The sequence below is a fragment of the Streptomyces sp. NBC_01750 genome, from assembly GCF_035918095.1.
GTDB lineage: Bacteria > Actinomycetota > Actinomycetes > Streptomycetales > Streptomycetaceae > Streptomyces.
In genome coordinates this window covers 1091593-1146754 of record NZ_CP109137.1, presented here as the reverse complement: position 1 = coordinate 1146754, position 55162 = coordinate 1091593, and the positions used below count along the sequence as shown (strand labels likewise).

52 protein-coding genes and 9 pseudogenes (2 of these 61 running past the window's edge) are annotated in these 55162 nt (G+C 69.7%); 24 read left to right on the top strand and 37 right to left on the bottom strand.

All coding sequences use genetic code 11. The features are described 5' to 3' along the window. On the bottom strand, window positions 1-422 hold the 5' portion of the coding sequence (locus OG966_RS04960) for a CBS domain-containing protein (protein ID WP_326648156.1). Its footprint begins 64 nt before the window's first position; 422 of the gene's 486 nt are visible here — the first part of the coding sequence; its start codon is at window positions 420-422; its stop codon lies off the left edge, out of view. Between the two features lie 175 nt (window positions 423-597). Between OG966_RS04960 and OG966_RS04955 the strand changes: the two genes are divergently transcribed. Beyond that, window positions 598-762: a hypothetical protein gene (locus OG966_RS04955; RefSeq protein ID WP_326648155.1), complete on the top strand. Its 165-nt coding sequence runs from the start codon at window positions 598-600 to the stop codon at window positions 760-762. 244 nt (window positions 763-1006) lie between these two features. Here OG966_RS04955 and OG966_RS04950 read toward each other — a convergent pair whose 3' ends face one another. From OG966_RS04950 to OG966_RS04940, 3 genes are all read right to left on the bottom strand, one after another. Further along, the gene (locus OG966_RS04950; protein WP_326648154.1) at window positions 1007-1369 is read right to left on the bottom strand and encodes an ArsR/SmtB family transcription factor; all 363 of its coding nucleotides are present in this window, start codon (window positions 1367-1369) and stop codon (window positions 1007-1009) included. 71 nt (window positions 1370-1440) lie between these two features. After that, window positions 1441-1668, bottom strand: coding sequence for a hypothetical protein (locus OG966_RS04945; RefSeq protein ID WP_326648152.1), 228 nt, complete (start codon window positions 1666-1668; stop codon window positions 1441-1443). 76 nt (window positions 1669-1744) lie between these two features. After that, window positions 1745-2353 (bottom strand): NAD(P)-binding domain-containing protein, encoded by a 609-nt coding sequence (locus tag OG966_RS04940; RefSeq protein WP_326648151.1) that lies wholly within the window; start codon window positions 2351-2353, stop codon window positions 1745-1747. 109 nt (window positions 2354-2462) lie between these two features. Here OG966_RS04940 and OG966_RS04935 point away from each other — a divergent pair, with 109 nt between their 5' ends. From OG966_RS04935 to OG966_RS04925, 3 genes and pseudogenes are all read left to right on the top strand, one after another. Next, window positions 2463-3824, top strand: coding sequence for an NAD(P)-binding domain-containing protein (locus OG966_RS04935; protein ID WP_326648150.1), 1362 nt, complete (start codon window positions 2463-2465; stop codon window positions 3822-3824). 37 nt (window positions 3825-3861) lie between these two features. Beyond that, window positions 3862-4323 carry an ArsI/CadI family heavy metal resistance metalloenzyme gene (locus OG966_RS04930; RefSeq protein WP_326648149.1) on the top strand — a complete coding sequence of 154 codons (462 nt, stop codon included), beginning with the start codon at window positions 3862-3864 and terminating at the stop codon, window positions 4321-4323. Window positions 4324-4330: 7 nt separating this feature from the next. Further along, window positions 4331-4745 (top strand): annotated as a pseudogene (locus OG966_RS04925) (MFS transporter); the annotation flags it as partial. A 255-nt stretch (window positions 4746-5000) separates the two neighbouring features. Here the strand turns inward: OG966_RS04925 and OG966_RS04920 are convergent. Together OG966_RS04920 and OG966_RS04915 are read right to left on the bottom strand one after the other, a co-directional pair. Continuing rightward, a complete protein-coding gene (locus OG966_RS04920) occupies window positions 5001-5882 on the bottom strand; it encodes a universal stress protein (RefSeq protein ID WP_326648148.1) in 882 nt (293 codons plus the stop codon). 244 nt (window positions 5883-6126) lie between these two features. After that, window positions 6127-6819 (bottom strand): universal stress protein, encoded by a 693-nt coding sequence (locus OG966_RS04915; RefSeq protein WP_326648146.1) that lies wholly within the window; start codon window positions 6817-6819, stop codon window positions 6127-6129. A 315-nt stretch (window positions 6820-7134) separates the two neighbouring features. Here OG966_RS04915 and OG966_RS40740 point away from each other — a divergent pair. Further along, window positions 7135-7221 (top strand): annotated as a pseudogene (locus OG966_RS40740) (universal stress protein); the annotation flags it as partial. Window positions 7222-7478: 257 nt separating this feature from the next. After that, on the top strand, window positions 7479-7802 hold the full coding sequence (locus OG966_RS40735) for a universal stress protein (RefSeq protein ID WP_406732946.1): 324 nt from the start codon (window positions 7479-7481) through the stop codon (window positions 7800-7802). Window positions 7803-8313: 511 nt separating this feature from the next. Here the strand turns inward: OG966_RS40735 and OG966_RS04905 are convergent. From OG966_RS04905 to OG966_RS04865, 9 genes are read right to left on the bottom strand one after another with little or no spacing between them, the layout of a single operon-like run. Further along, window positions 8314-8943 carry a V-type ATP synthase subunit D gene (locus OG966_RS04905; protein ID WP_326648145.1) on the bottom strand — a complete coding sequence of 210 codons (630 nt, stop codon included), beginning with the start codon at window positions 8941-8943 and terminating at the stop codon, window positions 8314-8316. Next, on the bottom strand, window positions 8940-10328 hold the full coding sequence (locus OG966_RS04900; protein ID WP_326648144.1) for a V-type ATP synthase subunit B: 1389 nt from the start codon (window positions 10326-10328) through the stop codon (window positions 8940-8942). The genes OG966_RS04905 and OG966_RS04900 overlap by 4 nt, the downstream gene beginning before the upstream one ends. Next, window positions 10325-12028 (bottom strand): V-type ATP synthase subunit A, encoded by a 1704-nt coding sequence (locus tag OG966_RS04895; protein ID WP_326648143.1) that lies wholly within the window; start codon window positions 12026-12028, stop codon window positions 10325-10327. The genes OG966_RS04900 and OG966_RS04895 overlap by 4 nt, the downstream gene beginning before the upstream one ends. Before the next feature lie 20 nt (window positions 12029-12048). After that, window positions 12049-12567 (bottom strand): hypothetical protein, encoded by a 519-nt coding sequence (locus tag OG966_RS04890; RefSeq protein WP_326648142.1) that lies wholly within the window; start codon window positions 12565-12567, stop codon window positions 12049-12051. After that, window positions 12564-12785, bottom strand: coding sequence for a hypothetical protein (locus OG966_RS04885; protein ID WP_326648141.1), 222 nt, complete (start codon window positions 12783-12785; stop codon window positions 12564-12566). Before OG966_RS04885 ends, OG966_RS04890 begins: the two co-directional genes overlap by 4 nt. Before the next feature lie 2 nt (window positions 12786-12787). Continuing rightward, entirely contained in the window at window positions 12788-13204 is a 417-nt protein-coding gene (locus tag OG966_RS04880; protein ID WP_326648140.1) for an ATP synthase subunit C, read from the bottom strand. Further along, window positions 13201-14598, bottom strand: a complete 1398-nt coding sequence (locus OG966_RS04875; protein WP_326648139.1) for a V-type ATPase 116kDa subunit family protein — start codon at window positions 14596-14598, stop codon at window positions 13201-13203. Before OG966_RS04875 ends, OG966_RS04880 begins: the two co-directional genes overlap by 4 nt. Then, complete coding sequence (locus tag OG966_RS04870; RefSeq protein WP_326648138.1) at window positions 14585-15487, bottom strand: hypothetical protein; 903 nt, start codon at window positions 15485-15487, stop codon at window positions 14585-14587. Before OG966_RS04870 ends, OG966_RS04875 begins: the two co-directional genes overlap by 14 nt. Continuing rightward, window positions 15484-15846, bottom strand: a complete 363-nt coding sequence (locus OG966_RS04865) for a hypothetical protein (protein WP_326648137.1) — start codon at window positions 15844-15846, stop codon at window positions 15484-15486. Before OG966_RS04865 ends, OG966_RS04870 begins: the two co-directional genes overlap by 4 nt. A gap of 287 nt (window positions 15847-16133) precedes the next feature. On the opposite strand from OG966_RS04865, the gene OG966_RS04860 reads away from it, so the two are divergent. The 3 genes and pseudogenes from OG966_RS04860 (at window position 16134) to OG966_RS04850 (ending at window position 18411) form a co-directional block, all read left to right on the top strand. After that, a complete protein-coding gene (locus OG966_RS04860; protein ID WP_326648136.1) occupies window positions 16134-17015 on the top strand; it encodes a CBS domain-containing protein in 882 nt (293 codons plus the stop codon). A gap of 109 nt (window positions 17016-17124) precedes the next feature. Next, a pseudogene (locus OG966_RS04855) lies at window positions 17125-18109 on the top strand (hypothetical protein). A gap of 11 nt (window positions 18110-18120) precedes the next feature. Beyond that, window positions 18121-18411 carry a DUF1876 domain-containing protein gene (locus OG966_RS04850; RefSeq protein ID WP_326648135.1) on the top strand — a complete coding sequence of 97 codons (291 nt, stop codon included), beginning with the start codon at window positions 18121-18123 and terminating at the stop codon, window positions 18409-18411. A gap of 128 nt (window positions 18412-18539) precedes the next feature. Here OG966_RS04850 and OG966_RS04845 read toward each other — a convergent pair whose 3' ends face one another. Further along, complete coding sequence (locus OG966_RS04845; RefSeq protein WP_326648134.1) at window positions 18540-19214, bottom strand: CBS domain-containing protein; 675 nt, start codon at window positions 19212-19214, stop codon at window positions 18540-18542. Between the two features lie 202 nt (window positions 19215-19416). On the opposite strand from OG966_RS04845, the gene OG966_RS04840 reads away from it, so the two are divergent. The 4 genes from OG966_RS04840 (at window position 19417) to OG966_RS04830 (ending at window position 22147) form a co-directional block, all read left to right on the top strand. Next, a complete protein-coding gene (locus OG966_RS04840) occupies window positions 19417-20334 on the top strand; it encodes a pyridoxamine 5'-phosphate oxidase family protein (RefSeq protein WP_326655087.1) in 918 nt (305 codons plus the stop codon). Between the two features lie 138 nt (window positions 20335-20472). After that, window positions 20473-20970: a hypothetical protein gene (locus OG966_RS40730; protein ID WP_442806663.1), complete on the top strand. Its 498-nt coding sequence runs from the start codon at window positions 20473-20475 to the stop codon at window positions 20968-20970. A gap of 124 nt (window positions 20971-21094) precedes the next feature. Continuing rightward, window positions 21095-21433 carry a hypothetical protein gene (locus tag OG966_RS40725; RefSeq protein ID WP_442806662.1) on the top strand — a complete coding sequence of 113 codons (339 nt, stop codon included), beginning with the start codon at window positions 21095-21097 and terminating at the stop codon, window positions 21431-21433. Between the two features lie 45 nt (window positions 21434-21478). Continuing rightward, window positions 21479-22147 carry a hypothetical protein gene (locus OG966_RS04830; RefSeq protein WP_326648132.1) on the top strand — a complete coding sequence of 223 codons (669 nt, stop codon included), beginning with the start codon at window positions 21479-21481 and terminating at the stop codon, window positions 22145-22147. 241 nt (window positions 22148-22388) lie between these two features. On the opposite strand, the pseudogene OG966_RS04825 reads toward OG966_RS04830, so the two are convergent. From OG966_RS04825 to OG966_RS04815, 3 genes and pseudogenes are all read right to left on the bottom strand, one after another. Continuing rightward, a pseudogene (locus OG966_RS04825) lies at window positions 22389-23029 on the bottom strand (CBS domain-containing protein). 56 nt (window positions 23030-23085) lie between these two features. Continuing rightward, window positions 23086-23544, bottom strand: coding sequence for a Crp/Fnr family transcriptional regulator (locus OG966_RS04820; RefSeq protein WP_442806661.1), 459 nt, complete (start codon window positions 23542-23544; stop codon window positions 23086-23088). Continuing rightward, window positions 23541-24299, bottom strand: coding sequence for a CBS domain-containing protein (locus tag OG966_RS04815; RefSeq protein WP_326648130.1), 759 nt, complete (start codon window positions 24297-24299; stop codon window positions 23541-23543). Before OG966_RS04815 ends, OG966_RS04820 begins: the two co-directional genes overlap by 4 nt. A gap of 274 nt (window positions 24300-24573) precedes the next feature. On the opposite strand from OG966_RS04815, the gene OG966_RS04810 reads away from it, so the two are divergent. Further along, window positions 24574-25449 carry a universal stress protein gene (locus OG966_RS04810; RefSeq protein WP_326655085.1) on the top strand — a complete coding sequence of 292 codons (876 nt, stop codon included), beginning with the start codon at window positions 24574-24576 and terminating at the stop codon, window positions 25447-25449. Window positions 25450-25508: 59 nt separating this feature from the next. Continuing rightward, complete coding sequence (locus OG966_RS04805) at window positions 25509-27902, top strand: glycoside hydrolase family 65 protein (protein WP_326648128.1); 2394 nt, start codon at window positions 25509-25511, stop codon at window positions 27900-27902. A gap of 426 nt (window positions 27903-28328) precedes the next feature. On the opposite strand, the gene OG966_RS04800 is transcribed toward OG966_RS04805, so the two are convergent. Further along, a complete protein-coding gene (locus tag OG966_RS04800; RefSeq protein WP_326648127.1) occupies window positions 28329-28808 on the bottom strand; it encodes a CBS domain-containing protein in 480 nt (159 codons plus the stop codon). Between the two features lie 522 nt (window positions 28809-29330). On the opposite strand from OG966_RS04800, the gene OG966_RS04795 reads away from it, so the two are divergent. Continuing rightward, complete coding sequence (locus OG966_RS04795) at window positions 29331-29684, top strand: hypothetical protein (protein WP_326648126.1); 354 nt, start codon at window positions 29331-29333, stop codon at window positions 29682-29684. A 1066-nt stretch (window positions 29685-30750) separates the two neighbouring features. Then, window positions 30751-30894, top strand: coding sequence for a hypothetical protein (locus tag OG966_RS04790; RefSeq protein ID WP_326648125.1), 144 nt, complete (start codon window positions 30751-30753; stop codon window positions 30892-30894). A 108-nt stretch (window positions 30895-31002) separates the two neighbouring features. On the opposite strand, the gene OG966_RS04785 is transcribed toward OG966_RS04790, so the two are convergent. The 5 genes from OG966_RS04785 to OG966_RS04765 are packed head-to-tail and all read right to left on the bottom strand — an operon-like array spanning window position 31003 to window position 35643. After that, a complete protein-coding gene (locus OG966_RS04785; RefSeq protein WP_326648122.1) occupies window positions 31003-32394 on the bottom strand; it encodes a Ni/Fe hydrogenase subunit alpha in 1392 nt (463 codons plus the stop codon). Beyond that, window positions 32391-33197 carry an oxidoreductase gene (locus OG966_RS04780; protein WP_326648120.1) on the bottom strand — a complete coding sequence of 269 codons (807 nt, stop codon included), beginning with the start codon at window positions 33195-33197 and terminating at the stop codon, window positions 32391-32393. Before OG966_RS04780 ends, OG966_RS04785 begins: the two co-directional genes overlap by 4 nt. Before the next feature lies 1 nt (window position 33198). After that, on the bottom strand, window positions 33199-34002 hold the full coding sequence (locus OG966_RS04775) for an FAD/NAD(P)-binding protein (RefSeq protein WP_326648119.1): 804 nt from the start codon (window positions 34000-34002) through the stop codon (window positions 33199-33201). After that, entirely contained in the window at window positions 33999-34400 is a 402-nt protein-coding gene (locus OG966_RS04770; protein WP_326655084.1) for a cyclic nucleotide-binding domain-containing protein, read from the bottom strand. Before OG966_RS04770 ends, OG966_RS04775 begins: the two co-directional genes overlap by 4 nt. Before the next feature lie 52 nt (window positions 34401-34452). Continuing rightward, entirely contained in the window at window positions 34453-35643 is a 1191-nt protein-coding gene (locus OG966_RS04765) for a 4Fe-4S dicluster domain-containing protein (RefSeq protein WP_326648117.1), read from the bottom strand. Window positions 35644-35946: 303 nt separating this feature from the next. On the opposite strand from OG966_RS04765, the gene OG966_RS40720 reads away from it, so the two are divergent. Beyond that, window positions 35947-36255, top strand: coding sequence for a CBS domain-containing protein (locus OG966_RS40720; protein WP_406733960.1), 309 nt, complete (start codon window positions 35947-35949; stop codon window positions 36253-36255). A gap of 118 nt (window positions 36256-36373) precedes the next feature. Here the strand turns inward: OG966_RS40720 and OG966_RS04755 are convergent, their stop codons facing one another. After that, window positions 36374-38710, bottom strand: a complete 2337-nt coding sequence (locus OG966_RS04755; protein ID WP_326648114.1) for a SpoIIE family protein phosphatase — start codon at window positions 38708-38710, stop codon at window positions 36374-36376. Window positions 38711-39132: 422 nt separating this feature from the next. Continuing rightward, window positions 39133-39366, bottom strand: a pseudogene (locus OG966_RS04750) (PEP/pyruvate-binding domain-containing protein); the annotation flags it as partial. A 400-nt stretch (window positions 39367-39766) separates the two neighbouring features. On the opposite strand from OG966_RS04750, the gene OG966_RS04745 reads away from it, so the two are divergent. Both OG966_RS04745 and OG966_RS04740 read left to right on the top strand, forming a co-directional pair. Continuing rightward, on the top strand, window positions 39767-40633 hold the full coding sequence (locus tag OG966_RS04745) for a CBS domain-containing protein (protein WP_326648113.1): 867 nt from the start codon (window positions 39767-39769) through the stop codon (window positions 40631-40633). Between the two features lie 256 nt (window positions 40634-40889). Further along, a complete protein-coding gene (locus tag OG966_RS04740) occupies window positions 40890-41525 on the top strand; it encodes an Rv1733c family protein (protein WP_326648111.1) in 636 nt (211 codons plus the stop codon). Between the two features lie 353 nt (window positions 41526-41878). Here the strand turns inward: OG966_RS04740 and OG966_RS04735 are convergent. The 4 genes and pseudogenes from OG966_RS04735 to OG966_RS04720 all read right to left on the bottom strand — a co-directional run. Next, a pseudogene (locus OG966_RS04735) lies at window positions 41879-42135 on the bottom strand (CBS domain-containing protein); the annotation flags it as partial. A 201-nt stretch (window positions 42136-42336) separates the two neighbouring features. Beyond that, window positions 42337-42759: an Hsp20/alpha crystallin family protein gene (locus tag OG966_RS04730; protein WP_326648109.1), complete on the bottom strand. Its 423-nt coding sequence runs from the start codon at window positions 42757-42759 to the stop codon at window positions 42337-42339. 207 nt (window positions 42760-42966) lie between these two features. Continuing rightward, window positions 42967-43626, bottom strand: a complete 660-nt coding sequence (locus OG966_RS04725; RefSeq protein ID WP_326648108.1) for a hypothetical protein — start codon at window positions 43624-43626, stop codon at window positions 42967-42969. 149 nt (window positions 43627-43775) lie between these two features. Then, complete coding sequence (locus OG966_RS04720; RefSeq protein WP_326648107.1) at window positions 43776-44276, bottom strand: hydrogenase maturation protease; 501 nt, start codon at window positions 44274-44276, stop codon at window positions 43776-43778. Between the two features lie 928 nt (window positions 44277-45204). Here OG966_RS04720 and OG966_RS04715 point away from each other — a divergent pair. Beyond that, window positions 45205-45492 carry a hypothetical protein gene (locus tag OG966_RS04715; RefSeq protein WP_326648106.1) on the top strand — a complete coding sequence of 96 codons (288 nt, stop codon included), beginning with the start codon at window positions 45205-45207 and terminating at the stop codon, window positions 45490-45492. A gap of 27 nt (window positions 45493-45519) precedes the next feature. Here OG966_RS04715 and OG966_RS04710 read toward each other — a convergent pair. After that, a pseudogene (locus OG966_RS04710) lies at window positions 45520-45717 on the bottom strand (IS110 family transposase); the annotation flags it as partial. 33 nt (window positions 45718-45750) lie between these two features. Between OG966_RS04710 and OG966_RS04705 the strand changes: the two are divergent. Together OG966_RS04705 and OG966_RS04700 are read left to right on the top strand one after the other, a co-directional pair. After that, window positions 45751-46152 (top strand): annotated as a pseudogene (locus OG966_RS04705) (bifunctional acetaldehyde-CoA/alcohol dehydrogenase); the annotation flags it as partial. Between the two features lie 148 nt (window positions 46153-46300). Beyond that, window positions 46301-47215 (top strand): annotated as a pseudogene (locus OG966_RS04700) (transposase); the annotation flags it as partial. Window positions 47216-47332: 117 nt separating this feature from the next. Here OG966_RS04700 and OG966_RS04695 read toward each other — a convergent pair. From OG966_RS04695 to OG966_RS04680, 4 genes are all read right to left on the bottom strand, one after another. Then, window positions 47333-48052 carry an LmeA family phospholipid-binding protein gene (locus OG966_RS04695; protein ID WP_326648105.1) on the bottom strand — a complete coding sequence of 240 codons (720 nt, stop codon included), beginning with the start codon at window positions 48050-48052 and terminating at the stop codon, window positions 47333-47335. Next, complete coding sequence (locus OG966_RS04690; protein WP_326648104.1) at window positions 48049-50310, bottom strand: MMPL family transporter; 2262 nt, start codon at window positions 50308-50310, stop codon at window positions 48049-48051. The genes OG966_RS04695 and OG966_RS04690 overlap by 4 nt, the downstream gene beginning before the upstream one ends. Window positions 50311-50411: 101 nt before the next feature. Further along, window positions 50412-51788 carry a HAMP domain-containing sensor histidine kinase gene (locus tag OG966_RS04685; RefSeq protein WP_326648103.1) on the bottom strand — a complete coding sequence of 459 codons (1377 nt, stop codon included), beginning with the start codon at window positions 51786-51788 and terminating at the stop codon, window positions 50412-50414. Continuing rightward, window positions 51785-52468 (bottom strand): response regulator transcription factor, encoded by a 684-nt coding sequence (locus OG966_RS04680; protein ID WP_326648101.1) that lies wholly within the window; start codon window positions 52466-52468, stop codon window positions 51785-51787. Before OG966_RS04680 ends, OG966_RS04685 begins: the two co-directional genes overlap by 4 nt. A 217-nt stretch (window positions 52469-52685) precedes the next feature. Between OG966_RS04680 and OG966_RS04675 the strand changes: the two genes are divergently transcribed. Then, window positions 52686-53333 carry a TetR/AcrR family transcriptional regulator gene (locus OG966_RS04675; protein WP_326648100.1) on the top strand — a complete coding sequence of 216 codons (648 nt, stop codon included), beginning with the start codon at window positions 52686-52688 and terminating at the stop codon, window positions 53331-53333. Between the two features lie 186 nt (window positions 53334-53519). Here the strand turns inward: OG966_RS04675 and OG966_RS04670 are convergent, their stop codons facing one another. After that, window positions 53520-55162: the 3' portion of a carboxylesterase/lipase family protein gene (locus OG966_RS04670; protein WP_326648097.1), read on the bottom strand. Its footprint extends 10 nt past the window's final position; only the last 1643 of its 1653 coding nucleotides appear in the window; the start codon falls outside the window, past its right edge — the gene reads right to left on this strand; the stop codon is at window positions 53520-53522.

Here is a 55162-nt window from a genome sequence, read left to right as displayed (position 1 = left end):
GCAGTGATCACACCGAGCAGGTGAGTGCCGTCCTTGTCCTTCTCAGCCACGGCCACCAGCGGGCTGTGTACCCGCGCCATCAGCGCCGTCACCTCGAGCGCGGTGTCGTCAGGGTCGGCGATCGGGGGCGGAGCCGCAGTACTGGGCAGGCAGTCGCCGACCCGGCGTCCGACCAGGGCCTGGCACAGCCGGTCGGCGTGCTTCTCGTCGACGACCGCCGCGAGGGTAGGGTCCTCGATCAGGTACTCGGGCACCAGGACCTTGACCATCTGAGAGGCGGGAAGGATCGCCTTGGGTTCGCCGAGGGCGTCGAGCACCAGGAGCCCAGGGAGCCGGTGCTCTGCCATCAGACGGGCCGCCTCCAAGGCGTCGCTGTCGACGCTTACCGATTCGTACTCGACTGCCAGGTCTCGTGCGCGCACGGCCGGCTCCTCGTCTGTGCGGAATGTACCTGTGACCAGCGTCGTCTCGGCCATGCTTACCGCACGCCGGCCACGGTCACCGGCGCCGCGCTCGCCGAGGCAAGGCGAGCACTGCGGCACTGGCGTCAGCTGGTGGCCGACTGGGCGCAGGAGCCGTCCAGGCCGGTGCCCTCCGATGTGCTGCGACAGGGTTCCCGCCGTCCTGGACTTGCTGGCCAGCGTGGAGAGGGACCCGGACGTGCCGGGCGGGGCCAGGTTCGAGACGTTCGCCTATCTCGACCGCGTCCTCGGGATGGATCTCGCGCGCGAGGTCGGCCACCAGCACCGGATGACGCCATGATCTCGGGCAATTCCCGGCGCTTGGTCGTGTTGCGGAGCGGTCGGTTCACCACAGGAGGAGTGGGAGGCCTTCCTGCTCGGCAACGCGGATGCGTTCTTCGATCCGGGCTGCGTTCTCGCCAGCCGCGAGGCCGGCGTGGACTGCTGCGGCGATGGCTCGGGCTCGTCATGCAAGGCCTCGGAGGCCTGCGATCTGACCGAGCTCCTGCTCAAAGACGCTCGTAGACACACGGCGGCGCTGGACGTCAGGCGGCGTACCGGCCCAGGATGTGCCCCATCGCAGCGAGCACGGACGGCTCGACCCGGTAGTACACCCAGGTGCCCCTCCGCTCGGAGCTGAGCAGACCCGCCTCTTTGAGCTTCTTCAGGTGGTGGCTGACGGTGGGCTGGGAGACGCCGACATCGGAGATGTCGCAGACGCATGCCTCGCCGCCCTCGTGTGAGGCGACGGCCGAGAAGAGCCGCAGCCGGACCGGGTCGCCGAGGGCCTTGAACATGGCGGCCGTGCGTACCGCCTCCTCCGCCGTGAGCGGGCGTTCGGTCAGCGGCGGGCAGCAGGGCGCACCGGTCTCCGGCTCGAGCAGCGGCAGCACCTTCATGTTCGACATATGTCTATGTTGACACACATCGAACCAGGCGCCCAGGGGTGGTTGCCTCGCCTGCCGCCGGGCGAGATGCGTCAGCGAGGTCCCGTCGTGGTGGCTCGGATGCCCCCGCTCGTCGAGCGCGTCCAGGGGGGGCGAGGTAGCCGAGGTCGGGCTGGCTGGTAGCCGGTGGCCAGCACGACGCCCTCGACCGTGCCGTCCGGCCAGGTCATCTTGGAGCCCTCGATGCTGGTGAACATCGGGCGGCGGCCGGGCATGCCGGCGGCAAGGGACGCTTTGCGGCCGTCGTCGATGACCGCCATGGTGGGCGGATTGAGCTGGAAGCGGCCGAGCGGTGCGATGTCAAGGCCGGTGACCTTGAGCCAGAAGTGCAGGTCCTTACCGGCGCTGCGTGAACCACTTGACCGGGGCCCGGTTGGCGAGGCTGACGCGGGCGTGGGCGGCGAGTTCGGCTGCGACCTGCACGCCGAGTTGCCGGCGCCGACGACCACGACCCGCTGCCCGGCGAAGGGCTCGGGGGGCGGTAGTCCGTGACACGCCGGACGGTCCCGGTGAAGGAGTCCAGGCCCGGCAGGGCGGGGCGGTTCGGCCGGCCAAAGCCGCGGTGGCCGCGACCACCCCGCGTGCCGCCAGGCGCGATCCGTCCTCCAGCGCCAGCGTGAACCCGTCTCCGTCCGTCTGGACCTCGCTGACGCGCTGGCCGGTGCGGATGTCCGCGTCCAGCCGGTCTGCGTACCGCAGCAGGTAGGCGACCACCTCATCGCGGTGCGGATACCGCTCCGGGTCGCCGCCGAAGGGAAGGCCGGGCAGGGGGCTGTATCTCGCCGGGGAAAAGAGGGTGAGGCTGTCGTAGAAGTGCGGCCAGGAACCGGCCGCCTGCCCGGAGGCTTCGAGTACCACCGGCTCAAGCCCTTGCTTGCGCAGGGCGTGCGCGGCGGCAAGGCCTGACTGGCCGCCACCGATGACCGCGACATCGAGATGCTCCATGAGTTCCGAATCGCTTGTTTCGAGGAGTGTCTATGTTGACGCTCATCGAAACAGGTGCCATGCTGGCAGCGCAAGCCATCGACGAACGTCGAAACAACAGGGAGTCATCGTGAACGCACCCACCACCGCCCTGCCCACCGTGGTGATCGGTGCCGGCCCCATCGGCCTGGCCGCCGCCGCCCACCTCGTCGAGCGTGGCATCGAGCCGCTGGTCCTGGAGGCCGGGGACGGAGCGGGCAGTGCCGTACGTGAGTGGAGCCACGTGCGCCTGTTCTCCACCTGGGCCGAGCTCGTCGACCCGGCCGCCGAAAAGCTTCTGGCCCCCACCGGCTGGACCGCGCCGGACGGGGCGACGTACCCCACCGGTGGAGACTGGGCCGCCCAGTACCTCCAGCCGCTGGCCGACACCCTGGGCGACGCGGTCCGCTTCGGCGCCCGCGTCACCGGCGTCTCCCGCCTCGGTCGCGACCGGGTCGTGGACGTCGATCGCGATCAGCAGCCCCTCACCGTGCACATCCTCAACACCGACGGGACCGAGGAGCGGATCACGGCCGGCGCCGTCATTGACGCCTCCGGGACCTGGTCCACACCCAGCCCGATCGGCGGCGACGGCCTCCCGGCCCTCGGCGAGCGCACCGCTTCCGACCGCATCTCATACCGCGTCCCGGACCTCAAGGACCCGGCTGTACGCGCCCGGTACGAGGGCAGGCGCACTGCCGTGATCGGCTCCGGCGCCTCCGCCTTCACGGCCCTCGCCTACCTCGCCGACCTGGCCAAGGACACCCCGGGCACGCACGCCGTGTGGGTCCTGAGGCGCGGCATCGGCGGCTCGACCTTCGGCGGCGGCCAAGCCGACCAGCTGCCCGCCCGCGGCGCACTGGGCCTCGCCGCCAAGGCAGCCGTGGACGACGGGTACGCCGACGCCGTCACCGGATTCCGCACGACCGCAGTCGACAAGAGCGGCGACCAGCTGGTGCTCGTGGCCGAGGACAGCCGCCGCCTCGACCCGGTGGACGAGGTCATCGTCCTCACCGGCTTCCGCCCCGACCTGTCCTTCGTCGACGAGCTCCGTCTGGGTCTCGACGATCGTCTCCAGGCTCCGGTCGAACTGGCCCCGCTGATCGACCCGAACGTCCACTCCTGCGGAACCGTCTACCCACACGGCGTCAACGAGCTCTCGCATCCGGAGAAGGACGTCTACCTCGTCGGCATGAAGAGCTACGGCCGCGCCCCGACGTTCCTCGCGATGACCGGCTACGAGCAGGTCCGCTCCATCGCCGCCTCCCTCGCGGGAGACCAGGAGGCCGCCGGGCGCGTCGAGTTGACCCTCCCGGAGACCGGGGTGTGCGGCGGGGCGGGCCTGTTCGACGAGCCCGACGCCACCAAGGCGGACAGCAACGGCGGCTGCTGCGCCGCCCCCACCACTCTCCAGATCGGCGTCGACGCCCCGGCCACCTCCGGCGGCTGCTGAGTCCTCACCCATCCATCCATTCAGCAGGAGGCTCGTCATGTCCCGCGTACAGCTCGCCCTCCGCGTCCCCGACCTCGCCGCGTCCATCGCCTTCTACACCAAGCTCTTCGGCACCGAGCCCACCAAACTCCGCGACGGTTACGCCAACTTCGCCATCGCCGAGCCACCGCTCAAGCTCGTCCTCATCGAAGGCAACGCGGGCGAGAACACCCGCATGGACCACCTCGGCGTCGAAGTCGAAACCCCCGACGCCGTCCATGCCGCCACCACCCGCCTCGGCGAAGCGGGACTGGCCACCGCAGAGGAGAACGACACCACCTGTTGCTACGCCCTCCAGGACAAGGTCTGGGTCCACGGCCCCGGCCAGGAACCCTGGGAGGTGTACGTCGTCAAGGCCGACGCCGACACCCTGACCAAGCAGCAAGGCAGTTCGTGCTGCACCGGCCCGGACGCCGACGTCGGCGCGAGTAAGCCTGTCGCCGCCGGTGGGTGGTGCTGATCCGACGATGACCGACCTTCACACCACCGAGGCCGCGACCGGAACAGGGAACCGGTCGCGGCCTCGTGCCGCGTTCCCCGCCCTGGCGCCACCCAGATCCCAGCTGGGGCATCGTCTACTACGCCTTCCCCGTCCTGCTTCCCCACGTGACCGCGGACACCGGCTGGTCCACCAGCGCCGCCACCACAGCCTTCTCCGCCGCCCTGTTGGTCTCCGCCGTCGCCGGAATCCCCGTCGGCCTCATCCTCGACCGACAAGGCCCGCGCGCCGTGATGACCACCGGCTCCCTGCTCGCGGTCTCCGCCGTGCTGGCCATCGCCCTGGCCCCCAACCTCTACGTGTTCACGGCCGCCTGGCTCACGGCCGACATAGCCATGGCCGACACCTTCTACCAGCCCGCCTTCGCCGCCCTCACCCGCTGGTGAGTGCATAGGGTTCGCCGTACGCATCCGGTCCTCACCCACCGCACCAGGAGCACTCTTGCAAGGGGGCCAACCCGCTGAGGCGTACGTCCGACAGGTTCGAATCCTGGCTCTTCCGGTCCTCGGCCCACGGGGACCCGTGGGGAGCCATGGAGCGCGCTTCGGGAAGAACCGCCGCGTCCGAGACGGGATGCGGGGGTGCGGCCGACTGACGTACCGGTGCTCCTGTCAGGCTCCGACCGCACCCCCCAATCCTCAATTCCCGGGTGGCGTGGGAACGGTGATCACCGGGCAGACCGCGCGGTGCAGCAGTCCATGCACCACCGACCCCAGGCGCATGCCTGTGTAGCCGCCGCGGCCTCGTCTTCCGACGACGACAGACAGCGCATGTTCGGAGCTACGGGCCAGCTCTTCCACAGGGTGGCCGCGCACGACCTCGTGGGTCACCGGGACGTCGGAGTACTTGTCCGCCCACCCAGCAGTGGATTCCGAGAGCAGCCGACGGCGTTCGTTGAAGCCTGCCGACTCGTCGCCGAGGGAGAACACTGGGCGTGGCCACGCCCAGACCGCACGCAATGTGGCACCGCGCAGGCTCGCCTCCTCCAGGGCCTGCGCCACGGCAGCGCGAGAAGAGACGCTGCCGTCGACGCCCACGACGAGGTACGGCGGCTCCTGGGTGATGTGTTCCGGATCGCCGACCACAACGACCGGACAGTCCGCCTGCGCGCTCACCGGGACCACGATGGAACCGCCGCTCAGAATCTCCTCGGCTCGGCTGAGGCGACGTGTGCCGAGGACAATCATGTGCGCCTTCGCGGATTCGTGGCACAGCGAGAGGGCCGGGCTACCGTCGATCAGGTGAGTGGTCAGCTCAAGGTCCGGATGGCGCGCCCGCACGAAGGAGGCCGCCGACGCAAGTGAGTCCGCACCTCGCTTGCGCAGGGCGAGATGGTGCGGCGTGACCTCTCTGTGGGCGACGTCGGTGTGCTTATGCTCCTCCTTGGGCACCGCGAGCAGCAGGCGCACTGCCAGGTGCCTCTGCACGGCCTCGTCGGCGGCCCAGGCGAGAGCCAGAAGACTCGGCTTCAGCGGGTCGACGCCCACTGTGATGTGACGGCGTTTTTTGGGGTCCGACATATCTCCTCCGGGTGTCTCGGAGCGGCTTACAGGAGGGGTTGCTGGGCTAGGGGCCCTGCTCTTTCGTACGCGGCACCAGTTCCACCGGGCAGTGCGCGTGGTGCAGGACCGCGTGCGTGACCCGGCCCAGAGCCCGGTCCGATGGCATGGTGTGCCCCTCGGCCTCCCATGACCAGCAGGTAGGCCCCGCGGGATGCGTCGACGAGAGCTTCGGCCACCGAGATGCCCTTGTCGATCCGCACACTCATCGTGGTTCCGGGAAGTTGTCCCGGATGCGGGCGGCCACGGCGGAGATCTTGTCCTTCCGCTCCTGAGCGATCTCGCCTACGTCGTCCAGCATGGTGGCCACGACCCCGACGTGCTGGAACATGTTCCAGATGTTGAGCAGTCTCAGTGACGCCTTGCGCAGCTGTGCGCTCTGCGCCGCGTGGCGGACCACATCGAGGTCCTCCTCGTCCCGCACGCCGACCAGCACGGTACCTGTGCTATCGGCGTCCTCGACTCCACGCACCACAACGACCGGTCCGTTCGCTCCGGCTGCCGTGCCCAGTCCCACGGAGCCGTGCGTCAGCGAGCCGAATCCGCCAAGGCCACGGCTGCCCACAACGATCGTGCCGTGGTTGCCGGCCACCGTGTGCAGGGTCTCCGCCGGTTCGCGGTGGCTGAGCTCGGTGGTGACAAGCAATCCGGGGAAGCGTTCGGCGAACCGGGCGGCCGTCGCGTTCAGGAGCTCCCGGCCGTGCTGTAGCACCAGCCGAATGGACTCGACCGAGGCATACGCGGCCCTGTTGTCCGTACCTGCCGCGTGCACGATGTGCAGCGGCTGCCCTCGACGCTCTGCCTCCGCCGCGGCCCACAGCACGGCCGCCGCGGCGTTGGCCGAACCGTCCACGCCCGCAATGACCGGCCCGGTTTTCGGGCTTTCGGATGTGTTCACGGTTCCTCGCACGCTCTGCTCCGAAGGGATCTCTCTTACGGTGGCATTGCGCGGGCGGTGGCGCGAGAGGGCCGCAGGGGCCCGGGGAAGGGCCAATGGTCCTGTATGTCGGGCCGTGCTGGGCAGGCCGCTTCTCCCCGAACACGTACGGGGAGGAACGAGTGGCGTCCAGCGGCGAGGAACCGTCCGGTCCCGCCCGGGGCCCCTCGGCCCCTGCTGCGGCTGCCGGGAGACCGGGAGACTGTAACCGTGGCCACCCGGCGCGGCCACGGGCGACGGTACGCCGCACAGTAGGCCCCCTGGAAGGTCCGCATCATGACTCTCAACGTGACGGTTGGCCTGGACGGCTCGCCCGAAAGCCTCGCCGCCGCCGAATGGGCGGCCCGCGAGGCGCTGTTGCGGGGCGCGGCCCTGCACCTCGTGCACGCACAGGATTGGCCGACAACGTCCGTCATCCCCCTGGTCGGCCCAGTCCTGGTGCGTAGCGGGACGGAGCGGGCGGATCCGCCGCCCGGTGGCGACGATTCCGACGTAACGAGTCGTGCCCAGGGCCGCTACCGGGACGTGGTCGTCGGGATCGACGTCCGGCAGCCCTGCGACAAGGTGATCGCCTTCGCTTTCGAGGAGGCCGCCCCCTACGTGCCTGCACCCTGCGAGCCGTGCACGCCTGGACACTGCCACCGGCCTACACCTACGCGGTCATCGCCGATCCCGGCATCTCCCTCGAGATGGGCCGACAGGTGGCCAGGACGCTCAGTGACCTGCTCCTGCCCTGGCGACAGAAGCACCCGTCCGTGAGGGTTGTCGAGAGGGCGGTTTTCGGTCCGTCGGCTTCCGAGCTCGTGTGCGCCTCGGCGGACGCGGAGCTGATCGTCGTCGGGCGCCGTGCCCGGCACGCCACGCTGGGTGCCCTCATCGGGCCCGTCACGCACGCGGTGCTGCACCATGCCGCCTCACCGATCGCAGTCGTCGCCCATGACTGATCCACAACTGTCCGCCCACTCGACTCCCGGAGGGAGGCTCTCGTGCCTTTCAGCCCACTCGACGCGGCCCTGGCGAACGCCCTGGTTGAGGACGCCACAGCTGCTCGGTCCCTGCGCAACGCCCAGCCCTGGAAAGTTCGCTTCCTGCATGGGAACAATGCGTTCCACCGCCGGGGCGTCGATGTCGCGGCACCTGTTGCCACCCCCTTGATTTCCCTGATCGAGGAGGCAACCGGAGCCGCGCCGACACCGTGGCCTTGCTGCGCCTGAGCAAAGCGGGTGTGGGCATCATAGGAACCGTGATCACCGCTCGTTCACGCGCTGTGGGCAGGTCCTCGCCGAGAGCCTGTTGCCCGACGGGACCGTCGTCGCCACCGTGATCCGGGCCGGCCGGCCGACGGTGCCCGGGCCGGGAGTACGGCTCAGGCCCGGCGACGAGCTGCTCCTTGTGTCCCACAGCGCCACCGAGCAGGAGATCCATTCAGCCTTCCCATGACCGACCGGCTGCCTACTACGGCGTCGTCGGTCTGTCCGGCACACCGGCGGCCCATCGCCGCCGAATCAAGTCCTCGTGCTCCGACTGCTCCAGCGCCAGGTCCGCTGCCGCGAGTTCTTCGGTCAGTCGTGGAATCCAGTGCCTGCGCAGTGCACGGGTCCGCTGCCGGGTCCGCTCCGCCTCGGCCCCGACCAAACGGGAGGCGGTGCGGGCAGCCGCGTACTCCGCCGCAGCGCGCACCGTCTCGCGGTAGGCGGCCTCGGCTCGGGCAAGGGCCGTGTTCCCCGGGGCCGTCTCATCCGGAGACCGGACCGCCGGCGTCCAGACAACTCCCGACGGGTGCCGTACTCCCATGGATGTGGTCCATTCGACGGTGACGTCCGCTCGGTCCGCGACAGCGGCTGCCTCCAGGGCACCTTCCCCGCTCAGCACCAGCCCCCTCAGCAGCCAGATCTCGGCCTCCGCCAGCAGCTCGAGCCAGGCGCGGCGTGCGCTCTCCTCGGTCTCCTGGAGGCTCCGCTGACGGCCTCGGAGGATTCGCAGTTTCCGCTCCAGCAGGTCGGCGCCACGCAGTGCCACTTCCAGGTTGTGGCGAAGGCGCAGCCGCCCGGCCCGGCCGGGAGGCACACGCCGTGCCCGGGTCATCCGTCGTCCTCCGCCTCGTCGGCCCGCGTGTCGAGGAACTCGGACGGAATCATGCCGAGCTGACTCCGTGGCAGGGTGCGCAGCACATGCCAGGCGCGGTCCAGGGCCTCGTCGAAGGGACGGTTCTCGTCGGGCCGCTGGGCCAGGAAGTGGTCCAAGAACGCCTGGTCGAGGTCCAGATACCGCTCGTCGGTCGGACTCAGGGCCGCTCGTCCGATCAGGTCGGCGAGCTCGCGGATCTGCCGGGCCCGGGCGAGAGCGGCGAGCAGTTGGGCGGCGACGTCCAGATGGTCGGCCCGCGTCCGGCCCCGCCCTGCCCCCTTGCGCATCAGCCGGGAGAGCGAGGCGAGAGGGTCCACGGGCGGGTACACACCGCGAGCGTGGGCTTGCGGGGACAGCACGATCTGGCCTTCGGTGATGTACCCGGTCAGATCGGGAACCGGGTGGGTGATGTCGCCGGCCGGCATGGTGAGCACCGGCAGCACGGTGAGGGATCCGGGCACTCCCCGGATCTTCCCGCACCGCTCGTACAGCGAGGCTAGGTCGCTGTAGAGATAGCCGGGGTAGGCACGTCGGCCCGGAATCTCGCCCCTGGCGGCGGACACCTCCCGCAAGGCCTCCGCGTACGCGGTCATGTCGGTCATGACGACCAGCACGTGCCGTCCCTCCGCGAAGGCCAGATGCTCGGCGACGGTGAGAGCCACACGAGGGGTGAGCAGCCGTTCGATCACCGGGTCGTCGGCGGTGTTGAGCATGAGTGCCAGCTCGCCCGCGCCGAACCGTTCCGCGAGGCCCGCGCGGACGCCGTCGGCATCCGCGTGGGTGAGCCCCATGCCGGCGAAGACGACGCAGAAGGACTCGCCTCCGCTCGTGGACTGAGCCGCGATCTGAACGGCCAGTTCGAGGTGGGGCAGCCCGGCTGTGGAGAAGACCGGCAGCTTCTGACCGCGTACCAGCGTGGTGAGCACGTCGACGGCGCCCACACCGGTCAGCACGGGCTCGGCCGGCGGCTCACGCCGCACCGGGTTGATCGGGGAGCCCCCGACCGCGGCGGCGGGACCGAAGACCGGAGGGCCTCCGTCGATCGGCTCGCCGCGGCCGTTGCACACACGTCCCAGCCAGCCGGTTCCGACGGGAATGCGCAGGGGAGTACCGGCGAACGAAACCCGGGTACGGTCGGCAGCCATTCCGGCCGTACCCTCCAGGACCTGGACCACGGCGAGGTCGCGGTCGACTTCCAGGACGAGTCCGTGCCGCTCTCCGCCGGAGTCGAGACTGATCCGCACGAACTCGTCCCAGCCGACGCCTGCCACGCCCTCGATGACGGCGAGCGGCCCGCGCAGCTCCCGGACGGCCGTGTACTCGATCTCTCCCCAGTCGGTCATGGCACCAACTCCCGTAGGCAGGCGAGAACTTCGTCCCGACGCGTGTCCACCCCGGCGGCATCGCCCGGGCCGACCTCTTCCCGGGCGCGCAACAGAGGTGTGAAGTCCGCCTCTTCGACGGCTTCGGCCGCCGCGCCCGATTCGACCAGTTCCCGGCAGCGGCCGACGACCGCCAGGACGGCATCCACCAACGCGGCTGTCTTCTCCGGCGCGCAGTAAGCGTCCAGCTCCGACAGTGCGCTCTGCTGAAGCACACCCTCGCGGACCAGGCGGCCGCCGAGCACGCTGATCCGCTCCTGTGCGGGCAGCGCGGTGATGCCGACGAGGTCGACGAGGTCGGCCAGCCGGTCGGCCTCCGAGAGCAGCGCGGCCACCCTGCCGCGGCGCTCCGCCCAGGCCGGATCTCCTGACTGCGCGTGGGCGACGGCCAGGGCACCGACCTCGCGGGAGAAGGAATCCGACCAGGAGACGGCGGGGTAGTGCCGGGCGTAGGCCAGCTCCCGGTCGAGGGTCCACACGCACCGTACGAAACGCTGTGTGTGTGCCGTGACGGGTTCGGTGAGATCGCCGCCGGGGGGCGAGACAGCGCCGATCACGGAGACCGAGCCCTCTCGGCCGCCCAGTGTCCGTACCGCTCCGGCCCGTTGGTAGAACGCCGCGAGTTCCGAGGCCAGTCCGGCGGGATAGCCCTCCTCGGTGGGCAGCGCGCCCACCCGGGAGGCGAACTCACGCAGTGCCTCGGCCCAGCGGGATGTCGAGTCGGCGATGACCACGACGTCGAGCCCCATGTCCCGGAAGTACTCGGCGACCGTGGCGCCGGTGTGGATGCTCGCCTCCCGGGCCATCATCGGCATGTTCGACGTGTTGGCGATGGTCACCGTGCGGTCGGCGAGCCGGCCCCCTGTCCTCGGGTCGTCGAGCGCGGACAGCTCCGCGATCACATCGGCCATTTCGTTACCGCGTTCTCCGCATCCGACGTAGACGATCACATGGGCGTCGCACCACTTCGCGATCTGCTGCAGAAGCACTGTCTTGCCCGTGCCGAAGCCTCCGGGAACGGCAACCGCGCTGCCCCGCGCCACGGGGAAGAGGAGGTCGATGGCGCGCTGTCCGGTGGTGAGCGGCTGTGCGGCCGGCAGGCGCTCCCGCACGGGGCGGGCGCGTCGGACCGGCCAGGCGGCGGCCATGCGCACTTCGGTGCCCGCGACGACGGCCAGCACCGCTTCCGCCGGGTACCGGCCGTGCGGCGCGATGCGCGAGACGGCACCCGAACAGCCCGGGGGTACCAACACACTGACGGGCACGGGGCCAGGGCCGCCGGTTTCGCCGACAACATCGCCCTCGTCTACCTGTTGCCCCTCTGTCACACGCGGCGTGAACGGCCAGGTGCGCTCGTCGGACGGAAGAGAGCGCGAGCCGGTGCCGGTGACGAGCCGGTCCCCGGCCCCCTGGAGCGGCCGCAGCAGACCGTCGTAGACGCCGCCGAGCAGCCATGGACCGAGCGGTACGGACAACGGACTGCCCTGCGGGTGTGCCGGATGTCCGGGAGCCAGGCCCCCGGTGTACTCGTACGCCTGGACGGTGACGACGTCACCGGCGATGGCCACCACCTCCGCGGCAAGCCCGGCGTCGCCGAGCAGCACGACGTCATGCATGGCGGTACCGGCGGTGCGGTCCAGCTCGACCAGAGGCCCGGCCACTCGCAGGATCCGTGGCGGGCCTACGGCGCCCACAGGGACTCCGCCTCCGTGCTTGCCCTGTCCAGCGCACGTGTCGCCAAGGCCGTCAGGCTGAGGTCGGCCCGCCTTCCGGATACCACGGCCACGACTCCGCCGTCGGCGTGCGCGGTGATCCGCGCTTCCGGCCCGAGCAGTGACCTGGCCCGCCTCTGAAGAGATGCCTGTACGGGGGCGGAATCCCGACCGGACTGCTGGACGTGTTTGACGACGCGGCGGTGCAGCTCCCGGTACGTCTCGCCCTGGGCCGCGAGTTCAAGGGCTCTGGCCGTGGCGCGGGCACGCGTTCGTTCCTCCGCCGCGGCCGAGGCCCCGTCGGCCTCCCCCTCTCGCCGGGCCCTGTCGAGGATCTCCGCGGCCTCCGCACGGGCCGCCGCCAGCGTGTCGGCCGCGTCCTTGTGCGCCTCGGCAAGCAGCTGCGCGGCATCGGCCTCGGCCTCGCGCCGCAGCTCGGCACGCGCGGGCTCCAGAGGGTCCGCGGGTTCGTCGGGCGGGCGGGTCATGGCGGCATCACCGCGACCAGTGGCCGGACGCTGTCCAGCGCAACGGCCCCGAGCGCCTTCGCGGCCGCCGGAGTGAGGATGACGAGCGTGGACCCCTCGGACAGGTCCTGCCAGGCGCGGCGGACCTCCTCCGGATCATCGGCCGCATGGATCGTGACACCGACCAGACTCAGCCCGCCCACCCGGACCTGTTCTCCGATGGCGGCCACGGTGCCCATGGTCAGGCCTTCCCGATGAGCAGGATGGCAACGACCAGGCCGTACACGGCGATCCCTTCCGCGAGTCCGACGATCACCATGGCCCGCCCGAAGAGTTCGGGCCGTTCGCTCAGCGCCGCCAGCGCCGCGGCTCCGGTGTACGCGACAGCGATGGCGGCACCGATCGACGCCCCGGCCACCGCGATGGCGGCCCCGATGAGTGCTGCCGATCCCGCCCCCTGACCGGCGGCGGCCTGACCGGGGGCGGCCTCGGCCGCACCTCCGAGGGCCGTCGCCAACAGGACGAACGCACCGCCGAGCAGAGCGAGGTTGGAGATCAGAAGCCACCGTACGGCTCCTTTCCCACGCCGCCGGGCCAGCAGACGTACGGCCCAGAAACCGGCCGCCAGAACGGGCATGACGACGAGCCAAGTGATCACGAGGTGACCTCCAGATGTCCCGTGGGCACGTGCCAGGGGCGGAACGGCCGACCCTGAGCTGTGAAGACACGGGAGAAGAGTTCGTAGAACTCCAGCCGCAGTGCCTGTACTCCGGCGACCAGTGCTTCAAGTGCGAAAGCAACCGCCGTACCGGCGACGAACACGAGCGTCGCTCCGATCAGCGGCAGGGCCCCTCGCGATGCAAGCCCTGATGTGGCGCGCCAGACCAGATCTCCGAGTGCCGCATGGGTGAGTCCGAAGGCCGCGAGGCGGGCGAAGGACACGGTGTTCGTGCCGGTCCGCACCACGACATCAAAGAGCTGGACGCCGGTCTGGGCCGCTCCGCCGAGCCCGCCGGCCGTGGCTGCGTACAGCCCGGTCACCGTCAGTGCCAGTCCTGCCGAGGCGAGCACCGCCCCGGCAACGGCATACCCGGGGCGGTGGAGAAACAGGCCCGCGCTGCCCAGTGCGAGTCCCAGGAAGAGTGTCAGGCCCGCGGTTCCCGAGGCCGCGTACAGGGCATTGGCCGGGCCGCCCTCCCGCCACCGGTTCACGGTCCCGCCCACATGGGCGAGTACAAGCAGTACCGCGCCGAGCCCGATCGCGGCCACGAGCAGCCGCTCCGGCTCGTCCAGAGGGTTCAGCCACAGAACAGGAAGGACCCCGGTGGGCCCGAAGAACTCGCCGTAGGCGATCCCCGCCAGGGTCCCGGCGACGCCCGCTCCGGCCAGGAAAGGCCAAAGGTGGCGCAGCGGCAGCAGGCGCCGTGGGCGGCCGAACCGCAGCAGCAGGGCACCGAGGAGCAGCAGCGCACCGTGACCGGCGTCCCCGAACATCACACCGAACATCGCCACATAGGAGATCCCGGCCGGCCAGGTCGGGTCGACATCCGCATAGGGCACCGTGCCGTAGGTCGTCACCAGAGGTGTGAACGAGCCCTGGGGCGGCCCCGTGGCGCGCAACTGCGTCGGCGGATCGATCCCTCGGGGGACCGGCAACCGCACCAGCGCCGCCCCGGTGCCCGCGAGCCGCTCAGCCAGGCGGACAGATTCCCCGGCCGGGCACCAGCCGGCGAGCGCGGCCACGTCCCCGCGCTGGACGGCACCGGCCAGGCGCTCCTCCAGCTGAGCCTCACCCGCCAGGAGCCCGAACTGATGCTCCCGCTCCAGGACATAGAGGTCGGGCGTCTCGGCAGCCAGCACCGGAGCGGCCGGGGGGGATGCCAGGCGCTGAAGCAGCCCGGCGGCCGGGCCGAGGCTCGCCTCCTCGGCCCGGTCGAGCTCCACGCATCCCGCATCGGCGATCCGCACCAGTGTCTCCCTGAGCACCGCACGAGGTGCAACGACTGCGACCCGTTGCATACGGACCGGCGCCATGACCTCAGACCACGGCATCGAACACCACCTCCAGCGATCCGCCGCCGCGTGCGGCGAGCTCCAGCGCGGCCCGGACCCGCCACGCGTCCACGGACAGCACGGCGACGGCGCCCACCACAGGAGTGAGGTCATAGCCCCTGTTGTCTGTCATGGCGACGCCGTCCTCCTCCAGGGCGGTCCACCACCGGGCTTCCGCCCGCCACAGCTCGCCCGCGTCGGCGATATCGGCCACCGGCCAGCGCGCGTGGCGGGGCAGGAACGCCCGGAACTCCTCGAAGGAAGAGGCTTCGACCGTCCGCCGGCCCAGGAGCTCACTGGCACGACGGGCCGTCTGCTCCGTCAGGGGACGGCCGTGGACGAACAGCTCACGGCCCACCAGCACGGCGGCGCGGCCGGTGGCCCACCGGCGCGCGGGCGGCAACCGCTCAGCGGTGTGGGCGGCGGCCGAGATCCGCATGCCGGTGGCCATCGCCGCCGGTGAGTCTCCGCCCGGATCTCCCCATGCCGAGGATGCGAGCGCGGCTCGCAGTTCGCTCGGTGCGGCTGCATGTCCGATCCGGCGCGATGCGGTGGCCAGGGAGCCCAGCCGGTACGGCTGCGGCGCCGAACCGCCGGTGAGCGACCGCAGCCGCTGCTCGGCGTTGGCGATCTCAAATCCGGCGGCCAGCAGCCTCAGGGCATCCGTCCCGGTGTACGGGAGCCATCCCGCCAGTACCCGCAGATGCCACAGAAGAGTTGCTGACACCGCCCGCTGCGCCTGTGCCAGCGAGGCGTCCGTCGTGACGTATCTGCGGTAGGGCGTGGCAGCGAGCTGTCGCAGGGCATCGCCCAGTGTCGCGGCGGCTGCCACCTCCCTGGTGCCCGAGATGCCCAGGCTCTTGGTGATCAGGGCCCGCGCCCTGGTCACCGCCCCGACCCACCCGGGGCCCATCGCGGTCTTCCGGCGTCGTCCGGTCCAGGGCAGTCCAGCCCCCGGAACGCTTCGGCCACCAAGCGGTCGACCACGACGGGCATCCGCTCCGCCGCCCGGCGCCGCAGCTGCGCCGCGGTCTGCTCGCCCACTGCGAGCGATCGGGCCGCCTCCTCGCGGGCCGCCAGCAGCAGGGGCGCGGCCGCATCCTGTCGTACGTGTGCGGCCCTGCCTCTGGCCTCGGCCACGATCCGAGCCGCTTCCGCGCCGGCCTCCTGGCGCATGGCCGCTGCCTTCAGGGATGCGGCTGCACGGATCGCGGCGGCCTGTTCCTGGGCCTGAGTCAGCTGCGACAAGGAAGACTCCAATTCGGCAGCCAGCTCCGTCGTGCGGTCTGGGGGGACTCCGGCGGCGGCCGCCCCTGGGGTGCCGACGGGACGGAATCGCGCGAGGAAGTTCGGAAACTTCACCACGTTGGCCCTCTTTTCCGTCGCCTCCTACTCAAGGTTCCACATCGAATGCGGCCTGTCGCCCTGGCATGGGCCGTCCGTCGGGCCACCCGGGCCGTCCGGCACTTGGCTGGAGCGCAAATGGCGGAATACTGGTGAAATAGCAGGAAGGCCTGTCGATCTGGGAGGCCGCTGTGAGCGAGCGCGAGAAGTTCTCTGCAGGAGCCGAGGCCCGCCGCGCCATGCCGGGCGGGGCTTGGAGTCCCGAGGAAACCCGCCGGCAGGACATGCTGGTGCGCTACATCGGTGCTGTTGCCGCGATCTCCACGAAGCAGGCGGTCGGCGCGCGGCCTGCCCATGAAGAGCCGCCCGTCCACGATGAGCGGCCCACCGAGCAGCCGGAGCCTTCACCCGTTGTCACGTCGGCCGCCCCGACGGCGCCGCTGCGGGTGCGCGAGGTGATGGACGTGCCGGCTGCCTCGGTCAGGGGCGACCTGCCGTTCATGGAGATCGCCCGGATGCTGTCGCGGGAGCATTTTGGTTCCGTGCCGGTCGTCGACGCCGAGGACCGGGTGATGGGAGTCGTATCGGAATCCGACCTACTGGCCAAGGCGGCGATCGAGGCATCAGGTCACCGCCCCGGCGCGATCGGCAGGCTGCGGGAGCGACGCCTCCACGAGAAGGCAGAAGGTGAGACGGCCGAGGCATTGATGACGAGCCCGGCGGTCGCGGTCTACCCCGGGGCGTCGGTTGCCGAAGCCGCCTGGGTGATGGCGCTTTCCCGGCTCAAGAGGCTGCCGGTCACGGATCACGAAGGACGCCTCGTGGGTGTGGTGCAGAGGAATGCGTTGCTGCAGGCACTCGTGCGCGACGACTCGATGATCCGCCAGAAGATCGAGTCCGAGATTCTCGAACGCCATTTCCCGAAAGCCAGGGACACGGTCGAAGTGACAGTGCACAACGGCGCGGTCGAAGTCAGCGGCCGGATGGACGAGGGTGGCATTCCCCGACTGCTGGCGCAGATCAAGGAGATCGAAGATGTCACCGAGGTCGTCGATCATCTCTCCGCCGAGTGAGGCCCGCTGGAGGCCGCGCCCCGGTGGGACCTGGTGGAGCCCCAGCGGTCCGCGCGCTTCCGTAAGGGAAGAGGCCAGGGGCCGCACTGGTCCTGAGGAGGTGGCGCCGATGTCCGATGCGACGGTCACCGATCTGTACGAAGTGACGATGGCGATGTCGTATCTGCGGGAGGCGAAGACCGGCCCGGCGACGTTCAGCCTCTTCGTCCGCAACCTGCCGTCCGAACGCGGCTTTCTGGTTGCCGCGGGGTTGGAGTCGGCGCTGGACTTTCTTTCCGGACTTCGCGTCGGCCCCGAGGACGTCAACGCCTTCGCCTCGGCGCTGCACCGGCCGCCGCGCGATCTGGAGCCGCTGCTCGGCCTGGAGTTCACCGGCCGGGTGCGGGCGGTGCCGGAAGGGCGGATCGTGCTCGCCGGAGAGCCGCTGCTGGAGGGACCGCGGGCCCGGCTCGGCGATCCGGCTGGACAGCGGCGACCTCGGTGCCCTGGCAGTACGGGCGCGCTCCATCCTTGACGCCGCTGGTCTGCCGGATGTACGGATCGTCGCCAGCGGCGGTCTCGACGAGTACGCCGTGGAGGAACTGGTGCGCTGTGGAGTGCCGATCGACATCTACGCCGTCGGCACCCGCGTGGGTGTCTCGGCCGACGCCCCGTATCTGGACTCGGCCTACAAGATGGTCGAGTACGACGGCCGGCCGGTCATGAAGCTTTCCGCGGCGAAGGTGTCGGCACCTGGGCAGAAGCAGGTGTTCCGCTGCCCCGGATATGCCGATGTGATCGGTCTTAGCGATGAGCAGCCACCTGACGGGGGCGTGCCGTTGCTGGAGACGGTGATGCGGCACGGGCAGCGGGTCGGTGAGCGGCCCATGCTTGAGGAGTGCCGGGAGAAATTCGCCGCCGATCTGGCAGAGCTGCCACCAGAGGCCCGGCGGATCGGAGCGCCCGTCGTACCTCGGGCGGTGGCCTCTGGGCGGCTGACCGCGCTGGCCGACCGGGTCCGGCGGCGCATCGAGGAGGAGACCCTGGCCCCAGCCGCGGGGCCCCGGAGCCCGGAACGAGCCATACCCGGATCACATCGGTCCGTACCGAGGTGAGGAGGAAAGTGATGCCGCATACCGTGGAGTGGAAGGTTCGCCTCTACCTCTTCGAGGACGAGGGAACGACGAAGGCACGTGTGGTGCTGGATACCGGAGCCACGGCGCTCACCGGACACGGGGTCGCGCACCGTAACCCGGGGGACACGGACGTGCCGGAGATCGGTGACGAACTGGCGGCGGGCAGGGCCATGCGCGACCTCGGCCAGCAGCTGGTGGATTTCGCCGAGCGCGACATCGAGGGCATGGGCGCCCCCGCGACCGGCCCGAGCACCCGCCAGGTTGCTGGGTGGCCCCTGTGACCGCAAGGCCACACCGCATCGAGATCACCGGCTGAGGTCGGCGCGGGATCAGCCGCCAAGATCTGTGCCGGCTACGGCAGGCCGGCGGTACCGCCCTCGGCCTTGATCCGCCCCCGGTCCTGGATGTCTCACGCGCCGGTGGGCGAACTCCGGGCGTCGTCGGTCCGGTAGGTGAGGTGCTCAGAGACCGAGACCACGCCGTCAACGCTCCGGCACAGCCGCTCGATGATGGGGATCAGGCTTTTGAACGCGACGGATCCACTGAGGGTGACCTGCCCCTCGCGTACCTCGACCGTCACTTCTGAGGAAGCAAGTGCCATCGTCCGCTGCAGCACATCCAGGGCGATCTCCTCGCGGATGGCGTCGTCACGGCGCAGAAAAATCCGCAGCAGGTCACTGCGGCTGACGATGCCCTGGAGCCTGTCCGTCTCGTCCACGACGGGCAGCCGCTTGACGTTTTGGACTGCCATGAGGCGGGCCGCTTCGACCACGGTCCACTCCGGACGCGCGCACACTGCGGGAGCCGACATCAGCTCCTCGGCCCTGGCCCCCTCGGCCTTGGCCCGCTCCCACGCCTCCAGATGCGGAATCGGTGTCCGGCCGGACGGGTCGGTTTGGTCCGCGGACTTGCGCAGCAGGTCGGCCTCGGACACCACACCCATGGGGCGGTCCAGTTCGTCCACCACGGGTACGGCGGTGACATCGTTCTCCGCCAACAGCTTGACGATCTCCTTGAACGGCATGTCACGCCGCACCCGGACGACCTCTCGGGTCATGAGCTCTGCGACCGTTCGGTGGTGCATGTCGCCTCTCCCTTCCGGGTCGTGCCAGTCAGTCCGTGGTCACGTGTCAAGCGTAGGGTGAGCCGCCCAAGGCCCGTTCTGGGGCCAGTAGGCCCGGGACCGGCCTCTTCGGCCCCCCGGATCAGGCTCTCTCATCCCATGCGGCGGCACGCCGTGCGTGGCACGTTGGGTACAGCAACATATTGAGGAAACGGCGGCGATCATGCGAGCTCACCTCGGCGATCAACTTGTTGTCGAAAGCCCGGCCACCGGCGCTACCAGGCGCGACGGCGAGATTGTCGGACTCCACCACGCGGATGGAACTCCTCCCTACGACGTGCGCTGGTCGGATACGGACGAGGTGACGCTCGTGTTCCCCGGGCCCGACGCCCATGTCCGTCACGTCGAGCACGGGCCCGGGAGAACCCGCGAGCCTTCCCAGCCGATCGTGGATGAGGTGGGTGCCGCGTCCGACAAGACCCGGCTTGGTGGGGCACCCAACGCTGGCGACATCGGTCGGCGTGTGGCCACCGAACGTAAGCGACAAGGGTTGACCCGGGGAGAAACAGCCCGCCGTGCCAGAATGGCGCCGGACTACCTGGCATACCTCGAAGAACACCCGGCCGACCCGAGTCTGGCCAGTCTCATCAGACTGGCCGCCGCGCTGGGCACCAGCGTCGCAGCCCTGCGCGGGGGCGGTATCGATCTGCCGCCCGGCCAGGGCATGGCGCTCCTCCACCCTCAGCTGCGGGACCTCGGCCCTGACGAATGCCGCGCCCGGCTTTCCGCGCATGGCGTGGGGCGCATCGCGGTGTCGACACCCGATGGCCCGGCAGTCGTCCCGGTGAACTACGAGGTCATCGATGACGCGATCGCTTTCCGGACCGCGCCTGACTCGGTGCCTGCGGCGGCTGTGGGAACGGACGTCGCATTCGAGGTCGACCATATGGACGAGGCCATGAGCCAGGGCTGGAGCGTGCTCGTCGTCGGCCCTGCGCGGGTTGTCACGGAGCCCGACGCCGTGCGACGGCTGACCGACCGCGCCCACACCAAGCCATGGGCGGGAGGTGAACGCGAGATGTGGGTGTCGATCCAGCCCACGCGCGTTACGGGACGCCGCATCAGTCCGGCGGATGAGTGAGTGGCCATGGGCTGCCGCTCGCGCGGCGCGCATTCCACGACCACGATCCGGCCTAACCGCACAGCTACCCCGCCCAAGGGGTCAGCCGGCTCGCGAAGGGAGGCTCCGGTGATCCAACAAGCACTTACTCAAGAGCGTGTGACGGCCCTGGTCTACGACGCCGCTGCCGCTCCTTCGATGCACAATGCGCAGCCGTGGCGCTTTGTCTATTCCCAGGGCAGCCACACCTTCCAGGTACGCGCCGATTTCGACCGCGTCATGCCGCACGCCGACTCCGACACCCGCGCCCTCCACATCGGCTGCGGCGCCGCACTGCTCAACCTGCGGGTAGCGGTGATCCACGCGGGCTGGTACCCGGCAACCCGTCTGCTGCCTGAACCTACCGACCCGGCTCTGCTCGCCACCGTGCAGCTAACCGGCCTCGGCAGCGGCGAGAGTGATCTCGCCACGCTGTATCCGGCGATTCACCAGCGGCACATCAGCCGCTTCCCATTCGAGGAGACGGACATACCCGAGGCCGTGCAGACGGCCCTCCGTGATGCCGCCGACCTTCAGGGAGCATCACTGTCCTTCCCGCCGCATGGCATCTGCAGGAGGTGCTGGAGCCGGCCGAGGAGGCCGAGGCACGCAATCTGACCGACCGGGGTAGCGACGAGGACCTGGCCGCCTGGACCCGTATCGACGCCCCATCGGTGAACACGGCCCCTGACGGGTCCCGAAGTACGCCTACGGGCCGCGCAAGCGCGGTGGCAAAGCCCCGATGCGTGACTTCGCCGGCACCAGGACAGTGGAGGGACGCAGCGCGACCGAGTTCGAACGCTCCCCTCACCTGGCCCTTCTCAGCACGGCACGCGACCGGCCGGAGGACTGGCTGCGCGCAGGCCAGGCCATGGAGTGCGTCCTGCTGCTGGCCACCCTCGAAGGCCTCTCCAGCTCATTCGTCACCCAGGCCCTGGAATCGTCGGATCTGCGCTGGCCGCTGCGGGACCCGATATCAGGGACCGGCCACGTACAGATGGTGCTGCGCCTCGGATACGGTCCCAAAGGCCCCAGCACGCCGCGCCGCCCGGTGTGGGACGCGCTGGACATCGAGCCCTGAGTGACCGTGAGTGGCGACCCGCGCTCGAGGTGGAAGGCTGAACCTATGAGCGGCTACAGACCGTTCTTCAGAAGGCTGCCCTTGATCCTGGGAGTCGCGACCGCCGCCTACGCCGTGGTGGTACGGCCACGAACCTTTCGCTGGGGCGCGACAAGTGACGAAGCGGCCCGTGCCTTTCCGGGAGACGACCTCATCCCGTACGCCGACGGCCAGTCGACGATGGCCACGACGCTGCCCGCGCGACCCGAGGAGCTCTGGCGCTGGTTGCAGCAGATGGGCTGCAACCGGGCCGGCTGGTACAGCTGGGATCTGCTCGACCATTTCGGCCGACCGAGTGCCAAGAAGTTTGTGCCGGAGTGGCAGGACGTCAAGGAGGGCCAGCACCTCGACACCATGCCGAACGGCATGACCTGGTTCACTGCGGAACTGGTGGATCCGCCCAGGTCACTGCTCCTGCGGGCGGATTTGAAGTTTCCCTCGGGCCTACCGTTCGACCCGCTCCACTGGCCCCCGCCGAAGGCCTACGCCGATGGAATCTGGGCATTCCACCTTGAGTCGGCCACAGCCGATTCGACTCGCCTGGTTGTCCGCACGCGAGGCCGCAGCACGCCGCGCCCGCTGATGCGGATCGTTGACCTCCGCCAGTTCCGGAACCTGCGCACGCGTCTCCGGACGAGTGCGTCTGCCCGAACGCGGGAGTCGGCCGGGTCCTGACCCGTCGTCCGCATTGCTGCCGTTCTTCGGCATTCCCAAGGGAAGAGCCCGCCGGTCTCCCCCTCCTCCGGGTCAGCGCCTACGCCTCCCTAAGGCCCCGAGTACCGGCCGTTCCGGCTGGACATGGGAGGGCGTGAGCTAGACGAGCCGGAGATTCTCCAGGCGTGACCCGCTCCTGGCTGATCAGCCGGCGACACCCCGATGTCACCGGCACGTGTGGTGCCTCGGATCTCTCCTCCCGTCAGGTTTCGCTTCCCGCTCCGGTCGGTTCGGACGGTGCGCCGGACTCGCCGGTTAGCTGGGACTCGACGTCCACGACGCCCTCCACGGCCCGGATGAGACGGGCGGCAACCGAGATGAGTGAGGTGTCGCGGATCTGTCCGCGGAGGGTGACGACTCCCTCGTGCACGATTACGTGGATGGTGGCTGAGGGCGTGGAAGAGGTAGGAGACCACCGTGCGGCGGACCTCCTCCTCGATGTCCTCGTCCGGTCGCAGGAAGACCTTCAGAAGGTCGCTGCGGCTGACGATGCCCTGCAGCATGCCCTCGTCATCGACCACGGGGAGCCGTTTGACGCGCCTGACGGCCATGAGCCTGGCAGCCTGGGCCAAGGTGCACCGTGACGGCAGGGATGCTCATGAGCTCCTCCGCAGTCACCGCCCCCGCTTTGGCGAGGTCGGACATTCGCCGGAGCTGCTCGTTGCGGTTCGGGTCGCTGTCGCGGAACTCCCCCTTGGTCAGCAAGTCGGCTTCGGAGACGACACCTATGACGCGCCCCTCGCCCTCCAGGACCGGCAGGGCACTGACCTTCCACTTTTCCATGGTCCGGACGATCTCCTTGAAGGGTGTGTCGCGTCCGACGGCCACGACCGTCAGGGTCATCACATCGCTCACGATGTGCGGAGTCTCAGGCACTTCAGACCTCCTCCTCCGCCTCGTCAGGGCACCTGGCCTGCGCCGTAGGGGGCGTACAGGTCGAGCAGTCGCATCCGGGCGTTCCTGAGCCGGTCTGCTATCACCCCGGCGACATAGATACACATCGTGTGATCAAGTACCGGGTCCTTCCCGCACACCTCACGGACCGCCGCCGCATCGAATTCGTAGGCACGCACTGGGCTGCTGGCCTCGGCCCCCAAGTGCCAGTGCTGGGGAGGGATCAGCCAGGACCAGCCCAGCAGTTCTCCGGCACCGAGGGTCTCGATGACTGCTGCGCGCCGACCCGGCACGTGGAGATCGAGGGCGACCGTGCCTGTGTGGATGATCCAGAAGCGGTCCGCCCTGCGGCCCTCGTTGAAGATGCGCTCGCCTGTCGCGAACGACACTTCACGGGCGAGTGACATGAGCTGATCGCGATGGTCCTTGGTCAGGGCGCCGAAGACTCCGGACCTCGTGGTCACGGTGAACGCTCCCTTACGGCGCCGCTGCGTCCGTCGTTGTCGGCAGCACCGGGTGTCGTCTGCTCGGTCTGCCGGGTACCGGAGTCGTCGTATCGGTAGGTCAGTTTGTCGATGACGGAGACCACGCCGTCCACCTGCAGGGTCAGCCGGACCGCGACCGGGATGGTGGTGAACCGCTCCAGTTGCCCGTCGAGGGTGACCACACCATCGATCACATGGACCTCGACCGTGCCTGGAGAGAGCCACAGCGTGCGGTCGAGGACCTCCTCGACGATTTCCCGGCGAATGTCGGGGTCCGGCCGCAGGAAGACCTGCAGCAGGTCGCGGCGGGTCACAATGCCCACCAGACGGCCCTCCTCGTCGACCACCGGCAGGCGCTCAACGCGGTGCTTCGCCATGGCCCGGGCGGCCTCGGCGATGGTGTCGCCGACGTGAACCGTGATCGCGGGCCGGGACATCAACTCTCCGGCGGTGACGGCGCGCGCCTTGACCTCCGGGGTGCTGGTGTCGCCGCTCGGCTGCGCCCGCCAAGGCGCCCGAGCCTCGTGGCCACCGGGGGTCGGTGTCTCGCCGGCCTGCCGGAGCATGAGGTCGCTCTCGGAGATCACCCCGAGCACCTTGTCGTCGGCGTCGAGCACCGGAAGACCACTGATTCGGTGCACCGCGAGCAGCTTGGCGACCTCCTTGAACGGCGTCTGCGGGATCACCGAGACCACGTCGTTCACCATCAGGCTACCGATCTTGCTGTGCTTCATCACAGGCTCCCTCACATGAGCACGTGGTCCTCTCAGGTTCCTTCTCCTGCCGACACCTTCAGCGTCCGACGAGGAGGAGCCAGGCCCCAGGGGCTGAAGGGCCCCGGAGCCGGGCCGACCGGCCCTGACGACGGCCGTTTGACTCCACCATCGCCGCAAACCGTGGTGCACCCCCGGCCGAAGGTCCGATCGGCATGTCGCGGTGGACCCTGGGCGGTGCGACGGTATTTCACAGGGGTGCTCGCAGTGGCCGGGAAGGAAGGCGATGGGGACGATGGAACTCCCGCTGGTCGTGGGTGTCGACGGATCGGATTCCAGTCTGGAGGCGGTGGACTGGGCGGTGGACGAGGCGGCGCGCCACGGGCTGCCACTCCGCCTGGTCTATGCCTCCCTCTGGGAGCGTTACGAGGGAGGGCGCCCGTCCTTCAGCAGCGATCGTCCGGCCGAAGAGGTCATGGCGGAGCACATCATCGCGTCCTGCGCGGAACGCGCCCGGCTTCGCAACCCACAGGTGAAGGTATCGGGCGAGGTGCTGCCCGACGACGCCGTGACCGCGCTGCTGCAGGCGGGCCATGAGGCGTTCGCCCTGGTCGCAGGCTCCCGCGGGCGCAGCGAGCTCGCCGGAATGCTGTTGGGGTCGGTCAGTCTCACGGTGGCAGCCCGGGCCGTGTGCCCGGTCATCGTGGTCCGCGGCTCGGAGCAGAACCGGCAGGGGGTCTTCCGGCGGGTGGTAGTTGGGGTCGGAGACTCCACCGAGGGCTCGGGCGCCGTACGGTTCGCCCTTCGCGAGGCGGAGGCGCGCGGCAGTGCCCTGGAGGCCGTGCGGGCCTGGCGCAGCCCGGCACATGAGCATGGGGACCACCCGCTGCTCGCGGACGATGCCGCACGTGAGCACGAGGAACGGGCTTCGACCATCCTCACCGATGCCCTGCGCGAGGCCGTGTTGGATCACCCCCGCGTCGATGTACACCGCCAGCCGGTCGAAGGCCCCGCCCACAAGGTCCTCCTGGACGCATCGGCCGATGCCGATTTGATGGTTGTCGGCGTTCTGAGGCGGCACGGTCACTTCGGTCTGCAGCTCGGCCGGGTCGCCCATGCCCTGCTGCATCACTCCGAGTGCCCGGTCGTCGTCATCCCGCAGCGAGCCTGAACTCCGGCGTGGGCCGCGCTCCTGTACATCTCGTGAAGGGAGAGGGGTGAGGACGACGGATGTCGGAGTGGACCTGGGAGTACGAGGGCTACGACCCCGCTGCCGAGCGGTTGCGCGAATCGCTGTGCACGCTCGGCAACGGCTACTTCGCCACCCGTGGCGCGGTGCCTGATAGCAAGGCGGGCCTGGTGCACTGCCCGGGAACCTATGCGGCCGGGTGCTACAACCGTCTGGAGTCGACCGTGGCCGGGCGACAGGTGGTGAACGAGGACCTGGTCAATCTCCCGAACTGGCTGCTCCTGCGATTCCGCCTCCGTTCGGCCAACGGCTCGGCGGGCCCGTGGTTCTCACCGGACACCTGCGCCGCGCTCGACTACCGGCACACCCTGGATCTGCGCCGTGCCACGCTCACCCGCACGTTCCGATACCGGGACAGTGAGGCAGGCCTGCTGAGCGTGGAGCAGACACGTTTGGTGCACATGGGGGACCCGCACCTGGCTGCGCTGCGGACCGTCTTCACCGCTGAGGACTGGTCGGGAGAGATCGAGGTCGAGTCCGCCCTCGACGGCGACGTGATCAATGGCAACGTGTACCGCTACCGGTCCCTCAACCGGAACCACCTGGCCCATGTACAAACGGGGGCGGCGGGGCCCGACACGGTGTGGCTGCACTGCCGCACCAGCACCTCGGACATCGCCATGGCTGCCCGGACGGTCGTCACCGGGCACCCGTCGACTTCGTCGGGGCTTCGTCGCGCTCGACGCCGTGCCGCCCACCGCCTGGTGATCCCGGTCGCTCCGGGCCGGCCCGCCATCGTGGAGAAGACCGTGGCGCTTCACACCTCACGCGATCCGGCGATCAGCAACCCGCTCGGGGCAGCTGTCGACCGGGTGACCGCGGCTCCGGACTTTCTGGCCCTGCTGGACTCCCACGTTGCCGCGTGGGCGCAGTTGTGGCGACGCGCGGACATCCAGGTGCCCGGGGAGGCGGGCCGTGTCCTGCGCCTGCATCTGTTCCATGTGCTGCAGACGCTGTCGCCGCACACCGCGGACCTGGATGTGGGGGTGCCGGCCCGAGGGCTGCACGGCGAGGCGTATCGGGGCCATGTCTTCTGGGACGAGCTGTTCGTACTACCGTATCTGAACCTGCACTTCCCGGAGGTCTCCCGGGCACTGCTGGACTACCGTCACCGACGGCTGCCGCAGGCCTGCAAGGCAGCCGGTGAGGCGGGCCGGGCCGGGGCGATGTACCCGTGGCAGAGCGGCAGCGACGGCCGCGAGGAGACTCAGCAGCTGCATCTCAACCCCCGATCGGGCCGCTGGCTGCCCGACCACTCCCGGCTCCAGCACCACGTCGGCTCGGCGATCGCCTACAACGTGTGGCAGTACTGCGAAGCGACTGGCGACACCGAGTACTTGCACACCAAGGGTGCGGAGATGCTGCTGCAGATCGCCCGCTTCTGGGCGGACATCGCAGACTTCGACCCCGAGCTCGGCCGCTACCGCATCCGCGGCGTGGTCGGCCCCGACGAGTACCACGACAGCTACCCGGACGCCGCCCAGCCGGGCCTGGACGACAACGCGTACACCAACGTCACCGCCTCCTGGGTCCTCAGCCGCGCCCTGGACCTTCTCCAGCGCCTTCCCGCATGGCGTCGGCAGGAACTGCTGGAGCGCGTCGAGCTGGACGGCGACGAACTCCCGAAGTGGGAAGAGGTCTGCCGGCGGTTGCGGGTGCCCTTCCACCAAGGCGTCGTCAGTCAATTCGACGGCTACGGTGACCTCGCCGAGCTGGACTGGGACGCCTACCGCGCACGGTACGACAGCATCCGGCGGCTGGACCGGATCCTCGAGGCCGAGGGCGACACCGTCAACCGCTACCAAGCCTCCAAACAGGCCGACGTCCTCATGCTCGGCTATCTCTTCTCGCCCGCCGAGCTGCAAGGCCTGTTCCATCGCCTCGGGTACGACCTGGACGACGAGGTCTGGCGCAAGACCGTCGACTACTACCTTCAGCGCACCAGCCACGGCTCCACCCTCAGCGGTCTCGTCCACGGCTGGGTCCTCGCCCGGGTCAGACGAGCCGAAGCATGGAAGTACTGTCAGGAAGCCCTGGAAGAGGATGTTGCCGACCTCCAGGGCGGAACGACCGGCGAAGGCATCCACCTCGGCGCCATGGCCGGGACCCTCGACCTGGTACAGCGCGGTCTGACCGGCCTGGAAACCCGCGAGGACGCCCTCTGGCTGGATCCGGTGCCACTTCCGGCGCTGTCCGAATACGGATTCTCGCTGCGCTATCGCGGTCACTGGGGTGTCAACGTACGACTGCAGAGCGGACAGCTGCGGATCGGTGTGCCCGACTCGGAGGAATCACCGATCCGCGTGGTACTGACCGACCGTGCCGTCACTGTCGCACCGGGAGAGACCTGCACGCTCGTGCTGCCGACAAGTTGATCCGTCCGGCGGACCGGATCAGATGTGACGACTACTCAGGGACAAAGGATCCCAAGGGCTTCCGTGCCGTCAGCCGCTGCTGGGCACCCGCAGGCTGCTGGGGCCCGAGCTGCCGGCGAGCTCGGTGCGCTGACGCTGCCGGGAGTTCGACGATGACCGACTTCGCAGATGGGATGCAGCAGCCCGGGCGGGCGGCGATTCGGCGCTCTGCGGTGTTGTCTTCGGCGGGGGCCGGGTCGTCCGCGACGGCGAGACGGTCACTACAGGCGATGCGCCCGACCTGGCGGCGTTGCTGCGTGTCGCGATGCTGTGCAACGACGCGGCGCTGGAGCCCCCGTCGGACCGCTCCACGGAATGGCGCGCGCGGGGCGAGCGGCGTTTTGGCTGCTCGCGCGGAGGGACCTCGCGCCGTGACGCGACGTCCGGTCACTGCCCGGCGATGCGCCGTCCTTCGGAGTCGGGGTCGGGTTGCTGGGGGCGTCCCGGTGCCTGAGGCTTGGGGCTTGGGCGGTCTTCTCGCAAGGCGCTCCACGAGATCGGCCCGAGCAGGTCGGTGAGCCGCTGTGTCGCATCGCGCAGCGGATCGTCGACGGTCAGCATGCCGACGGGCGTGGTGCCGGTGACGACGGGCAGCCGTCGGATGTTGTTGCGCCGGAAGGTGCCATAGACCTGGGCCAGGTCCGCACCGGTGCCGATGGTGAGCACCGGTGCGGACATCACTTCCCTGACCGGCGTGTGGGGACCCAGCCCGGCGGCCATGGCCCGGACCACGAGATCGCGGTCGGTGAGGATGCCGTGCAGACCGCCCTCGTCGCACGCCAGAACCGCCGACTGCCTGCTCGCCATCCGCCCAGCGGCCTCCCGCAGGCTGGTGCCCGGAGTGACGCCGACGGGAGGTGAGCTCATCAGATCGGAGACGTTCAACGGACATCACCGCCCCTTGCACGCATCGACACGGTCATCGCAGGTACGGACATCAGCTGTCCGTGTCCTGAGCCTCCGCGCGCCAGGGCGCGGCAGGTAGGGCCGACCGGGACCGGGATTGGACTGTTGGGCCCTGGTGGCGCACACGCCCCGGAGTGGTTGCATGGAATTGACGGAAAGGGCCCGAAGAGGGCGCGGAGAAGCGGCCGGCAGCCGTGCACCGCGCACAGGATCCGCGAGAAGCGGGTGGGCCCTTTCCGCCTTCACACTGTCGGCCGGTCCGGCTCGGCCGACACATCGGCGCCCCAAACCGACTCGATGACGCTTCAGGGGCGCCGCAATTCATCGCGGTGAAGTGATCCCCGACGCGTTGCGCGGTTCGGTCCGGCGACGAAGGCCGGTTTTCCCCACGGCGGGACCGATGGGCCCTGCTTCGAGCGGCGTGAGCGTGCCTACCGTGGCAGAACGGACGACGGCCGCATGCCTGTGGCCGTGGGAGGAGACATGACGGATCCCGGAGTGCGTCCTCCTGTCGTGGTCGGCGTCGATCCTCGGAGTTCTGGGAAGCCGGTGCTGGCGTGCGGAGCCGACGAGGCTCACCGACGTGGCCTCCCGCTGTTGCTGGTGCACGTCGTGCCGTCTCTGCACCGGGAAGGCCACAACCTCGGTGCGACGCACGAGAAGAACTTGATCGAGCAGGGCACGGCCCACCGCAACTCGGGCCACTTCATGGCCTGGCTCGTGAGCGAGGTGACCAGACCGTCCAAGCTGGCCTTGAGCAGGATCCGCTGCATCGCCTGGCCCGCTCACAACCAGTCCGCAGGCCGGTCGTTCGACGTGCCCAGGAGAGCGAGATGAGGGTGCTGCTCGAACATGGCCCGAGCCGCGGCCGGGAACGGCCCTGTGTCCCGCGAAGTCCCGAACCGGAGAAGTGGAGTTGCGCTGTCGGGGGCCGAAGGCGGCGTCGGGGATCCCCTCGCGCCGCGAAGCATCCTCCCCGGTGTCGGCCCACGTCCAACGGGCGATCTCCTCCCGCACCTCGGGGTCCAGGGCCTCGCGGTATTCGGCGTCGTGAACCAGATCCAGCACCGCCTGCACATGCCATGCATCGGGAACAAGCAGACGCGCGCCTTCGAGCAGAGCGGCGCCGTGAAGCCCGTCCAGGATGTCCGCAGGGATCTCCTCGCCCGTGATAGGGATGCCTGCTGGTGTGCCGGCAGCGGAGCGCGGGGTGGAGGACCTCGAGATCATTGTCCGGGCCGGCGGGCTCGGCAAGGCCGACCTCGGCGAGCAGCCATGGATCGCCCGGATCCGGGAACAGCGTGGTGACCGGTTCCCAGCCCGCGTGAGCGGCCGACACCCGCAGGTTGAACACCGCCGCACCCCAGCCGAGGTGCCGCGCACGGTGCGTCGGCTCGGCCTTCGGCATGGTGCGGGACGGATCGCCGTACAGCTGCTACGAGCCCCTGTCGGGCGCGTCTCTGCCGTCACCGAGACCACATCCTGCACCATGAGGTTGCCGATCTTGCTGTGCCTCATCACGGCTCCTTCTGGCCTGGGACGGCCCTGCCTGCGGCGGACCGTGCAGATGCATTCAACCTCGAACAGGGAATCGCGCCGGGCAAGGTCCTGATGGGGGCGTCACGCAGGGACGAGAGGCCCCTGTACGCGCGGGGCAACGTGACGTGCACCGGCGCACTGTGAGGCAACACGATCGTGCTGGGCGGCCATCGGCGGTGGGCGTCGGGGGCGAGTCTCACCCACATGCTTCGATTGGATGCAGGCTGTGAACTGCCGCCAACACCTAGATCCCGGTTCGTGGCAGGAATTCCCTATGAATTGATCAGGCTGGAACGCTCTGCTGAAGTCGCGCGCGCGAAGCTGGCGGGGCTCAAAGGCGAGGAGTTTCGAGGCTCAGCGTCAGGTGTGGCGCGCGGTTGACGACGCCTTCCACGTCGCAGTCGCGCAGTACGCAGCGCAGAGAGACGTGGTGATGTCCCGCGAGGACATCGAGCAGGAGGTGAGGAACGCCGCCCGGCGTGCGGACGGGGACCCCGCTGTCGAGTAGCAGGCTCACGGCCTCCGCGGCGCCGCGTCGCAGACCGCGGCGGTCGGCGTGGGCGAGGGCTTCGGGTTCGGGTTCGGGTTCGGCCGGCGTGGCACGGCGAGCGACGCCTCAGTCTGCGGCCTTGGCCTGCGAGCCATGCCGTTCGATGTCCAGGTCGAGGAAATGGGCCGAGCAGGAGATGCACGGGTCGTGGTTCCGGATGACCCGTTCGCACAGCCGGGCGAGCTCGGACTCGTCCACCACTCCGCGCGCCAGTTCTGCCTGAACGGCATGGCGCAGGTCCTCCTCGATCGCGCCCTGGTTCTGTGCGGTCGGCGGGACCAGGCAGGCTTCGGTGATGCGGCCCTCGCTGTCGAGCGCGTAGCGGTGGTAGAGCAGTCCGCGCGGAGCCTCGGTGGCACCGTGCCCGACCGCAGCCCGGGGAGGCACGTCCACATGTGGTCGTGGCGGAGGCTCGTACGCGTCGATGATCCGGAGGGCCTCCTCGACCGCGTACAGAACCTCGACGGCCCGGACGAGGATGCTTCGGTACGGGTTCGTGGAGCCCCTGTCCAGGGCGGCGCCTGCGCGGGGGAGCAGCGGAGGATCGCCCAGTCCGGCCTCCCGTGCAGCTTGGAGGGCCAATGGGGAGAGCAGGTGGCCGCTGATGGCGAACCGGGCGAGGGAGCCGGTGAGGTGCCGACGGCCGTCCAGCCTGGAGTGGAGGGCGGTGGAGTGCGGGACCTGCTCCTCGGCGACGTGGTCCGGGAATACGTGGACGGGAAAGCTGTGCAGCGTCCGTGTCCCGCCGGCCGGGAACACGGTGGGCACGCCGGACTCGATGGCATACGTGTCGGGCTCGGCGAGAGCGAACAGGTCGACGTCGCACTCGCCGTCGGGGAAGTCGAAGCCGGAGACCCAGCGCACGGTGTCCCAGGCGTCCTCCAGAGCGATGCGCAGGCGCTCTGCCAGGGGCCGGAGTTCGGAGCGCGCGGGAGTGCGATGGAATCCGCCGAGGCGGACGTTGACGGGGTGGATCGCGCGTCCGCCGAGCAGTTCGATCACGGCGTTGCCCGCCTGCTTCAGCCGCAGCCCGCGTTGCACGTGAGTGACGTGCGCACGGGACATGCGGAACACGTCGTCGTAGCCGAGGAAGTCCGGGGCGTGCAGCAAATGAATGTGCAGGGTCTGGCTCTCGATCCACTCGCCGCAGTACAGCAGGCGGCGCAGAGCGGAGAGTTGCCCGTCGACGACTGCTCCGCATGCGTCCTCGACGGCCCGGCAGGCACTCAGCTGGTAGGCGACCGGGCAGATACCGCAGATGCGCGAGGTGATGTCGGGAGGTTCGGTGTGAGCGCGGCCGCGGAGGAAGGCTTCGAAGAACCGCGGGGGTTCATAGATTTTCAGCTGGGCCCTGATGACGGTGTGGCCCTTGATCACCAGATGCAGCGCGGCCTCACCCTCGACGCGGGTGAGTGCCGGGATGCGCAGAACGCGCGATACGGCGGCGGACTCGGTCACGGCAGGTCTTCCTCCTCCAGGGCTTCTTCCACAGCAGCGAAGGCGGTGACGTTGAAGGTGTGCAGGAACCTCCGGACATCCTCGTCGCTCATCCCGTCGCGGCGCATCAGCGGAACGAGGGCGGGCAGATTGGTGGTCCCGGACGGTCCGAAGCAGCCGTAGCAACCGCGTCCGTAGGCCGGGCAGATGGCTCCGCAGCCAGCGTGCGTTACGGGCCCCAGGCAGGGCGTGCCGTGCGCGACGGTGACGCAGACGGTACCGCGACGCTTGCAGGAGAAACAGACGCTGTGGTTCGGGACGCCGGGCTTGCGTCCGGCGAGGAAGGCGGTGATGACCTCCAGGAGCTGGGAGCGGTCGATGGGACAGCCGCGCAGCTCGAAGTCGACGGGCACGTGGGCGGAGATCGGGGTCGAGGTGGCGAGGGTCGCGATGTAATCGGGGCGAGCGTAGACCGTCTGCAGGTAATCGGTGACGTCAGCGTAGTTGCGCAGAGCTTGAACGCCTCCAGCCGTGGCGCAGGCACCGATGGTGACCAGACGGCGGGACTCGGCGCGGATGCGCCTGATTCTTTCCGCGTCCTCGGCGGTGGTGACCGAACCCTCGACGAGTGAGAGGTCGTACGGCCCGCACCCGACATCACTGGATGCCTCGAGGAAGTGGGCGACTTCAATCTCTTCGGCGATGGCCAGCAGATCGTCCTCGCAGTCGAGGAGGGTGAGCTGACAGCCGTCGCACGAGGCGAACTTGAACACGCCGACTCGGGGGCGGCGGCCGGAATTCGGGGGCTGCACAGGACCACTCATGTCACAGCTCCCTTACGGCGAGGAGGGGTTCGGCCACGTCGTGGGTGACGACGGGACCATCACGGCAGAGCAGCAGCGGTCCGAGCTGGCAGTGCCCGCAGTGGCCAGTCGCGCAGCGCATGTTGCGTTCCAGGGAGACCCGGATGCGGTCGGCTCGTACGCCGCGGTGGACCAGTGCCCGGGCGGTTGCGCGGATCATGACCTCGGGACCGCAGACGAATGCGGTGGTGTGCCTCGGCGAGAAGTGGGCTTCGTCGATCAGAGAGGTGACGACTCCGACCCGTGCGGTCCAGTCGCCGGTAGGTCGGTCGACCGTGACGCCGCAGAAGGGGTGTCTCCAGTCGGGGAACTCGTCCTGGTACAGCAGATCGTCCGGAGTCCGTGCACCGGCGAGGACGTTCACGTGCCCGTATGCGTGCGGCTCGGACAGGACGGCATGGATCAGCGGGCGAAGGGGGGCAAGGCCGATCCCCCCACCGAGGACGAGCAGATCGTGGCCGCGCGCCGCTTGTGCGTTCCAGCCGGTGCCGAACGGGCCGCGTACACCGACCGACGCGCCCGTCGGAAGATCGCACAGTGCCCGGGACACCGCACCTACCGCCCGGATCGTGTGTGTGAGCCGTTCTCCGGTCATGCGGGAGACCGAGACGGGGATCTCGCCGACGCCGAAGGCGTACACCATGGCGAACTGACCCGGCGCGAATGTGTGCAGGGCCTCCCCGGTCGGCTCCAGGTCGACCGTGACCGTGTCGGCCGTCTCACGTCGGCGATCCACTAGGCGATAGGCAAGGGGGACCATGGTCATGCGGGCGGACCGCCTCCCTGCGGCCCGTACAGGTCGAGCAGCCGGGTGCGTGTCGCGCGCAGTCGGTCTCCGATGGTCTCGGCGACCAGGGTCACCAGCGCCAGACCGAACGCCGGATGCGCAGCGCACTGGTCGCGGACCGCAGAGGCATCGAACTCCCAGGCGGTGATGGCACTCCTGGCCTCCGCCCCGAGATGATACTGGCGCGGGGGGCAAAGCCACGACCAGCCGAGGAGATGACCCGCGCCGAGCGTCTCCACGACGGCACGACCGCGGCCGGGGACCTGGACGTCGAGGGCGACCATGCCCGAGCGGATGACCCAGAAACGGTCGGCACGCTCGCCCTCTTCGAAGAGCCGGGTGGACACCGGAAGGCTGACTTGGTGCGCGAGCGCCATCAACTGCCCATGGTGCTCCGCGGAGAGTGAACTGAGCACGCCCGCCCCAGGCTCAGCACTGGCCGGGAACGTCACCGGGCCCCTTTGTCCTCGTGGCCTCGTCGTGCAGGGCGTGCGCCTCCACTGTGAGGTCGATGCCGGTGGGGCACCAGACGATGCAGCGCCCGCAGCCGACGCATCCGGAGCTGTCGAACTGGTCGTGCCACGTGCCCAGCTTGTGGGTGAGCCACTGGCGGTACCGGCTGCGTGGCGTGGCACGGACCGGACCGGTGTGCAGCGCTGAGAAGTCCAGGTCGTAGCAGGAATCCCAGCGGCGCCAGCGTTCGGCGTGGTCGCCGGTCAGATCGGTGATGTCCTCGGTGGTCGTGCAGAAGCACGTCGGGCAGACCATGGTGCAGTTGCCGCAGCTCAGACAGCGAGAGGTGACGTCGTCCCAGCGCTCGGCCTCCAGGTTGTCACGCATCAGGGTGCGCAGGTCGACCGGCGGCATGGACCGGCCCATGCGCTCGGCGGCCTGGCGCACGGCCCCGGCAGCGGCGGTGCGCGTGGCGTCGTCCGCGCTCCGGTGCGGGAGTTCCGCCAGCACGGCGGCGCCCTCCTCGCTGCCGCTCCTGCACAGGAAGCGGTGGCCCTCGGCGTCCAGCACCTCGGTGAGCGCGAGGTCGTACCCGGCATCCACGGCCGGACCTGCGCCCATCGAGACGCAGAAGCAGGTCGCTCCGGGCTCCGTGCACTCAACGGCGATCAGGAAGGCCCCCGTGCGTCGGGACCGGTAGGCGGGGTCCCGGTACCGGCCGCCGGTCATCACCCGGTCCAGGATCCGAATAGCCCGCAGATCGCACGGCCTCACTCCGAGGAACGCGTACGAGACGCTCCGAGGCGCGTCCTCGCGCACCGACAGGTCGCCGCCGGGGGTGCGGTCCGCGGTCCACTGCCGCACCCGTTCCGGATGCAGGAACGACTTCCACGACTGCGGCCCCGCACTGTGCGCGAACACGGCGGCGTCGTCCCGTCGCCGGATCCGGTATTGCCCCGCCTCCAGCTCGACACCCCAGCCGTCGGGCAACTCGTCCGCGGAGTCCAACTCGGCCAGCACGATCGCGCCGTCCCGCACCGTGGGACCGACCACCGTGCGGCCGTGCCGCTTCAGGACGCCCACCAACGCGTCAAGGCCCTCACGGTCGAGGGTCACCGACTCGGTCTGCGTGTCGGTACACGCTCCGTCATCTCGGGAGTCCGTCATCCTCGGTCCTTGATCTTGGCTGTCCGGACGGGAGGCATAGACAGCCGCTGGGACTTCCCGTGTCGCGGCAGGCGACGGCCTCCGCGGCGGCCAGGGACAGAGTGTCAGATGTCTGGCTTTGACGTTCGGTGGCCGCCCCGGCGTGTCTTGTCGGGCACCTGCTCAGGGGACCGTCGGGGGTCCGGGCCGCCGCAGCTCGTATGTGTGTGAGCCGTAGAGCACGACACTGAGCCCGGCCTCATCGTGCAGCTGCAGAACCTGGACGACACAGCCAAAGCCGGCGCGGTGCTCGCCAGGGACCTCATGACCACTCCCGCGATCACCATTCACGCAAATGCCACCTTGCCGCAGGCCGCCCGGGACCATGGTCCGTCAGCGGATCAAACGGCGGCCGTGGTCGACGCCGACGGGATCCTCCAGGGCATCCTCAGCCGCGCCGACCTCCTCAAGGTCTTTCTCCGTCCCGACGACGACCTTGCCGCCGAGGTCCGGCGAGAAGTGGGTCGACCGCCTGTTCACGGTCTCCCGACAGGCATCCTCGTCGATGTCACTGACGGAGTCGTCACCCTCGGCGGCACCGTCCGCGATGGCACCCTCACAGCGGCGCGATGACACGGGAGACGTCGTCGTGGGCACGGCCATTGAGGGGCCAGGCGGACAAGGAGTGCGTCGGCACGGCGGCCAGACAGCCCTCGCTGGCTTTCTGCCTCACCTGTCGACGGGCCTGGCGTCAAGAGAGAGTTTGCTCGGTCCAGATGGTCTTGCCGTGCTCGGTGTACCGCGTACCCCAGTGCTGGGCGAGTTGGGCAACGATGAAGAGGCCACGGCCCCCTTCGTCGACAGTGCGGGCATGACGGAGGTGGGGGGCGGCGGGGCTTGTGTCCGAGACCTCGCAGGTGAGGGTTCGGTCCTTGATGAGACGTAGCTGCACGGGTGGTGCGCCGTGGCGGATGGCGTTGGTGACCAGTTCACTGACGATGATCTCGGTGGGGAGGGAATCCCCGATCAACTTCCAGTCGGCGAGTTGCCGCACCGCATGGGCGCGGGCCGCAGCGACGGCCTCCGGGTGAGGAGGAATGGTCCAGGTGGCGACTTGGTCCCCGCTGAGAATCCGGGTGCGGGCCAGGAGCAGGATGGCGTCGTCGCCCATGGGCGGGGCGGGCTGGAGGGCGTAGACGGCGTCGTCGCGCAGGTCGTTCAGCCGGCGGTCATGACGGGACAGCGCATGGCGAAGGCGCTCCAGGGCTGTTTCTGTGGCGGCACGGGAAGCCGCGAGGAATCCGTCGGTGTACAGCGCGAGGATGCTGCCCGGGAGGAGCCGGAACTGCGCGGCGGCGAAGGGTGCCTCCTCGTCGCCCAGGGAAGGGCCGGCGGGGACGTCGGGGATCTCTGTGGTGCCGTCCGGGTGAGCAAGCACGGGGGCCGGGTATCCGGCGCGGGCGATGGCGCAGTCACCGGTGAAGGGGTCGTAGACCGCGTACACACAGGTGGCCCTCACGGGTTCGTCGCGCAGCGGGTCCGCGGGCGGCAGGGCCGACCGTTCCCGCGCCAGGCGGATCACGGTGTCGTTGAGGCGGGCGAGCAGGTCGTCCGGGTACAGGTCCAGTGCGGCCAGCGCGTTGATGGCGGTACGCAGCTGGCCCATGGTGGTGGCGGTGTGGATGCCATGCCCGGCCACGTCGCCAACCACGAGGCCGATCCGGGCGCTGGAGAGCGGAATGGCATCGAACCAGCCACCCCCCGCCTCGGCGGGCAGGTGGCAATGAGCGACCTCGGCAGCCGTCTGGAAACTCGGGCCCTGGGGCAGGAGATGCCGCTGCAGGGTGAGGGCGATCGTGTGTTCGCGCGTGTACCGACGGGCGTTGTCCAGGCACACGGCGGTGCGTGCTGCAAGTTCGAGGGCCAGAATCAGGTCGTCGGGGGTGAAGGGCTCGGGCCGGGCCGAGCGGTAGAAGCAGGTCATTCCCAGCACGGCGCCGCGCAGGACCAGCGGAGCCACGATCATGCAGTGGACCCCGCCGATGCGCATCACTTGCGCGCGTTCCGGGTCGGCGGCCAGCCACGGGGTGGTCTCGTCCACGCTCAGAAGGCGAGGTTCGAGGTCGCCCAGGCTCTGCGTGTACGGGGTCGGGAAGGGGAACCTGCTGGTGCCTCCCACCGGGTATGCCTGTGGCTGTCCGGTTCCGGTCTTGAAGGCGGTGCGCCGCATTGGTTCATTGCCGAAGAGCGGCCCCAGTGGCGGTTCCTCCCCGCGCACCACGGTGTCCAGGACATCCACCACCGCGGTGTCCGCAAAGCCGGGTACCGCCACGTCCACGAGTTCACGGCAGGTCGTGATCACGTCCAGTGAGCCGCCGATCCCCTGGCGCGCGGCGTTGCGCACAGCTGCGCGTGCCCGCCCTCGCTCACGTTCGGTGACATCCACCAGGGAGGCCGCGGCCCCCAGCACACGACTGGTGGCGTCCTGCAGGCGGAAGACGGAGACCGAGTAGATGTGCTCGGGGCCGGAAACAGCCGGCGGGCGGCCGTGTACGAGCCGGTCGAGGATCGGCACACCGTTTTCGAGCACTGCGCGGACCATCGCCTTCACTCCGTCGGGGTCAGCCATGTCGAAGGCCTCGGTCACCGGCCGGCCGAGCAACTGCTCGACCGGAGCGCCGCGCATGCCTTCGGAGGCGGTGTTGACGCGCAGGATGCGTAGATCCGCGTCAACGACGACAAGACCGACCGGTGACTGGGTGAACAGAGCGTCCAGGAGCGCCGTGCCCATCTCGTCAGCTTCTGTTCCGCGCCGACGGGCTGCCCAGATGCCCCAGGCCACCGATCCGTCCGCGCGCAGAACGGGGTCCACGCGCAGGTCCAGGCCTTCCGCCCAGCCGGACACCCGACCGCTCCTCCGCGCGGACCTCACGGACTCGTCGGCGTGAGCCGGTTCTTCGACCAAGATCGTGGCAGGCCGCCCCACCGCGTCGGCAGCGCTGTGCCCCAGAAGGCGTTCGGCGTCCTTGCTCCACTCCGACACCAAACCGTCCGCGTCCACGATCAACAAGGGTTTCCGCTGCACCATGGGCCCGATCACCTCCGCCGCACGATCCGGCCTCCCTGTCCGCAGGTGGCCCTTCTCGTTGCTGCTCACAGCCCCTCCCGTTGGGTGCGGAGCAGCACTTCCAGCCTGCCCGTGCCCCTCGTCGCGCGCGAACGCGTTGCCGGGCCCGGCTGCACCCGGTGACTGTGCTTGTCCGGCGTGTGCGGCCTTGACAACTCTTGCCCTCGTTGCCTCCTTTTTAGCTGCCTCGGGTCCCGTTGGCGCGCTGCTTTCCTCGGCATGGCGCGAGGAGGCGCACCAGCGAGGAGTTGCGTGGTCTGACCCCTGCTCCGGGGCGAGAGCCTTGGTGTCTACGTCGATCCGTCCGTCGATCGCCACACAGAGCGAAGGCGTCGTCGGGAGCATTCTCCGCATTCCGCGCCCGAGGCGGCGGCGTGCGGAGGCTTTCCGGCCGCGCCCGCGAGGGTTGCGGGGTGGTCACGGATCTGGTGCCTCAGTTCGACGGGAGGATCACCGGTGGCCAGGAACATCCGACACGCTTCCGTGGTGATCGTATAAACCCGGGAGGGACTGGCAGACCCATGCCAACCATCTCCGCGAGGTTCGCGCTCTTGTTCCCGAGGAGATCGGCGATGTCCCCGGCCGCCCTCAGCGAAGTCATACACGTACGTGCTCATCTGTCCCGCCTGTCCCTGCGGTCATCGGTCATCATCGTTTCCCCCACGGGGCGGGCCGCTGCCCGTGTAGCTCCACGCTGATCCGGTACGGGTGCTGGGGGAGAGGGGCCATACGTCCCTGCAAGGGGACGTTCGGTCCAGAACGGGAAACCAGGCCCTCCGATGCCGGTGCGGGCGCGCTCGGCGCGGGTCTCGCTCCCGGGCGACGAAGGACGTCGTCGTCAGCCTCGGCGCAGGTGCGGAGGCGGCGGAGCCTGCACGGCGGCGACGGTCTTCGGGCGCCCGAGCCGAGCGTCCGACGGGGACCGTCCGCCGCTCAGAGAGGGCCGATCGGACCTTGGGGCACAGCCCCCGATCGAGAAGGATTGTTCGAAGAGTCCCTCCGAGCGAGGAGGCAGCCATGAACGAGCGCGAAGGCCCTGTGTCCGGCGCCGACGCCCGCCGCGTCGTGGGCGAGGGGAGCCGCGCCGACGAACCCCGAGAGCAGCACACGCTGCTTCGGCATCTCGGCGCAGTGGCGACGGCGTTCGCCCGGCAGGCCGCGGCTCGCCATCCGGTGGCTCGGTCACCGCTCCCTCCTCACAGGACGGGAGCGCAGCAGGTTCCACCCGCGTCCGACACGGAGGCCATTCCGCTGCTGGTCCGCGACGTCATGGACGTCTCGGCTGCATCGGTGCGCGGCGATGCATCCTTGCTGGCGATTGCCCGGGCTCTGACCGACGCAGGCGTCGGATCGTTGCCCGTGACCGCCACCGACGGTCGGGTGAAGGGCGTGGTGTCGGAATCCGACTTGCTGGCGAAGGCCGCCGTCGAGGCATCGGGCCACGAGCCCGGTGCGCGTGGCGCCCTTGTGCGTCGGCGGCTGCACGACAGCGCACGCGCCCAGACCGCGGAGGACCTCATGACCGCGCCGGCGATCACGGTGCACCCCGAAGCGACCGTCGCCGAGGCGGCATGGCTCGCCTCACTCTCGCGCCTCAAGAGACTGCCCGTGTCAGACAAGGAAGGGCACCTGGTCGGTGTCGTGAGAAGGAACGTCCTGCTGAGCGCCCTGGTTAGGGACGACGCCGGGATCCAGGAGGAGATCGAGTCCAAGATTCTCGCCAAGGATTTCCCCTCCGCCCAGGAGACGGTGACGGTCACCGTTCGTAACGGGGCTGTCGATGTGCGCGGACAGATGGCCCGTGGCGACGCACAGCGGCTCCTCACCCGGATTGGGGGACTGGCCGACGTGACCGAGGTGGTTGATCACCTCACGGCGGTATGAGTGCCGGAGGTGCACTGTGCACTCGGTCGATGGGACGCTGTGTCATTTCAAGGCAGCTGAGGCGACGGCGGCACCGGATGCCTCCGGGTGATGCGGTGCCGCGCCCGAAGGGGGCAGCCTCGTTGGGCCGGTCGGCCTGATGACAGGGACTGATGACTCATGACGGGAGGCTCCACATCACCGAGCGTGGAGACGACGCCGAAGCCGGGACGCGGTGGACACCGCCCGTGCCGCGGTCGATGCAGGGAGGCCCGTCATGTCGCAGGAACTTTCCGGACCGCGGCCGCCTGGAGCCGCACGGGACACTCTCTGGCGCCACCTGCTCCGCGCAGCCGGACGGGAAGCGCGCGCGCTGAGCCGCCCCGTCGACCGAGCCCGCAGCCGTCTGGTGGTGGAATTCGCCCTCTCCGTGGTGGTGGCGCTGTCCCTGGCGGTGGCAGCTGCCTGGATGACCTGGAACAGCGAGCAACACCGCGCCCTCCTCGAGGCGCAGCAGCGCCAGCAGGTCAGGGCGATCACCGTCACGAAGGCGGAAGCAGGGGCCGGCGACACGCGATCGGGTGTCGTGCGTGAGGCCTTGGCCCAGGCGACGTGGCGCTTCCAAGGAACCGTTCACCGGGGTGCCCTCGAGGTCCCCGCCGGTACCGAGTCCGGCAGTGTGGAGCAGATCTGGGTGACCCGGGACGGTCAGCTCGCGCCGAAACCACGCGGAATCGTCGACGTGGCCGCGGCGTCGGCGGTTGCGGGCCTGTCTGCGTTCGTCGGGCTCTCTGCCGTTTCCCTAGGCGTGCTCGGCCTTCGGGGACGCCGCCTCGAGCGACGGACCCTGGAGGCATGGGATACGGAATGGGGGACGGTTGAGCCCTACTGGTCCGGGCGCCGAGGAAGGTGACGTGGTACCACCAGGCCGTCCTCGCTACGAAGGGTGTACGGCCGCTACGAAGGGTGCACGGCGGGGGCGGGGTCGCAGAGCTGGCTGGTGGTCAGAAATAGTGAGGCGCGGATTTGGCCCCTGCGGGGCCAACGCAGCAGTGCCGGGTTTACCAGTCCGGCTGTGGCGAAGTGCCCTCGTGATTGACACACGTGGGGCCGCGCCGGTCACTTCCTAGAAGGCTCTTGAAGATCTTGGGTTCTGGCCCTGCCGCGTGAGCGGCAGGGCCAGACTCGTCGTGTGGCGATGGGCGAGTGGGTGGGCGAGACCCCCGCCGCCCGCCCGTCCGCCGTGAGGACACCGCGCGGCCTTCCGGGCAGCGCCACCACGGGCGGGCTGGTCATCAACCCCTCGGCGGTACTCGCGCCGCTCCAGGACCTCAGCCTGTGCAGCAGGTCCGCTTCCGACACCACACCGACGGGCCGCTCGTTTCGCCGCTCGTTTCGTCCACGACCGGCACGGCGGTGATGCCGTACTCGTCGAGGAGCCGCGCCATCTCCTTGAACGCGGTGCCCCGCTGAACCCCGACGGCCTTGGGCGTCATCAGGTCAGCAACACTGCGATGCCTCATCGCCTCGCCACTCCTTTCCTGACGTCCCTGGGGGGACGGACCCCCCTGTCGTTTCGTTCACGTCGCCTCGGAACCCGCGAGCGGTGAGGCTGAGCTCGGGTGACGCGGACCGGGCTCATGAGAGAGGCCTGTCCGGGCCGGCTCGACTTGAGGGGCCCGGGCAGGCGTGGCCGTTTCCTACGGGCAGCCCGCCGAGGCCCGTCACGCGGGATGCCTGACCTCGATGTGCTTCGTCTCCGACTTCTCCTGGCCGAGGCCCACGCTGATCGTGAGCATGCCGTCGACGTACTCGGCGCGGACGTCGTCCTCGTCGGCACTCTTGGGCAGGGTCATACTGCGCGCGAGGGACCCGTAACGAATCTCGCTGCGGTTCTTGTCCACATCGCGCTCGGTGCGCTCTGCCTTGATGGTGAGGACGCCGTCCTCCACGGTGACGTCCAGCTCCTTGACCTCGATGCCCGGGAGCTCCGCCCGGACGATGTACCGGTCGTTCTCGGTGTACTCCTCGAGCCTCATGGGATACAGGTCGGCCATCGCAGGCATGGTGAACCGGCTCGGAAAGGCCTCGAACCAATCCGGCAGGTCGGGGAAGGGGAACTTCTGCTTGCGTGCGAGTACAGCCATGATCGGGCCTCCTCGGTTCCTCTGGTTGCGACACGTCCAGTCAACTGCGCCACGCGCCTCGGCACAGTGGGCCAACCAGGCCGAAACGAGGCCCGAAGGTCCCTGAAGGACGCCGTCGGCCCCGCGGGACCAGCCGTGAAGCGGGATCATCAGGTCGCGCTGTTTCGGGCCGCGGGTAGGCAGCGTCCCGGTGTTGGTGTCGCCTCACTACTCGTACGGTTCGCCGGCCCGGTGGTCACTGTGCCCCTTGTCCGGCGAGGGCACCGACGCCTGAGGCTTCAGGGCGCCGTGCTGGAACCCTGGCCCCGTGTTGGCTGAGAAGTTCCACTGGCGTGGGAGCCGTATCGTGGGCCACCTTCCGCAAGGGGCTGATCGACAGTCAGTACATGTCCTCGCAGTGATATTTGGTAGGAGTCGCCGGATATCGGAACCGCCTTCGGCGTGTCCCGCAGGGTTGGGCGGCCGAGGTTCCACGGCCTCGGCCTGGAACAGCAGAAGCCCGGCAATACACCTGGCCTCATCGGGAGCCAGGGAGGCCCAGACCTCGTCGCGATCGTAGTCGAACCGCTCGTACTCGGCGAGGTCGACGAGCGCCTCGTCCGACTCGGCGAGCAACGCTCGGCGGCCCGGAATGGCCGAGGCACACAGCCGGTCTGCTGAGCGCTCTGCCAAGCGCCGGTTCGTGGTAAAGAACCGCAGCCGCAGGTTCTCCGGGGACATCACCTCGTACAGAGCCAACACCCGCTCGTGATCACTGGGCAGGACCGGGCGGATGCGCACAGTTGTGCCATCCGTGAGGAGTGCGTGCTCCTCGTGCTGGGTGATGGGGCGACTTGCCTGCTGAGGCGCCTTCATTGTCTCGGTCATGGCAGACCTCTCACCTTCGGTGACTCCCCCAGCGTCTGCGCGCAGGCACGTCGACCACAGGGCTGCTCGGGACAACGGAGCTGAGCCGGACGGCGGCCCGGCCCCCTCTTCCGACTGCCGAGCCGATGCTCTGCACGCCGCACATCAGCTCAGTCGGGCACCGGACCTTCCCGGTGGCGCACGATCTCGGAGATAACGCTGTCGGCGACGGATTCGACCGCCGCCGCAACCATGGGGGAGAGGCCCCTGCCCACGGAAGCATCGGCAACCTCGACGGCGTAGATCACAAGCCGATGCGGCAGCCGCCCGAGCACCTGGGCGAGGCCCCATGCTTCGCCGAGGCCGAATCCGTGTGAGCTCGCGGTCGCGGACCGGGCCGGTTGCCGGGAGCCCAGCTCCATTCGGTGCACACGGCCCGGATGGCCGGGCTGGACGCGTGCCGCATCGATCACCACGGCGAGATCCGCGTTCTCCCACCACTCGATGAGCCGGACGGGATCCCCGCCGCAGATGCGCAGCTCCGTCCCGGAGGCGAGGGGCTCGACCGAGGCGCGGCTACGCAGCGTCTCCACCACCGCCCAACCGATCCCGTCGTCGCGCCGGAAGTCATTGCCGACGCCGACAACCACGGTACGCGTCTCGGACTGCATCAGAACTCCTCATCTTGCGGGTCGGAACGCCCCTCGTGGTGTCACGGCCTGAGTACGATCAGGAGTAGGCCGAAGGGCGGTGGGAGATGGAGTCGCCGTTGGCTGTAGGAATCGACGGTTCCCGTTCCAGCGTTGAGGCGTTCGGCTGTGCTGCGGGCTGTCGACGGAGACTTTGATCTGCAGAGTGGTGGAGAGCTTGCATTTCCACCGTCAGTGGACGCGGTTCTCCGGCCCCACGCACACATGTTTGGGCAGGTACGTCGCCCGACTGGTCGTCCTCGCATTGCCGCCGCGGAAGTCTGCAGGTCCCAGGAACGGACCATGCGGGCGACAGCGTAATGGCCTCGGCGATTTCCCGGCTCACGTCCATGCTTCTTGAGAGGGCCTGAAAGATGCAGGAGTGGATGCGCGGTTGGAGCTCTACTCGGCAGCGCGGCCTCGACACCTTGCGTGGCAAGCGCATGGCGCCTGCCGTCGCCCGCCGCTGGTGCGCGACCACTAGCCCGCAGTGACCTGCGCGATCGGGGCTGTACCAAAGTGCCAAGAAGTCCTACCCCGGATCGCAGCTTGTGAGAAGCACTTGGCGTGTGTGCAGGTCAGAAGCGGAGTCCCCGTCGGGGGTGGGAGCGTGGGGCATTAGGCGGCCAGGGTGAAGCCGTCGGGATTGAGGGGCACCTGAAGGTGCGGCGCGAGGAGGTGGCCGGCAAGGAGCGGGGGGTGCCTCTATGTCCTTGGTCAAGCGGGTGGGCAGCTTCGGTCCAGGGTCGAACTTCGACGTGGGGCATGAGACTGTCTGGTCGTGTCGGAGATGATGAGTGGGTTGGAGGCGGCCTTGGCTGGGGCCTCGTCTCCTTCGTGGTCGCAACGTGTTCGTGCCGGGCATGACCTTGCTTCCTTCGCTGAGGTTCCTGAGGCTGCGGGAGCGTTGGTGGGGCTGTTGCTGTACGTCGAGGACACGGCGGTGACCCGGCAGACGGCAGAGGCGCTGGCCCGGGTGGGGACGGTGGCCGCCGTAAGGCTCATCGCTGTCGCGGTTGCCGAGGCTGACGATCACCAGGCCGACTGGATCCAGACCGGGGTGCATGACGCGCTGGTGAGAACGGACGGTTTGCCGGACGTCGCAACGGTCTGCGGGCAGCTTGCCCGGGACCCGGAAGCAGCTGTCCGCAGGGGGGCCGTGGAGATTTCGGTGTGGGCAGACGACACAAGATGCTGATGTGAGTCGAACTGCCTGTGGGCTGGTTCATGCAGCCATCGCGTGGGGGACGCGGGGTTCGTAGAAGGTGCCGTCGCGGAGTATCGCGAACAGCACGCTGATGCGGTGGCGGGCCAGGCGGAGAAGGGCTTGGGTGTGGGTCTTTCCGCGGGATCGGCACTTGTCGTAGTAGGTCCGGGAAGCGGGATCGTGCAGGGCGGCGAACGCGGACAGGAACATCGCGCGTGATCCCCGCCCTCATCCAGGGCACGATCAACGCTGGGCGCCGGCAACGTCCCGGCCTACGTACACCACAGTGCCGACCTGCGACGCGCGGTCAATGACCTGGTGCTGTCGAAGTCCTTCGACAACGGCATGATCTGCGCCTCGGAACAGGCCGTCATCCTGGACTCCGACGTCTAGGACCACGTGCTGTCACTCTTCGGCGACCAGCACGCCTACCTCGCGACGGCTGACGAGAAGGGGCTGCTGGAGCAGTACCTGTTCCCCGCCCCTCCCTCCGGGCGGGAGCCAAAGGTCACCCCCGCAGCCGTGGGCAAGAGCCCTGCCTGGATTGCGAAACAGGCCGGATTCGCCGTCCCGGACGGCACCTCGATCATCCTGGCCGAAGCCGCCCACGTGGGTCCCCAGGAGCCCTTGAGCCGCGAGAAGCTCTGCCCCGACATGGAAGGCCTCATGCAGGCAGCTTTCTACGGCACCGAGAAGGCTGCAGCCCGGGTCGACTGACACAGAGCCAGATTGAGGAAGCCGCTTCGACGCCGTCATACCTGGCTTCTAGCCTCGCGCTTTCGCGAGTGTGGGTGTCCGGGTCTCGCGCCTGATCGGTGTGCTGGCCGCAGCCGGTCCTCGTGCGCCTGCGGCTGTCCGCCGGGCACGGGCTGAAGTCCGCGAGCGCGCACGGCGGTTGGTCGGCGAGGCGGCCCCGAACGCGGGCCGCGAGGTGATTGTGGATATCGACGGGGTGCTGGTCGTGGCGCACTCCGAGAAGGAGGACGCCGCCGCGACCTGGAGGAAGATGGTCGGACATCACCCGAGGTTCGCGTTCGTCGACCACGGCCGCGAGGGATCCCGGGAGCAGCCCGCGGCGGGTCTGCTGCGGCCGGGGAACGTGGGTAGCAACACTGCCGCCGACCACATCGACATCGCCCGCCTGACCCTGGCCCAGCTGCTGAGGAAGTACCGGCGCGGGCGCCGCACCCTGGTCGGCACTGACTCCGGCGGCGGCACCCACGGGTACCTCGGCCGGCTCGCCGCGCGTGGCCGGTGCCTGTCGTATTCGGTGGGGATGATCCTTACCGACGCGATTCACCCAGGCGTGCTGAGGTGCCGGCTTTGGGCTGGACGCCGGCTGTCGAGCCGGACGGATAGGTCCGTGACGGTGCCGGGGTCGCCGGGCTTGCCGGGGACGATCCGACCCGCCTGCGCACGATGATTCGGCCTGGACGCCGGCCATGGAACCCGACAGCGAGGTCCGCGACGGTGCCTGGGTGGCCGAGCTCGACGGCGACGTCCTCAAAGACTGGCCGACGGGAATGCGGCTGATCGTCCGCAAGGAACGGCCACACCCCGGCGCCCAGTTGCGCTCACCGACGCCGACGGCATGCGGATCACCTGCTTCGCCACCAACACCAAGAACACCCCGATCGCGGCTCTGGAGCTGCGGCACCGCCAACGCGCCCACGCCGAGAACCGTATCCGCGCCGCTCGCGACACCGGTCTGCGACGCTGCCTACGCCGACTTCGCCGAGCGCCTGGAAACCTGCACCCACGTTTCGAGCCACATCCGGCCAGCATGCTGTACCGCTGCAAGCCCCGCTGATGTGTGTGGCGTATCCGGTCGTCAGGCGCCGGCCAGGGTGCTGGGGCCGCCCGTCAGGGCGATGTGCAGGCCGTCCGGCCGGACGTGCACGGACGTGGCTTTGAGTCCGAGCGGGTAGTCCTTCTGCGCGCCCGGCGCAGATCCAGGGCCGCCGTTGCCCATCCCGAGCCGGCTGGTGGGGATTGAGCGGCCGAACACGGTGAGCCCGTCGACGGCGAGGGTCACCTTCCCGTCCTTGAGTACGGGACGCAGCGTCAGCTGTCCGGCGCCGGCCGGGCCGACGGCGGCGAGGACGGTTCCCCTCGCCGGGTCGGTGGTGACCGAGGCGACAGGCATGGACGGGGCGACGGTCTGGATCGCGGCGGCGAGGGACTGCGTCCGGGCGGTCACCTGGGCGTGGGTGCTGCCGACGGTGGCCGTGCCGCCGAGGCGGACGTCGTCGAGCCGTGCGTGGACGGAGACCTGGGAGAGGGGTCCGAGGTGGGCGTCGTCGCTGCTGATGTCGAGTCTGGGGATGTTCTTGTGTGCCAGGTCCCACAGGACCCAGTCGCCGGCCACGCTGACCGCCACGTTGTCGCCGAGGGAGGGGGCTGCTTCGGCGATGCGGTTCTGGATCATGTTGCGGGCCGTGAACTCGGCCACGCCCGTGGCGACGGCGGCTACCAGGACCACGGCGGTCGCGACGGTGAGGACGAGGTGGCGGCGCATGGCTGCCCGCGTCTTCATCAGTCGGTGCTTCATCGCTGGTCTCCTCGGGCGGGCGCAGGGGCGGGTGCGGGCAGGGAGGTGGGCGTGGGGGCGGTTGCGGGCAGGGAGGTGGGCGCGACGGCGGGTCCCTCCGGGTCGAGATGCGGAAGCAGCCGGTCCAGCCAGCCGGGTAGCCACCAGTTGGCGCGCCCGAAGAGGTACATGGACGCGGGTACCAGGATCAGGCGGACCACGGTGGCGTCGATGATGACGCTGACGCCGAGGCCGAGGGCGAGCATCTTGACGGCGACGTTCGTGGAGAGCAGGAACGCCAGGAAGACGCTGGTCATGATCAGTGCTGCGCAGGTGATGACGCGGGCCGTGGCGGCGAGGCCGGTGGCGACGGCCAGGTGGTTGTCCTTTCGGTGCAGCCAGGTCTCGCGGATCCGGGAGAGCAGGAAGACCTCGTAGTCCATGGAGAGCCCGAAGACGATGGCGAACATCATCATCGGCACGTAGGACTCGACGGGAACCTTCTCGGTGACGCCGAACAGCGCGCCGCCCCAGCCCCACTGGAAGACCGCGACGACCACGCCGTAGGAGGCGGCGATGGAGAACAGGTTGAGCACGGCGGCCTTGAGCGCGATCAGCAGGCTGCGGAAGACGGTGAGCAGCAGCAGGAACGCGGCGACGACGACCACACCGATGATCAGGGGCAGTTTGGCGACGAGGGTATCGGTGAAGGTCTGGGTGGCGGTGGTGGTACCGGTGACGTAGCCGGTGGCACCGGTGCCGGACAGCGCTTGCGGCACCGTGTCGTTCTGCAATGTGTGGATCAGGTCGGTGGTGGCCTGGTCCTGCGGGCCGGTGGTGGGGGTGACGGTGGTGATGAGCAGGTCGTGGTCGGGGCTGGGGACCGGGGGTGTCACGGAGGCGACGCCGAGCACGGCGGCCAGCGTGTGCTGGAGCGAGGTGGCTAGGCCCTCGCGCTCGGACAGGCTGGCGACCTGGCGGCTGTCGAGGTGGGTGACGACGGTGAGGGGGCCGTTGGCACCGGGGCCGAATCCCTCGGTGATCCGGTCGAAGGCACGGCGGTCGGTCCGGCCCGTGGACTGTGCTCCGGCGTCGACGTGGCCGAGCTGCATGGACGCGACCGGAATGGAGAGTGTGCCGAGCAGGAGCAGGCCGCTGACCAGGAAGAGCCAGGGGCGCAGGCTGACCTTGACGGCCCAGCGGTGCCACACGTCCGACTCGCCGGTGGGTTCGGCGACCGGCGAGCGCACGTGAAGGCGGTCGATGCGGCGGCCGAGCAGACCCAGCAGTGCGGGGGTCAGTGTCACGGACGCTGCTGCGGCCACGACGACGCTGAGCCCGGCCGCGACGCCGAGGGTGCCGATGAAGCTCATGCCGGAGACATAGAGCCCGCCCAGCGCCATGGCGACCGTGGCGGCGGCGACCAGCACGGCACGGCCGCTGGTGGCAACGGTGCGCCCGACCGCCTCAGCGGGTTCCATCCCGGAGTGCAGCAGGGCGCGGTAGCGGGTGGCGAGGAAGAGCGCGTAGTCGATGCCGACGCCGAGGCCCATCATCGCGGCCAGGGTCGGGGACGCCTGCGCGAAGCTGAAGTGTGAGGCGAGCAGGCCGAGGCCGCCCAGGCCGACGGCCAGGCCGAGCACGGCCGTCAGCAGCGGCAGTCCGGTGGCGGCGACGCTTCCGAAGCCGATCAGCAGCACGAGCACGGCGACAGCCAGACCGATGGCCTCCGAGGCGCGGTCGGCCGATTTGGGCGCGGCCAGCTGCCCGAGCGGGTCCCCGTATTCGACGGTGACGTGGTCGGTGCGCAGTGGCTCGACGGCGGTGTCGACCTGGGCGAGATAGGAGCGGTCGAAACTCGCCGGGTTGCTGCTGAAGCGGACGGTCATCTGGGCGATGTCGCCGTTCGCGGAGACCGCCCCAGGCGTGGTGAGCGGGTCGGCCACTGAGAGGACGTTCGGCAGCTGATCCAGATTATTGACGGCCGCGTCGATCGCGGCCCGGTGACTGGGGACCGAACCCTGGTCGGACTTGATCACGATCGGGGCGGATGTGCCCCCGGAAGTGCTGGTGTGGGCCTTGAGCAGGTTGGCACCGGTCTGCGCACTGGTGCCGGGCAGGGAGAAGCTGTCCGCGAAGGTGCCGCCCCACTTGTGGTTGGCCAGCCCGAGGCCGACAAGGAGCAGCACCCACAGGGCGACAACCCGCCAGGCGTGCCGGGCACACCAGCGCCCGCTCCGGTGGAGCAGTCCAGGCCCCTCGGTCGATTCAGTTTTCATGGGGCCTCACTGTGCGCGGCGCGTGTAAGGGGGCCTTTGGCGCATTGTTCGGGGAATGTACGGGCGGCTGCGCGCCGGCGGGGACGAGGGCTCGCGAGTCCTCAAGGGCCGTCGGGTGACGGCGGGAGGGTGACGGTGAAGCAGGCGCCGCCTTCCGGGCCGCGCCCTTCGACACCGATGACGCCACCGAGGCGGCCGGTCAGGCGGTGGGCGATGGCCAGGCCCAGGCCGCTGCCGACCGGGCGGGTGCCCCGGTAGCGCTCGTGGAGGGCGCCGCTGTCGAAGGCAATGCGGACGTCGTCGTCGCTCAGGCCAGGTCCACCGTCGCGGACCTGCAGTTCGGCAGCGCCGCCCGCAGCTGCGCGGACGGCGAGGACCAGGGGTGCGCCCTCGGGCGTGACCCGTAGGGCATTCTGCACCAGGCCGTCGATCAGCTGGCGAACCCGGAAGGCGTCCGTGTCGACGACGGGATGCCCGGACTGCTCGAGCCGCAGGTCGACGTCGTGGCGTGCGCAGGGTCCGGCCCAGAAGGCAGCGGCCTCGGCGACGAGTGCGGAGATGTCGGTCGGGGCCGTGTCGAGGCGGAGGTCGTCCGCCTCCAGCCGGGCCAGGTCCAGCAGGTCCCCCAGGAAGCGGTCCAGGCGGCGGGTCTCGTCGGCCAGGATGCCGCCGACCTCGGGCAGTTGGTCCGGCTCGACCAGGCCGTCGGCAAGTGCCTCGGCGTATCCCTGCAGTGCGGTCAGCGGGGTGCGCAAGTCGTGGGAGACGGAGAGCAGGAACTCCCGCTGCCGGTTCTCGCTGTGCGCCAGCGCTTCGTCCAGGACGTTGAGGGCGCGCCCGATGTCCGCGGTCTCCCGTGGGCCGTCGACCGGGGCCGGTACGCCGCGTTCGCCGTCGGCGAGCCGGTGCGCGATCTGCGCGGCCGTCGCGAGCGGGCGGGCGATGCGGCGGGCCAGGAGCGCTCCGGCCAGTGCCGCGCCGAGCATTCCGACGATCAGCGGCGCAATCACGTTGCGGCGGATCTGGTTCGTGTTCTGGGTGACGACCGTGTACGGCTCGGTCAGCACGATCGCGCCGCCGCGCACGCCCGGCTGCCCCACCAGCAGCACGTCCTGGCCGCCCAGGACGCTGTTGGCGGAGACCGGCTCTCCCGCCAGCAGGTCCGATTTCGACGCCATGTCGACGGCTGGGGTGGCGGTTCCGCTCACCGTTCCGTCCGGGGCGATGACGGCCAGCTGCACGCTGTTCGGCCCGGCCAGTACCTGGGCGCCGGTAAAAAGGGCTTCGGACAAGGCGGGCAGACGGCTCAGCACCGTTGCCTGGCGCGTCAGTTGGTCGCGCTCGCGCCGCTCCGCGCCGTGCTCGGCGGTCTGCCAGGCGATCAGTCCGGTCAGCGCCGCTGCGAGCGCTGCCACCACGGTGGTCAGCACCACGATGTTGCGTGCGAGCGAGCCACGACGGGAGCGGGGGCGGTTCACCTGCTGGAGGCCGTCGCGCTGTAGCCGACGCCGCGGACCGTACGGATCGGGCTCGCCTCGCCGAGCTTGGCGCGCAGTTGTGAGACGAAGACGTCGACCATCCGGGTGTCGCGGTAGCCCGGGTACCCCCAGACCCGCGCGAGCAGCTGCTCACGGGTGAAGACCTGGCCCACGTGCTGGAGCAGGTACGCGAGCAGGTTGAACTCGGTGGCGGTGAGCTCGACCGGCTCGCCGTCGCAGCGCACGGTGCGGCTGATCGGGTCCACGCTGAGCCGGCCGACGCTCTCGGTCCGCCCCGGCGGCCCGGCCGCCCGGCGCAGCACGGTCTTGACCCGGGCGACCAGCTCGCGCGGCGAGAACGGCTTGGTCAGGTAGTCGTCCGCGCCCAACTCGAGCCCGAGGATCCGGTCGGCCTCCTCACCGCGCGCGGTGACCAGCAGCACCGGCGTCCAGTCGCCGACGTCACGCAGGGCACGGCAGAAGGCGATGCCATCCAGGCCCGGCAGACCGATGTCCAGCACGATCGCCACCGGGTGCATCCGTCTCGCGGCCGCGAGCCCGGCAATCCCGTCGGTCTCGACGTGGACACCGAAGCCCTCGCGCGCCAAGTAGAGCCTTTGCACATCGGCGATGTGGCGCTCGTCCTCGACGATCAGCACGAGGCCTCTGGACTCCGTCATCACTGCCTCTCACGTGCGGCTACCCCATCGATGCTAACCACATCAAGCCGCCCTCCCGGCGGGCGCGCCGCCGCCCGTACATTCCCCGAACAATGGCGGCCGCGAGGCCGGGCGTGCGGTCCGAGCGAGGAGCGCACATCCCGGGCGGTTGTGCGCTCCGTCGGACCGACCGCCCCGGACACTCTCTTCAGTTCCGCGGCTGATCTAGAGTCGGCGCATGACGGAGGCATCGGCTCGGGATCGCGGCATGCGGTCCCACGACGCGATTCTCGGCACGGCAACTGAGCTGATGTCCCAGCACGGTTACGCCGCCACGTCCATATCGATGATCTCCGCCGAATGCGGACTCCCCGCCAGTTCCATTTACTGGCACTTCGGCAGCAAGGACGGCATCTACGTCGCGGTTCTCCAACGCGCAAGAGTCTCCTTGCTGGAGGCCCTTCCTCCGGTCGACGTACCCGGCGCGGACGTTGCGCAGCGGCTGGACGCCTTCCTCGGATCCGTCAGGGACAGCTTCCAACGCCACCCGCACAGCCTGAAGCTGCTGCTCGCGGTGGGCATGTTGCGGCAGGACGCCAGTACGGCGGCCCTGGCCGAACTGCGCCACTACCGCGACACGTTGTTGGCGTGGGCCCAGGATTCCCTGAGCGTCGTCTTCGACCTGAGCCGTCGCCCCGAGGTGTCGGACGAACTCGCCCGCTTCACGCTCAGAACGGCGAGCGGAACCGCGGTGGCCCGTTGGTTCGAACCGGCCACTTCCCTCGAGATCGGGCCGCTGCGCATCGCGTTGATGGCCCTGGCCTCCCACCACGGCGTTCTTGTGACGAGGGCTCCCTCGGCGACACGCGTCACGGACGTGTCGTGAACTGCTGGTTGTCGGTGGGGTAGGCCGGGACAGCTCACGGCGGTGGCCCGGAAGCACGGTCTGCCGAGGAGGGGGCGAGGATCCTGCAGGACCCGGGGCGGCTCCCCGCGGTACAGGGCGGAGGCCGCCCAAGAGGTCCCACCCCGTGCGACGGAGGCGGACCTGCCGCGCACAGCGTGGGCACCGTCAGGAGGTGGCGTCCGGCTGCCAGAACGCGCAGTGGTGGTCGGCCGCGAAACCAGTGGTGGGAGCGGTGCGGTCCGGAGCCAGAACCTGGATGCGGTCACGGTCGGCGGCGTATCGCGGCCAAATGGGGGCGCCGGGCCCGTTGGGGTTGCCGGTGGCGACGAAGCGGGCCCAGTATCCGGTCATCGTGACGGACAGCCGCCGCTGTGCCGCAGTGGTGAGTGGCAGGGCGTCCATCGGGAACAGATAGGCCAGTTCCGACGCGTGGAAGGCGCCTTGCGGGCTGTGCGGGGCCGGGATGAACGGTGGGGCCTGGGGATCGTTGAACTCATAGGCGTAGACGGGGACCCGGCCGCTGTACAGGCGGCCGTCGGCACGCGCCGGGCAGGCGAACCGCTGGTCGGTGCCGACGGCGGAATAGGCCAGGTTCGGGGAGGGGTAGGCGGACGCCGGATACGTGTCGAGAACGGCGGCGGCCCGGTCCGGTTGCTGCAGCCTGATCAAGGCGGCATAGGTCTGGGGCGTGAGTGGCCCGCCGCCGAGCAGGTCCACGTTGAGCGCCGTGAAGTACCGGTACTCGTCATGGGTGCTGCCGTTCAGCGTCGGGACCGCGTTCACCCGGTCTTCGGCCCACGCCCTGTGCGGCGGGATCGGAAGGATGGACGGTCCGGTGTTCGGCGTCCACAGGGAAGTCGCCCCCGGGGCGCCGCGGATGAGCGCCCCGGTCGGTACGGCGCGCAGACACGCCGGTACGCGGGACGGGTCGGTGCAGCCGACCGACGCCGCGAAGCTCTGTCCCCTCCTCTCGGCGGCGGCCAGGGGGAGCGGGTTGAGAGCGTCGGCGGAAGCGCAGTTGCCGCTCTGCTGGACGGCCTGGTGGAACAGACCCCGCGCGGTCGGCGAGGCGATGTGGAGGCAGGTGTCCAGGGACCCGGCGGACTGGCCGCCGAGCGTGACCCTGGTCCGGTCACCGCCGAACGCACCGATGTTGCGCTGTACCCAGCGCAGCGCGGCCTGCTGGTCCATCAGCCCGTAGTCTCCGGAGGCTTGGTGGGTGCTCTCGGCCGACAGGGCGGGGTGTGCGAGGAAACCCAGAGCTCCGAGACGGTAGTTGACGGTTACGACGACCAGACCCCGCGCGGCAAGCGCCGCTCCGTTGTAGTCGCTCCCGGCGCCGTAGGAGTTGCCGCCGCCGTGCAGCCACACCAGCACCGGCAGTGTCCTGCCGCCGGTACGGGGTGGGGTCCATACATTCAGGTACAGGCAGTCCTCCGACGTACTGCCGGTGCGGTTGGAGTCACCCGGAAGGACCGGCCCCCCGTCAGGGAGCAGTGTCAGCGGCAACTGGGGGCAGGGACTGGCCGGTTCGGTGGCGTCCCGCACGCCGGACCATGGCTCGGGGGGCCGGGGCGAGCGCCAGCGTAAGTCCCCCGTGGGGGAGGCGGCGAAGGGAATGCCCTGGAAGACGCGGCTGCCTTCGGGCCGGACAGCGCCTCGGACCATGCCATGCGCGGTACGTACGACCAGCGGGTCGTGGCCGGAGTCGGAGGAGGCTGCCGGAGGCGCGCCGACCGACAGCAGCAGTGCGGCGACGGTCGTCGCGACGGCGGTCACGGCTCGGGTAACGGGACGTCGTACGCTGC

Bases quoted from the DNA above. Each gene is read 5' to 3' on its own strand.
- OG966_RS04765 (WP_326648117.1), bottom strand. From the start codon at position 35,643: ATGACGGACTCCCGAGATGACGGAGCGTGTACCGACACGCAGACCGAG.
- OG966_RS04875 (WP_326648139.1), bottom strand. From the start codon at position 14,598: ATGCCGTGGTCTGAGGTCATGGCGCCGGTCCGTATGCAACGGGTCGCA.
- OG966_RS04755 (WP_326648114.1), bottom strand. From the start codon at position 38,710: ATGGTGCAGCGGAAACCCTTGTTGATCGTGGACGCGGACGGTTTGGTG.
- OG966_RS04775 (WP_326648119.1), bottom strand. From the start codon at position 34,002: ATGACCATGGTCCCCCTTGCCTATCGCCTAGTGGATCGCCGACGTGAG.
- OG966_RS04940 (WP_326648151.1), bottom strand. From the start codon at position 2,353: ATGGAGCATCTCGATGTCGCGGTCATCGGTGGCGGCCAGTCAGGCCTT.
- OG966_RS04780 (WP_326648120.1), bottom strand. From the start codon at position 33,197: ATGAGTGGTCCTGTGCAGCCCCCGAATTCCGGCCGCCGCCCCCGAGTC.
- OG966_RS04815 (WP_326648130.1), bottom strand. From the start codon at position 24,299: ATGAAGCACAGCAAGATCGGTAGCCTGATGGTGAACGACGTGGTCTCG.
- OG966_RS04850 (WP_326648135.1), top strand. From the start codon at position 18,121: ATGCCGCATACCGTGGAGTGGAAGGTTCGCCTCTACCTCTTCGAGGAC.
- OG966_RS04890 (WP_326648142.1), bottom strand. From the start codon at position 12,567: ATGACCCGCCCGCCCGACGAACCCGCGGACCCTCTGGAGCCCGCGCGT.
- OG966_RS04840 (WP_326655087.1), top strand. From the start codon at position 19,417: ATGCGAGCTCACCTCGGCGATCAACTTGTTGTCGAAAGCCCGGCCACC.
- OG966_RS04695 (WP_326648105.1), bottom strand. From the start codon at position 48,052: ATGAAGCACCGACTGATGAAGACGCGGGCAGCCATGCGCCGCCACCTC.
- OG966_RS04680 (WP_326648101.1), bottom strand. From the start codon at position 52,468: ATGACGGAGTCCAGAGGCCTCGTGCTGATCGTCGAGGACGAGCGCCAC.
- OG966_RS04920 (WP_326648148.1), bottom strand. From the start codon at position 5,882: ATGTCGGACCCCAAAAAACGCCGTCACATCACAGTGGGCGTCGACCCG.
- OG966_RS04830 (WP_326648132.1), top strand. From the start codon at position 21,479: ATGAGCGGCTACAGACCGTTCTTCAGAAGGCTGCCCTTGATCCTGGGA.
- OG966_RS04770 (WP_326655084.1), bottom strand. From the start codon at position 34,400: ATGGCGCTCGCGCACCAAGTCAGCCTTCCGGTGTCCACCCGGCTCTTC.
- OG966_RS04720 (WP_326648107.1), bottom strand. From the start codon at position 44,276: ATGCAGTCCGAGACGCGTACCGTGGTTGTCGGCGTCGGCAATGACTTC.
- OG966_RS04900 (WP_326648144.1), bottom strand. From the start codon at position 10,328: ATGACCGACTGGGGAGAGATCGAGTACACGGCCGTCCGGGAGCTGCGC.
- OG966_RS40720 (WP_406733960.1), top strand. From the start codon at position 35,947: ATGACCACTCCCGCGATCACCATTCACGCAAATGCCACCTTGCCGCAG.
- OG966_RS04805 (WP_326648128.1), top strand. From the start codon at position 25,509: ATGTCGGAGTGGACCTGGGAGTACGAGGGCTACGACCCCGCTGCCGAG.
- OG966_RS04885 (WP_326648141.1), bottom strand. From the start codon at position 12,785: ATGGGCACCGTGGCCGCCATCGGAGAACAGGTCCGGGTGGGCGGGCTG.
- OG966_RS04930 (WP_326648149.1), top strand. From the start codon at position 3,862: ATGTCCCGCGTACAGCTCGCCCTCCGCGTCCCCGACCTCGCCGCGTCC.
- OG966_RS04945 (WP_326648152.1), bottom strand. From the start codon at position 1,668: ATGGCGGTCATCGACGACGGCCGCAAAGCGTCCCTTGCCGCCGGCATG.
- OG966_RS04740 (WP_326648111.1), top strand. From the start codon at position 40,890: ATGTCGCAGGAACTTTCCGGACCGCGGCCGCCTGGAGCCGCACGGGAC.
- OG966_RS04810 (WP_326655085.1), top strand. From the start codon at position 24,574: ATGGAACTCCCGCTGGTCGTGGGTGTCGACGGATCGGATTCCAGTCTG.
- OG966_RS04795 (WP_326648126.1), top strand. From the start codon at position 29,331: ATGACGGATCCCGGAGTGCGTCCTCCTGTCGTGGTCGGCGTCGATCCT.
- OG966_RS04800 (WP_326648127.1), bottom strand. From the start codon at position 28,808: ATGAGCTCACCTCCCGTCGGCGTCACTCCGGGCACCAGCCTGCGGGAG.
- OG966_RS04725 (WP_326648108.1), bottom strand. From the start codon at position 43,626: ATGACCGAGACAATGAAGGCGCCTCAGCAGGCAAGTCGCCCCATCACC.
- OG966_RS40725 (WP_442806662.1), top strand. From the start codon at position 21,095: ATGCGTGACTTCGCCGGCACCAGGACAGTGGAGGGACGCAGCGCGACC.
- OG966_RS04845 (WP_326648134.1), bottom strand. From the start codon at position 19,214: ATGCACCACCGAACGGTCGCAGAGCTCATGACCCGAGAGGTCGTCCGG.
- OG966_RS04675 (WP_326648100.1), top strand. From the start codon at position 52,686: ATGACGGAGGCATCGGCTCGGGATCGCGGCATGCGGTCCCACGACGCG.
- OG966_RS04745 (WP_326648113.1), top strand. From the start codon at position 39,767: ATGAACGAGCGCGAAGGCCCTGTGTCCGGCGCCGACGCCCGCCGCGTC.
- OG966_RS04690 (WP_326648104.1), bottom strand. From the start codon at position 50,310: ATGAAAACTGAATCGACCGAGGGGCCTGGACTGCTCCACCGGAGCGGG.
- OG966_RS04950 (WP_326648154.1), bottom strand. From the start codon at position 1,369: ATGTCGAACATGAAGGTGCTGCCGCTGCTCGAGCCGGAGACCGGTGCG.
- OG966_RS04730 (WP_326648109.1), bottom strand. From the start codon at position 42,759: ATGGCTGTACTCGCACGCAAGCAGAAGTTCCCCTTCCCCGACCTGCCG.
- OG966_RS04955 (WP_326648155.1), top strand. From the start codon at position 598: ATGTGCTGCGACAGGGTTCCCGCCGTCCTGGACTTGCTGGCCAGCGTG.
- OG966_RS04905 (WP_326648145.1), bottom strand. From the start codon at position 8,943: ATGACCCGGGCACGGCGTGTGCCTCCCGGCCGGGCCGGGCGGCTGCGC.